The sequence below is a fragment of the Enterococcus sp. DIV0240d genome (genome assembly GCF_051711245.1).
Lineage (GTDB): Bacteria > Bacillota > Bacilli > Lactobacillales > Enterococcaceae > Enterococcus_D > Enterococcus_D casseliflavus.
This window is the reverse complement of the sequence record NZ_JBIOMG010000001.1, coordinates 2,453,529-2,511,199: the sequence shown is the minus strand read 5'-3', so window position 1 is coordinate 2,511,199 and position 57,671 is coordinate 2,453,529. Positions and strand designations below refer to the sequence as shown.

Genomic DNA, 57,671 nt, shown 5'->3' with positions numbered 1-57,671 from the left:
TATATGAAAGAGTTTTATGGTGCTGACTATGATTCAAACCAAGTGATCGTGACAGATGGCGCGAAGTTTGCCCTTTATACGCTGTTTCAAGCGCTCCTTGATGAAGAGGATGAAGTACTCATTCCAGTGCCTTATTGGGTCAGCTATGCGGAACAAGTCCGTTTAGCGCAAGGGACACCTGTGTTTGTTGAAGCCAAGCAAGAAGCCGATTTTAAAGTTTCTGTGGCTCAATTAGAAGCTTCTCGTACAGAGAAAACGAAAGCCATTATTTTAAACTCGCCTGCCAACCCTACAGGGGCGATTTACTCAAAAGAAGCGTTAACGGCAATCGGCAACTGGGCAGTGGAAAATAATATTTGGATCATTGCCGATGATATCTATGGCCGTTTGGTTTATAACGGCAATACCTTTACATCGATCGCAAGCTTATCAGAAGAGATACGCAAACAAACCATCGTAATCAATGGCGTTTCTAAAACCTATTCTATGACTGGGTGGCGGATCGGATTTGCTGTCGGTGATGCAAAAATCATCAAAGCGATGATCGATATCGCTTCCCAAGCTACTAGCAACCCGCCGGCTGCTAGCCAATACGCAGCAGTTGAGGCACTGACTGGGAATCAAGAATCGATCGAAGTGATGCGTCAGGCCTTCGAAGAGCGCTTGAACAAACTATATCCGCTAATTGCCGCTATTCCTGGTTTTCAGGTGACGAAACCCCAAGGCGCGTTTTACTTGTTCCCAAATGTCAAAGAAGCCATGACGATGTGCGGCTATCAAACCATTGATGCCTTCGTGGAGGCCTTGCTGATGGAAGCCCACGTGGCAGTAGTGACTGGTGCTGGTTTTGGTACACCAGATTATTTACGCATCAGCTATGCAACTGATTGGGACACGTTAGCGGAAGCTACCAAACGAATCCATGATTTTGTTGAAAAGAAACGCCAAAAAGCTTAAAATGCTCTATGGTGCCTTTATAAATTAGATAGGAGAGAATCAAGTGGAATCTATTCAAATTTTAGATGCAAAAAAACATGTTGGCGAAACCGTTCAAATCGGAGCATGGGTTGCTAACAAACGTTCTAGCGGCAAGATCGCCTTTTTACAACTTCGTGACGGAACAGCGTATTTTCAAGGAATCGTTGTAAAAAGTGAAGTAGGGGAAGAAGTTTTCCAATTAGCGAAAAATCTAAATCAGGAAACTGCCGTACTGGTCACTGGGGAAATCAGAGAAGACAGCCGCTCAAAATTCGGCTATGAAATTGGTATCTCTGGTTTAGAGGTTGTTGGGGAAAGCCATGATTACCCAATCACACCAAAAGAACACGGAACAGATTTCTTGATGGACCATCGTCATTTATGGTTGCGTTCCTCAAAACAACACGCCATCATGCAAATCCGAAACGAAATCATTCGGGCAACGTATGAATTTTTCAACAAGAATGGCTTCATCAAAATCGATCCACCGATCCTAACTGGATCAGCACCAGAAGGAACGACCGATTTATTTGAAACCAACTATTTCGATCAAAAAGCATATTTGTCTCAGTCTGGTCAATTGTACATGGAAGCTGCCGCTATGGCGTTTGGCAAAGTCTTTTCTTTTGGACCAACTTTCCGTGCCGAAAAATCAAAGACACGTCGTCACTTGATTGAATTTTGGATGATTGAACCAGAAATGGCCTTTATGCACCAAGAAGAAAGCTTGGAAGTCCAAGAGCAGTACGTGGCATTCTTAGTGCAAAATGTGCTCGATAACTGTGACTATGCATTAGACGTCTTAGGCCGTGACCGTGAAGTCTTGAAAAAATACACCAAATTACCATTCCCACGAATCTCTTACGATGATGCAGTGGCATTATTACAAAAGAACGGCTTCGATGATATTCAATGGGGCGATGACTTTGGCTCACCACATGAGACCTTTATTGCCAATTCATTCGATCAGCCCGTCTTTATCTTAAACTATCCAAAAGCCATCAAACCTTTCTATATGAAGCCACATCCAACGAGAGAAGATGTCGTGATCTGTGCCGATATGATCGCACCAGAAGGCTATGGCGAGATCATAGGCGGTTCTGAACGTGCTATCGATCATGAATACCTGCTAGAACAAATCCGCGCCCACGGCTTGGACGAAAATGAATATTCATGGTATTTAGATCTACGCAAGTACGGCTCAGTTCCTCACACCGGCTTTGGCCTTGGATTAGAACGGACCGTTACCTGGTTATCAGGAATCGAGCACGTAAGAGAATCCATTCCGTTTCCACGGTTGTTGAATCGGATTTATCCTTAGGAAAATGCAGATGGTTGGTAACTATTCAATCATCTGTTATTTTTTTATTTTGAAGTTTCATTTATGTTTCATTATTGGTAACAATATAACGGTTTTATTACAATTATTTTCTTTTAGATGAATATCGGGTAAAATGAAAGGTAGCGTAAAAAAAGAAAGGGATACTGTGATGAAATCATGGCTTCTTGCGAAAATTAAGCAAAGTTATTTATTCACAATTAAGCGATTTGCTAAAAAAAATAAGAAGCAGCATCAGCAAATTGTTTATTTACTAAGTTTTCCTAGTACAAGCAATTATATAATTGAGAAGTTGTTTCAGAAGTATCAAAAACGACTGACAATTTGTTATACAAAGAACGCAACTGATTTAGCAAGAACTTATCAAGAAAAAGGATGTCCAATATACTGTATCGATTCACAACTGGTTTTATTTAGACATATTGTTCCTTTATTGAAAAGCGCAAGAGTTATATTGTGCGATAACTATTTTGCTATATTAGGTGGGATTGACTTTTTACCCAAAACAAAAATAGTTCAACTATGGCATGCCAATGGAGCAATTAAAAAATTCGGTTTAGAAGCTCACTATGCTAAAAAAGCAACCCAGGCCGATCAAAAACGTTATAAGGATGTTTATCGTCGATATACCCACTATGTGGTAAGTTCACCTAAAATGGCGTCAATTTTTGAGAGAAGCTATCAACGTGAATTGACTTTTTTACCCTTTGGATATCCACCAACGGATCAGTATTTTAAACGTGATGATGAAAAAATAAAAGAAATGAAAAAAATTTTTGGAGGAAAAAAATTGCTCCTCTACGCACCAACCTACAGGGAAGAACGAGGAGATTTTTTTATTGATTTTAACAGATTACTAACAGAGTTACCTGAGTGGAACATTCTTGTGCAACTTCATCCCCATGATTTAGAGCAGTTACAACATTTAAAAAAAATTGAAGGAATCATAACGAATTTTGAAGGCTACAAAATCCAAGATTTATTTCCGATAATCGACTGTTTAGTGACTGATTATTCTTCAATACCTTTTGAGTATAGTTTAAGCAACCCGAGTGGTATGATTTGCTATTTTTGTTATGATTATGATTTATATGATAAAACTGTTGGTATCCAAGATTGTTTCAAAAAACAAAAGAGCATAGCTAAAACACAAGATGAACTTGTCAGAATCATACAAAAGGGAACAAGTGATTTAAACCAATTCAACCAAGAATGGAACACATATGTTAAAGGGAATGCCATAGAACAACTAGTAGAGTGGGTGAACGCACAATATGAATACTGAAGTAATCATGGGATTACCTGTTGATCAGGTTACTTATCAAACTATTTTGGCAGAATTGCCTTTATATTTTGAGAATGGAAAGAAAATGACGGCGATTAGCATAAATCCACAAATAGCTGTTGACGCAAAAAAATATCCTGACATAGTAGAATTTATCAAACAAAGTACACATCGTATTCCCGATGGAATTGGAATAGTGCTAGTTTCCCAACTAACTGGTGGTAAAATTAAAGAACGCGTAGCTGGATTTGATTTAATGGTGAAATTTTTAGAATATGCTAATAATCATCAAAAAAGAGTTTTTTTTTATGGAGCGAAACCCGAAGTTTTATTTGATGCCATAGAAAATACTCGTGAATTATATCCTAACTTGACAATTACTGGTGGAATAGATGGTTACACTTCTTTATCAGAAGTGGAAGTAGTTGAAATGATTAATAGAGCAAAGCCAGACTTTCTCTTTGTAGCATTGGGATTTCCACGTCAAGAGCAATGGTTGGCTCGTAACACATCTCGCTTAAATGTTACTGTCCTACAAGATGTAGGAGGGAGTTTCGATGTTTTAAGCGGACGGGTAAAACGAGCGCCAAAAATGATTATAAACTTACATTTAGAGTGGCTTTATCGTTCGTTAAGTAATCCGAAACGGATTGGTCGGATTATTCAGTTGCCTATCTTTGTGGTGAAAAGTTTGTGGTGGAAGGTTAGAGGAGACGATTAAGTTATGACAAGAAAAATAGGAATAGTTGGTTATGATTTATTTGGTACAGGAGGAACAACTCGAAGTAATACAAATCTAATCAATGAATTTTTAGCAGATAATAAAGAAATTATCTATTTCAATTTATTACCTTTTTCTAGCCTGAAAGTGAAAAAAATAAAAAAATTATTTATTAATCCAGACAAAATTCAATTTTATCAGTTAAAAGATTTCTCAGAGAGTCAGGAAGCAGATACGTATATCATCACTCGAGAAAGCCTTTTTGTCTTTGCAAAAATAATTAAGGAAAAATTCCCTCAAGTAAAAGTGATTGGAGAAGTCCACACACCTCTGAGTTTAATTGATCCAGAAACCGATTTTGCACCTGATGCTATTGATACATATCGAGTAGCAACAGAAAAGATCAAACAAACACTAAAGGATAAATTTAAAGATAATAATATTGTTGTTTTTCCAGTAAGTATTCGTCATTTGGCAAACAAGATACAAAATAAAGATATCTCTTTGAAAAATATAAATTCGGAAGTCAATTTTTTAGTATATTCAAGATTTGATGAATCACAGAAAGATATAGCTTATAGTATTAAGTTAATGGATTATCTAGTTCACAGAGCAGGCAAAAATCATTATAAATTATATATAAATGGAACTGGAACCGGTGAAATTTTATATAAAAACTTAATTGAATTGTATCAATTAAGTGAGAATGTTTTCTTGAATCATAAAGTGCCTGAATATGGAATCTATTTGTCAACAGCTCGTTATGAAACTCTTGGTTATTCTATTATTGAAGCATTTATAGATGGCCGTCCAATCGTTTTATACAAAGGAGACGACAATTCACTAAAGGATATTTATTGTGGCTTCAAAAGTTTTTGTTGGTTAGAGAAGAACATAATAAAAGATGCACAAGAGATTATTCATTATGTAAACGAGAATTACTCTGAAAAGCTGCATTTGTTTAAACACGACATCCCTTTGGTTGAAGACCTGAGCCCCTTGGAAGATTATGGCAAGAAATATGAAGAAACAATTCTATCCGCGCCGCTAGTAAATAAGCAACGTTTCGAAGGTAAAACAGATAATCTATATCAAATGATTTATGATCAGAATAATCTAAGTAAAGATACATTTGCTCTTAAGATTTATCTTAGATTAAAAGAGATGAGGGTTATCGGACCTATTGTTTCTTCTGTGAAAACTAAAGAAATGTTAAAGAGATTGATGAGAAAAACAGAGGCAACTCCTACAAGTGATATACTGTTAAAGGGAAATCTGAGGGATGATTTTGTTTTTGTAGAATCTTTTCATGGCAAATCTTTCGCAGGTGATCCGAAATATCTTGCCATAGCGTTAAAGAAAAATTTTCCTGAGTACACGTTTTACGTTAGCTCAGTGAATGAATTAGTTGACATGGAAATATATTCTTACGGAATGATACCGGTGCGTCTAGGCGGAAAACAATATGTCACAAAGTTTAGAAAATCAAAGTTAGTGATATTGAACGGGAATTCGTTGGATAAAGCAGGCAAAGTAGAGGGCCAGATTTTTTTAGAAACTTGGCATGGTGTTCCTCTAAAAAAAATGGTTGCAGATTTAGTTGATTTTCGTCAAAGAGAAACTGAAGTATCCGCATTTATCCCAAGAATGAAAAAATGGAATTACTTGATTACTTCTTCTCCACGGAATTTAAAATTATTTGAAAGTGCTTTTCAATTAGAAAAAAACACGCAATTAAAAATTTTAAAAAGTGGCGCACCAAGAAATGCTTTTTTGATAAAAAATAAAGATAATACGGCATTAAAAAATAAGCTATTAGGGAAGTATTTTAATTATAATTTCGAGTTAGGGAAAAAATATATTTTGTATTGTCCAACTTGGAGAAAACAAAAAAGAGATGCTATCAGTCAACTTGATTTTATAAAAGTTTTAAATCAGTTGCCAAATGAATATGAACTAATTGTAAAATTGCATCCTTTAGAATCAGAGTTAATCAATTATTACAATAATTTAGATCCACGTATTCATTGTTTCTTTAATGAAATATCTGATATACAGGAATTATACTTAATAGCTGATATATTGATTACAGATTATTCATCTGCTATGTTTGATTTTGCTCACTTAGATAAAAAAATCATTATTTTACAAGAAGATGCTGTAGATTATGAGAATAGTATAGGTTGGTATTTTGATCTAGAAAAATTAACGGGCTTAATGGGACAATCATATACAGAAGAGGAACTTGCCTGTGAAATAAAGCATAATAACGAAAAATTATATAACCAGAAAATACTTCAGAATCTACTTTCGTGGGATGCGATTGATACCGAAAAAAATATAATAAAACAATTGATGATAAGGTGGAATAGTTAATGAAAGAGAAAATAGCAATATTATTACCATGTTACAATGAAGAAAAAACCATTGAGAAAGTTATCAAAGACTTTAAAAATGTTTTACCAGAGGCTGACATTTATGTTTATGATAATAATTCAAGCGATAATACTTTTGAAATAGCTAAAGCCGCAGGAGCAATTGTTCGTAAAGAATTTAAGCAAGGAAAAGGGAATGTAGTCCGATCCATGTTCCGAGACATTGATGCAGATTATTACATCATGGCAGATGGGGACGATACTTATCCAGCTGAAGAAGTTTTTAAACTATTAGCGCCACTTCAAGAAAAGCGCGCAGATATGACGATTGGTGACCGGTTATCAAATGGGACTTATGCAGAAGAAAATAAACGTGCTTTTCATGGGTTAGGCAATAGCTTGGTTAGAAGTTTAATTAATGGATTGTATAAAGCAAACTATCAAGATATTATGACAGGGTATCGAGGATTCAACAAGTTATTTGTTAAAAGCTTTCCTGTTTTAAGCCCAGGTTTTGAGATTGAAACAGAGTTAAGCATTCATTCTTTAGATAAACGTTTTAATTTAGTAGAAGTTCCTATTGAATATCGTGATCGACCAGAAGGTAGTGAATCCAAACTAAATACTTTCACTGATGGATTTAAGGTTCTGAAAACAATATTCAATCTATTTAAAGACTATAAACCATTAATTTTCTTTTCTTGGTGGGCGTTAATCTTCTTAATTTTTGGCTTAATTGCGGGAATTCCAGTTTTAAGTGAATTTTATAGAACAGGGTTAATCGATAAATTACCATCTGCAGTGCTAGCTGTCGGACTTGTTTTAATGGCTATGTTAGCATTTGTTTGTGGACTAATCTTAGATACAGTGGCTAGAAAGTCAAGGGCTCAATACGAAATGGATGTCTATCGTCTGTTATTTGAGTTAAAGAGGGAAGGGAAATAATTGCTAAACAGGACCTATTTTAAGTATTTCTTCTGGATGACTGCATCGGTATTATTCAGCATGATGCTTTTCCAAGATGTAAAAGTAATAATCGGAATGTCTGTAATTAATTTTATTCTATTGTTTTTTTTAAGTGATAGTGTAAAAAAAAGACCCTATAGTCGGTTGACCTATTTTTTTATATCTTTTCTTTTTGCAACAATCACTGGAATTAGTTTGATACCTTCAGAAATATTGACAACATTTAATCTAATATTTAGTATGCAAGGAATCTATTTATTGGGTACATTTGCTTATTTTCTTTGCTTTTTTTCCGTTTTGCAAGATTACTTATTAATTTCTCCCCAAGAAAATTCAAAAAGAAAAGTCACATCCTTTTGGGTATATACTTTAGCTTTTTTTGTTATGTCAAGTATTTATTTATATGCATATTATCCAGGAATATTTTTCCCGGATTCTATCAATCAATGGGATCAAATCCAGACAAGTAATGTACCATGGAATGATTGGCATCCAGTGGGGCACACATTTGTTATAATGGCTACTTCGTTAGGAAAATACCCAATAGGATTTATAGCATTTCAAATTGTTATTTATAGTTTGATTATGGCATATTTTTGTGATTTTATTAGAGAGTTTGTAGGAAGTAAATTTGCGACGATATCTTGTATCTTTTTTATAGCTATACCGATCTTTCCATTAGCTAGTATATATATAGTTAAAGACTCTCTATTTACTTATACACTTTTATTAATTACCTTATACTTGGTAAGAATCATTATAAGCCAAGGAAAATGGCTAAATAAAATCTCAAATCTAGCTCTACTATATTTTACTTTATTAGGATTTGTTTTTTTTAGACATAATGGATGGCCGGCATTGCTTGTATCTACATTAGTATTTGCAGTATTTTTATTTAGAAAAAAATTTATTAAATTATTCGTCGTAATCGGATTAGTTGTTTTTAGCTATCAAGTTATCACGGGTCCTATTTATAATCACTTCAACGTTATTAGAAGTGATTCAACTGAATCTTTAGGAATTTTTGTTCAAATTTCCGCTGCTATTATTAAGAATGACGGGACTATATCTAAAGAGGAAATGACATATTTGGAAACATTGATGCCAAAAGAGGATTGGAAGAACCTATACCAACCGAATAATGTCGATAATATAAAATTTAAAGAACGATTTAAAAAGCAAGTAATAAAGGATGATCCTAAAAAATTTTTAGAAACAGTTCTTGGTCTCATAATTAGAAATCCTGGCTTAACATTAGAAGCATATATGAAGCAAACCGAAATTTTATGGCACGCAAACTTTTCTTTAGAACTGGATAATTTACGACCAATCTTTAGAAACCAGTTAAGCGGTCAACAAGGTCCTTTTTTCTTCATGACTAGAGAACAGAGAGAGGAAATTGATCCGGATTACGAAGGGTTAAATTTAGATGAAATAACTAAAGGGAATAACCGTGTGAGAAACCAATTGCTCGAGTTACAAAATTGGATTCTAAAAAGTAGACTTTATGTTTTATTAATGCCAGCTCTTTACTTTATTTTGTTTCTTTTTTCAATGGTTATGCTTATTGTCAAAAATAAAACAAAACTAATAATTGCTTTTATGCCGTATGTATTAGTAATGGGTACAATTTTTATTGCAATTCCTGCGCAAGATATTAGATATGCATTGCCTAATTTATTTGTCGGGATTTTAGGGCTAGCTACTGTAAAGGGACGATTCTCAGAAAGGGTGTCCGAAAATGCAGAAAACTAGCCAACGTATAGGAAGTTTTGATGTGTTGAAAATATTGGCAATTCTGGCTATCATAGTTCACCACTACGCGTTGTGGTCAGGATGGGATTTTTCCTCGGGTTTTCAGTTGAACAAATTAGCAGCTCAGACTTTATTGATTGGAGGAAAACTTGGAGTAAATATTTTTGTAATGATTACTGGATATTTTTTAATTTCTTCCATTCCTAAAATTAGAAGCTTATTTCAAATTTGGGTAGAAACAACGTTGATTTCGCTAATTATCTATTTCTTTTTAGTTTTTAATCCAGATATTAGTTTTCATTTTGAATGGAAAGAGTTTGTTTTCAGACTATTTCCAGTTGTTTTTGGGAAGTATTGGTTTGTTACCTCTTATACATTAATGTATTTTTGTATTCCCGCTATAAACAAATTAATGGTAAGTACGGATATAAAAAAAATAAAACAAGCTTTGATATTTTCTTTTATTATTATAAGTCCATATACGTTTATTTATTATAATAAAGGATTAAATTTCTCTCATCCAGTGTGGTTTCTTTTTTTATATGCCATCGGTGCTTATATAAAATTGAACGAGGAAAATATTAAAAAAATTAAAATGGTTCCTTTATTTACAATGAATATTTTGATGTTGGCTATAGGGATTGGAATTAATATTAGTTTACAGATTATTTTTGCAAACAAGGATAGTTTTTTTGGAAATGTTTTTACTGCTTTGGGATGGAATGAGACAATTTTTTATACACGTGATTCTAGTCCGTATTTATTGATATTCGCAGTGCTTATCTTTGTATTTTTCCTAAAATTACAAATTAGACCACGAAAGATATATTCATTTGTCGCAAGAGCTTCTTTTGGAGTTTATTTGATTCAGAGTAGCCAATGGTTTAGCACTGAATATTTATGGCCTATACTTGTGAACGGCAGTCAATTTGATTCGGGTAAAAATATTGTGTTGTATGGATTTTTCATTTCTATACTTATATTCCTTACGGGAATTGTCATCTATATCGTTTTAATACCTGTAATAAATGTGGTGATGCATTTATTTTCTACACCACTTCATCATCTTCAAGAAAAAGTATTTGGTACAAAGGAGAAAAAAAATGGATTTTAAAGGCATACTTAAAAACTTCAGTAGGAATATGCTAAATGAAGAATTCTCGAGAAGAACTCAGTTCACTAAAAATTACAATAGAAACAAGGTGAAAAGCAATATTGTTTTTTATGAGTCTTTTCATGGAAAAGCGATGAATGATAATCCATTTGCGATATTTAAATATTTAGTAAATAGTAATGAGTATAATCATTTAATTCATGTTTGGTCTTTGAACGATGTAACAGATAATGAATACGTAAAGTATTACAGTAAGTTTAAAAATGTCAAATTTGTAACACCTTATACGAAGGATTACTATTACTATTTAACGGTAGCAAAATATATCTACAGTAATGTTACTTTGCCACCTTATTACATCAAAAACGAAGGCCAAGTATATGTAAATACTTGGCATGGAACTCCCTTAAAAACATTAGGAAAAGAAATGGCTGGTAATGTTGCTCAGAACTACAATGTTCAAAGGAATTTTTTGCAAAGTGATTTTTTACTATCCCCAAATACGTTTACTACAGATAAAATGGTATACTCCTATGATATCGATGGCATTTACAAGGGTAAAGTGTTAGAAAATGGGTATCCCAGAATAGATAGTATTTTCAGTAAAAGTGAAGTTGTGAAAAACTTTCTAGAAAAAAATAAGATTGATCTAAATAAAGAGTTAGTTTTATATGCGCCGACTTGGAGAGGAATTACTGGTCGAGTACAAGATACAACGACGGATATGGTTGAACGATTGAACGCGATCTCTCAGGGGATTTCTGGAAGTAATAAACAGTTTATTGTTAAAGTACATCCTTTAGTTTATCAATTTATAAAAGAGATTCCCTTAGATGATATCTTTCTAGTACCAGATTGGATTGATGCCAATGAATTACTTCACTTTGTAGATATTTTAATTACTGATTACAGTAGTATTTTCTTTGATTACTTGGTTACAGATAAACCAATTTTGTTTTATATGTATGATAAAGAAGAATATGAGCACTCAAGAGGTCTATATTTCGATTTAAATGAAATGCCTGGAGAAATTTGTACTACAACGAAAAAATTAGTGGATTCTATTTTGTCGGCAGATAATGAAAAATTTCATGCTAATCCGAATGTAACTATTTTTAAGGAAAAATATATTTCTCACGAGGACGGTCACGTAACAGAGAAGTATATAAACTTTATAATGAACGGGAATAAGGCTGTTAATGTTCGCTCTTTTGATAATCACAAACCGAATGTTGTTGTATATGGCGGAGGGCTATTAAATAATGGGATTACCTCTTCTTTAATTAATCTAAGTAAAAATTTTGATTATGATAAGTACAATTTAATCATTGTTGATAAAAACAAGGTTAACCAAGAATTTGAGGCAAATATTGATAGATTATCGGAGAAAGCACATGTTGTCTATAGAAATAATGGGTTAAGCCTTACTTATTCAGAGTGGATTAAGTATAATAGATTATTTAACCGTTCTTCTGTAGAAGATATCAAAACACATCAGATATTTGTAGCTAGAGAATGGAAACGGCTTTTGGGGAATACTCAAGTTGATAGAGCTATTGATTTTGGCGGATACGCTCCGTTCTGGTCATATATGATGGCATTTTCTAAAGCGAAAAGAAAAATTATTTATCAGCATAATGACATGCAGGCAGAGTTTGATAAAGTTGTAGAAGGTCGATACGTTCATAAGAAAAATTTAACCACTATTTTCGAATTCTATAAATACTTTGATTATATTGCATCCGTTGGTAAACTTACAATGGAACAGAACAAAAAAAATCTTTCGAAATTTGTTTCAAATGACAAATTTGTTTATGTTCCAAATTTATTGGATAAGGAATACCTTTTCGATCATCGAAATAATCCCCAACTATCAATCAAAGAGGTTCTAGGGGAAGAAAAGTTAATTATTGAAGAAGCTAGTGAGTTTGGAAGAAATATGTTAGTAGGAGTGACTGCTCCTACTAAGAATGCCAAAAACTTTGTGACAATTGGTCGGTTATCTCCTGAAAAAGATCAAGAAAAACTATTGTTTGCTTTTAAAGAAATTATGATGCAATCAAATGATCAGCACCAGCTTTATATTATTGGTTCTGGAAAAGAAGAGAAAAAACTTAAGACCACAGCATATGTATTGGGCTTAGAAAAAAATGTTATTTTTGTAGGGCAAACCGTACATGCAATGGAGATACTAGATAAGTGTGATTTATTCGTCTTTCCTTCAAATCACGAAGGACAACCAATGACTTTGCTAGAATGTCTAGCACTTCAAATTCCAGTTGTTGCAACGGATATTCCAGGAAATATTTCTGTTTTGGAAGATCAAAATGGAATGATAGTGGACAATAGTGTTGAGGGGCTAGTGGGCGGTATGAATCGCTATTTGGCTGGAGAAAAAATTCCTTCATCATTAAATGTGGATCAATACAATCAAGACGCATTAAATCGCTTCTATGCATTGATTGAATAGAATAATACTCATAAATCACTGATTGGTATAACTAACTATGTAACAGCATATACTAAGTAGTATGGTATGTATAACTACTGAATTTAACCTGAGACAGAATAGAGTTTTTCTGTCTTAGGTTTTTTTGTAGAGTTGTTTGAAAGAGTGTTCATTAAATTACCAATTTGAAAGGAATTTAGAAATAAAATCCCAGACAGTCATAGATTGCAGATGAATTTATATAAAATAAATTATTTAGAATCTATAGCCTTGATTTGTTTTATGGTACAATTTAAAAAGTAAGCATCTAATAGGATTATCAAATTTAGTTTTAATTATTCAAGGAGGTATTATGAAAAAAGTACTTATAAAATTACTAAAAGTATGTATGTTCGTAGCTATACTAATGCTCCCTACTAATGCTCATGCGGATGATATATTTGACTCAAATATTCTTAATGATGAAATCACTGCATTATTAAGGAGTCAGAGAAACTCGCAGATTATTAGTAAAAACTACCCATTTCTTAAAATTCAAAAAGACTATTCTGGTAATTTTGATAAGATGAACTATCAAGATGGATATGCTTTGCCTACTGGTGTTGTCATACATGAAACTGCAAATTCAAACTCTACAATCCAAAATGAGATTGCATATATGAAAAGAAATTGGCAAAATGCTTTTGTGCATGCTTTTGTTGATCATAATAATATTATTGAGATCCATCCTACAGACTATTACAGTTGGGGGGCCGGTCGACAAGCTAATCCCAAATTTATTCAAATAGAATTGGTGCGAGTTTCTAGTTCAAATTTTGATCGATCTGTATATAACGACGCTTTTTATACAGCATATATGTTAAAAAAATATAATTTGTTTCCAGATAATGCTCATAGTGATGGGAAAGGAACTATTTGGAGTCACGATGCAGTTACTAGGTTTTTAGGAGGAACGGATCATACTGATCCTGTGGGATACTTTAGTGCAAATAATTATTCAATGTATGATTTCTATGAATTAGTTGTTTATATATATAACAAGATTGGTGGGTCTGTTGCTACGAAGATAGAAAATATAAATAACGATGCTTTAGTGACTGGTACCGGGTACATTTTTTCTGAACCTCAAGGTAATATTGATTCTAAAATAACTGGGAATATTAGCAGTTATGCTAATAAAAAACTAAATGCAATTCGAGAAGTTACTATGCCAGGCAACAGTAAATATTATTTAGTTAAAGAGGGATCTAATTATTTAGGCTGGGTAGCTGAAAAGAATATAAAATTATATGGCAAAGTATTATCGAGTAAAACATTAGATAACGATGCTACAATAAAAGATCTTAAATATTCGGGCATCTATAATGTTCCTTGGAATACGCCTGGTTATACAAAAATTGGCGATCTATCAAATTATAATGGTCAAAAATTAACAGTGATTGAAGAAGCATCGACTGCGACAGATAAGTACTATAAATTTAAAGACTCAAATGGGACGATTGTTGGCTGGGTTGATTATAGAACCCTTACTTTATATGACAAAATTCTTTCTAGTAAGACTTTGGACCAATATAGCAAAGTACAAGTAACCAAGTATGATGGTATTTATGCAGGCCCATGGAATACGTATGGAGCAACACGAATCGGTAATACGAGCGCCTACGTGAATAAAGATGTGAAGCTAATTAACTATGCGAAGACGTCAAGTGGTGAATATTATCAATTCCAAACAGTAGATGGTAGTATGACTGCATGGGCTGATATTCGAAACTTCAAGATGTACGATACGATCATCGAACAAAAAGCAATGAATCAATATAGTAAAGTACAAGCAACCAAGTATGATGGTATTTATGCAGGCCCATGGAATACGTATGGAGCAACACGAATCGGTAATACGAGCGCCTACGTGAATAAAGATGTGAAGCTAATTAACTATGCGAAGACGGCAAGTGGTGAATATTATCAATTCCAAACAGTAGATGGTAGTATGACTGCATGGGCTGATATTCGAAACTTCAAGATGTACGATACGATCATCGAACAAAAAGCAATGAATCAATATAGTAAAGTACAAGCAACCAAGTATGATGGTATTTATGCAGGCCCATGGAATACGTATGGAGCAACACGAATCGGTAATACGAGCGCCTACGTGAATAAAGATGTGAAGCTAATTAACTATGCGAAGACGGCAAGTGGTGAATACTATCAATTCCAAACAGTAGATGGTAGTATGACTGCATGGGCTGATATTCGAAACTTCAAGATGTATGATACGATCATCGAACAAAAAGCAATGAATCAATATAGTAAAGTACAAGCAACCAAGTATGATGGTATTTATGCAGGCCCATGGAATACGTATGGAGCAACACGAATCGGTAATACGAGCGCCTACGTGAATAAAGATGTGAAGCTAATTAACTATGCGAAGACGTCAAGTGGTGAATATTATCAATTCCAAACAGTAGATGGTAGTATGACTGCATGGGCTGATATTCGAAACTTCAAGATGTACGATACGATCATCGAACAAAAAGCAATGAATCAATATAGTAAAGTACAAGCAACCAAGTATGATGGTATTTATGCAGGCCCATGGAATACGTATGGAGCAACACGAATCGGTAATACGAGCGCCTATGTGAATAAAGATGTGAAGATAATTAACTATGCGAAGACGTCAAGTGGTGAATACTATCAATTCCAAACAGTAGATGGTAGTATGACTGCATGGGCTGATATTCGAAACTTCATTGGATTAAAAGCTGTTCCATCTGTAAGTGAACAGCCACAGACTGAGGAAACAACTACTACATCTAAAGACAGTGTAAAAGAAACAAAAGATTCATCAGAAGCAATACCAGAAACTAGTCCAAGTATCTCTGAAGAATCTAGTATGATGGATTCGAGTAGTATAGTCTTTTCTTCGGAGGATAAAGAATAAGTTTTACTAGCTTTAGAACGAACAATCGTAATTGTTTTCTTTCTTGAATCAAAATAGATCATAAGATGGAGACAACGCTTTTGGTTCATATAACATTTAAAAAATGTGTTTAATTACAAAGTTTCATGGTGATTTGAGTGAAATAATAAATTTTAAAAGGTATTAATGATCAAACACAAATGGGAATAAGTTGTTTATCGAAAAGAGATTCAGTGATATCGTAAAGTTTATTAAATCGAACGGTAAAATTGATTCCACTCCTCCTAACTTTCGTGTATAATGGTACAAGCCAGTATTACGAAAGTTAGGAGGAGTTGTTTTGAGTAAACAACATCCAGAGGATAAGTCCTTTAAAGACGAAGTATTAGGAGCTTTAAAGCAACCTCAATCAGATCAAACCCAAGAAAGCGATGGTTTGAACGAGCGTCCTATTCAACAACCTCAAGAAGAGGTGGGTTCGCGAACTGCAAGTGGAAAGACCAAAAATAAACAAGCAAAGCAAGCTGCTACAAGTCGTAGGGCAGCAGCAGAAGAAGTGCCCATAGCTGAAGGTGGGGAAACGCAATTGCGCAAGCAGCAACGCAAAAAAGAAGATCGGATTGTCAATCGGATCGTTTTGATCGTAGTCCTTGCTCTGCTCGTCATCGGTGGTGTTTTAGGATTTTCAATGTATCGTTATGTGACATCAGGATTGCAGCCGTTGAATCCAGAAGATACAGAAACGGTGGCGGTTGAGATTCCTAGTGGATCGTCCAACAAAGCAATTGGAGAAATTTTGGAAGAAGACAATATCATTAAAAGTGGTATGATTTTTAACTATTATACGAAATTCAATAATTTAACTGGATTTCAAGCAGGAAATTATCATTTTTCTCCTAGTATGACATTGGATCAAATCTCAAAGATGCTGCAAAATGGCGAAGGCTCGGTCACCTCTGATGCAAAAGTGACGATTCCAGAAGGATTTGATGTTGATCAAATCGGTGATGCTCTAGCGGAAGCGACGAATATCTCGAAAGACGATTTCCTAGCTTTGATGGAAAGTGACGAGTTCTTTGAAAAAATGAAAGAAACCTATCCTGAGCTTTTAGCAAGTGCCGGCGATGCGCAAGGTGTGCGTTACCGACTAGAAGGATACTTGTTCCCAGCAACTTACGACTACTATACAGGGAATACCCTAGAAGAAGTCGTTACCCAAATGGTGGATAAATCAAATTCAGTCTTGTCAAAATATTTCGATCAAATCGCTCAAAAAGAAATGACGGTTCAAGAAGTCCTTACTTTGGCATCACTTGTTGAAAAAGAGGGCAGTAAGCTAGAAGATCGTAAAAATATCGCACAGGTATTCTTCAATCGTTTAGCGATTGATATGCCGCTGCAATCGGATATTTCGATTCTATATGCGTTAGGTGAGCACAAAGAGCTAGTTACTTATGAGGACACCCAAGTTGACTCTCCTTATAATCTCTATGTGCATACTGGCTACGGACCTGGACCATTCAACAATCCAAGTGAAGCAGCGATCCAAGCGGTCTTAGATCCAACACCGAACAACTACTATTATTTCGTTGCTGACATTCAAACCCAAGAAGTTTACTTTGCGGAAACCTATGAACAGCATATGCAATTAGTGGAACAATATGTAAACAATACCTCAAATTAAATTTTCATAGGTTTATAGTTTACATTTAAAAAAAAGCATGGTAATCTTTTGTGGACTCATCGCAAAAGATTACCTTTTGCGATTTATTAGAAGTTACTAAAAGGAGAAAAGAACTATGGTAGAAAAAGTTTACCCAATGACACTTGAAGGAAAAGAAAAGCTAGAACAAGAATTAGAAGAATTGAAAACGGTAAAACGCGGCGAAATCATTGAACGTATCAAGGTAGCCCGCAGTTTTGGCGATTTATCCGAAAACTCAGAGTATGAGTCTGCTAAAGATGAACAAGCGTTTGTCGAAGGCCGAATCACTACTTTAGAAAATATGATTCGTTTTGCAGAGATCATTGATAATGAGGGTGTTGACTCTGATGAAGTTTCCATCGGAAAAACAGTGATTTTTGTTGAGTTGCCTGATGGTGACGAAGAAGAGTACATGATCGTCGGTAGTGCTGAAGCAGATCCGTTTTCTGGTAAAATTTCCAATGATTCACCAATCGCTCGTGCCTTGATTGGGAAAAAAGTCAACGATGAAGTGACGATCTCAACGCCAGGCGGAGATATGCAAGTAAGAATCACAGAAGTAAAGAAAAGCTAATTGCTTGATCACTCGATCAATCTAGTTGACCCTGTTGTTCATTCTCCTTTAGGGAATTTGATCAAACAGGGTCTTTTTTCGGACCAGCGACGGATGGACAAACCATTTTTTTCAGGTATGATAGAGTAGAATTACTAGGAGGAGGAGCTTGAATGAAAAGTCCTTGGCGTTTTTTCTTTATTGTTGAAGCGCTCTTACTGCTTTTTGCGGTATGGCAAATTTTATCTAATCCGCCATTATTATTTTTATTAATACTTGGTGTGACGTGCTTGGTCCTTGTGAACCGAAGTGAGCGCAAGAGCAATTTTAAAAATTTCTTGATGGTCTCAAGTTCCATTGCTATTTTGATCAGTTTGTTAAATAGTCCAGCACTGTGGCTGATGCTGATTTTTGCGATTTTATTTATTGGTTTAAAAGGAGTCGAGATTACCGGAATCGACTTAACTAAAAATTCATTCTGGCGCAAAAAACAAATGATTATCGTTGAAACTGAAGAACCCAAAGCTGATCATCCACTGAAACAAAAGCAGCAATGGTTAGGCAATGAACGGATCGGCAGTCAAGTCTATGAATGGGACGATATCAATTTAGATATCTTGACTGGGGACACTTTCATCGATCTAGGCAACACTTTATTGCCTAAGAAAGAAAACGTCGTGATCGTACGAAAAGGCTTTGGCAGAACTCGTATTTTAGTGCCTGCTGGTATAGCAATCAAATTAGAGCACAGTACTTTTATTGGCTCCGTTATCTTTGAAGGCGAAGAAACGAGCTTGAAAAATGAAAAAGTGACGATCTACAGCCCGGATTATGGCGAAAATAGTCGGCGTTTGAAAATCTTGACGAATACCCTTGTTGGTGATGTTGAGGTGATTCGGGTATGATCGGGAAATTTTCAAGAGGCATGATCGCTTTTTATGCAGGATTAGCAAGTTTTTTCACCATGATTTTGATGCTGTTTTCCTATTTGTATGCCAGTGGGAAAAATAATTGGCTGATAGAAGTCTTTCAAATCAAGCTCTTCTTTATCCCAATCGTCTTTCACTTACTTGTAATATCTGCATTGATTGCTTTAGCTATCTTTTTACTGATTTCTTTTTTTCGCAACCGTCAATACGGTCCGGTGGAAGAAAAGTTAAGACTGTTAGCCAGCGGCTATATCGATAGCCCTTTATTGGAAACAAAAATCCCCCATGCGTCTGAAAACCACTTGATTGCGAATGTGGATCGTGACATTGCCAGTATCCAATCGAAGATGAAACAGATGTCGATGGAATTACAGCAATTGAATGCGAAACCGCAGTTTGTTGATGGTCAGACGAAAGAAGAGATTTTAGAAGCAGAAAGGCAGCGTCTGGCTCGTGAATTGCACGACTCTGTTTCTCAACAGCTGTTTGCCGCCATGATGATGATGTCTGCACTAAATGAGCAAGCGATTCGAACAGATGCGCCAGAAAGCCAAAAGAAACAGTTAGCTATGGTCACAGACATTATCAATGCTTCGCAATCTGAAATGCGGGCGCTCTTGCTTCATCTACGACCTGTTACTTTGGAAGGGAAGAGTCTAAAGCAAGGAATCGAGCAATTGTTAAAAGAATTAGAGACCAAAATCAAAATTCTATTGACTTGGGATATTGAAGACTTTACGATGCCTAGTTCGATTGAAGATCAACTCTTTCGTGTGATCCAAGAACTCTTATCTAATACACTGCGTCACGCCAAGGCCAATGAGTTGGAAGTTTACTTGCATCGCATTGATAATAACGTGTTGTTGCGGGTGATCGATGACGGTGTTGGCTTTGATCCACAAGATCAAAAGGCCGGCAGCTATGGTTTGATGAATATCCGAGAACGGGTAAGTGCCGTTGGCGGAACGTTGAAAATTATTAGTTTTAAAAATCAAGGAACCAGTATTGAAATTAAAGTTCCACTGTTGAAGGAGGCATAAGGTATGATTAAAGTGTTGTTAGTTGATGACCATGAAATGGTTCGTCTTGGGGTTTCTTCTTATCTATCGATTCAAGACGATATAGAAGTAATTGGGGAAGCGGAAAATGGTCGAGTCGGGTATGAAAAGGCATTGGAATTACGTCCAGATGTGATTTTGATGGATTTGGTGATGGATGAAATGGATGGGATCGAATCTACGAAATTGATTTTAAATGATTGGCCCGAAGCAAAAATCATTATTGTCACTAGTTTTATTGATGACGAAAAAGTCTATCCTGCTATTGAAGCGGGTGCGGCAGGTTACCTGTTAAAGACGTCTACTGCTCATGAGATTGCGGAAGCCATTCGTGCAACCCAGCGAGGAGAGCGGGTCTTAGAACCCGAAGTCACCACGAAAATGATGGATCGTTTGACGAATCGGACACCGATCCTACATGAAGATTTGACCAATCGGGAACAAGAAGTGTTACTGTTGATCGCCGAAGGAAAGAGCAACCAAGAGATTGCGGATTCACTCTTCATTACGCTGAAAACAGTGAAGACACATGTGTCAAATATCTTATCAAAATTAGAAGTAGAAGATCGTACACAAGCTACGATATATGCTTTTAAACATGGTTTGATAAAATAAAGTCTTAATAATCATACCTCCTCATGGCAAGCAGAGGAGGTTTTTGTTATACTAAATTATGATCTGGTAAAAAAGGAGCGTTTGTGGTGAAGCAAAATTATGCAATAATCGGTCTGGGCCGTTTTGGTGGCAGTATTTGTCGCACGTTGATTGAATCTGGACAAGAAGTACTGGCGATCGATAGCAACGAAGATCGTGTCAATGAGTATATGAATATCGCCACCCATGCGGTGGTCGGCAACGCACAAGATGAGATGACGTTACGCTCATTGGGTATCCGTAACTTTGACCATGTCATTGTTGCGATTGGTGAGGATATTCAAGCTAGTATTTTGGTGACCTTGATGGTCAAAGAAATGGGTGTTCCTAATATCTTAGCGAAAGCCCAAAACGAATACCATGCCCGTGTACTGGAAAAACTCGGCGCAGACCGTGTCGTTCATCCCGAACGTGACATGGGGATTCGCATCGCCCATAATCTTGTTTCCAAAAATATTTTAGATTATATTGAACTATCTGACGAATTTTCTCTAGCAGAGATTCGCGTGTCCAATCCACGCTTTTTCAATAAATCCCTGATTGAGCTGAATTTTCGACAAAAATATGGTCTGACAGTCGTTGCGATTCGTCGGGGACCAGGACAAGTGATCGTTTCGCCTGATGCAGAGGCGATCGTGCGTGAAAATGACAATTTACTCGTGATCGGCAATACAGATGATGTAGATATACTTGATGAACATATGAATGATTAGGAGTGAAGAAAATGAACTTAACAATAAGTCCTGAAGCAATGCAATGGTTTAAAAAAGAATTGGTGGTAGACCAGGGAAGCGGGATTCGTTTTTTCGGAAAAATTTATGGCAAAACACAAGTGCATGACGGATTTTCCGTGGGAATGTCAGTCGATAAACCAGAACGTCCGATCGTCGAACAAACCATTGATGGCTTGCTTTTTTTTATTGATGAAGCAGACGAATGGTTTTTCAAAGGCTATGATCTAACTGTGGACTATGATGAAACGTTAGATGAACCGAAATATGATTTTAGCGAAGATAAAAAATAATGTGGATTCGGTCCCAGCTGACCGATTTCCCACGATTGGCTCTAGGAGATGAAACCGATGTTATCAATTGTTGTACCTTGTTTTAATGAAGAGGCAAGCTTGCCGATTTTTTTTGAAGAAACAGAAAAAGTGAAGAAACACTTAAATATGCCTTTTGAATATATTTTTGTTAATGACGGGTCTTCAGATCAAACTCTGTCTGTTTTAAGAGACTTGTATCACGCCCACCCTGAAAGTGTTCGCTATCTATCTTTTTCGAGAAACTTTGGCAAAGAAGCTGCTCTTTATGCGGGGCTACAAGCTGCTAGAGGCGATTTTGTCACTGTAATGGATGCAGATTTACAAGATCCGCCGTCATTACTACCTGAAATGTTTTCTTTGCTAAGAAGTAAACCAGAGCTTGACTGTGTGGGTACGAGACGTGCCGATAGAAAAGGTGAGCCAAAGATTCGCAGTTTTTTTTCGAACTCGTTCTATAACATCATCAACAAAATTGCCGATACTGAAATGGTAAACGGTGCGCGAGATTTTCGCTTGATGCGCCGCAATATGGTTGATGCAGTTTTACAGCTGTCAGAGTACAATCGCTTTTCAAAAGGGATCTTCAGCTGGGTTGGGTTTGATACAGAATACATCGCCTATGAGAATCGAGAAAGAGTAGCGGGTGAGACGTCCTGGTCATTCTGGAAGCTATTCCAATATTCGATCGATGGCATCGTCAATTTTTCAGATACACCTTTGAATATCGCCTCGTTTATTGGTGCGCTTTCCTGTTTTGGTTCTCTGATTGCTTTGATCTTTATTGTGATAAGAACCTTTATTTTTGGAGATCCGACATCAGGGTGGCCTTCAATGGTCAGTATCTTCTTATTTGTTGGTGGATTGCAATTGCTTTGTTTAGGGATCATCGGCAAGTATATCGGAAAAATTTTCTTAGAGACTAAAAATAGACCCTTGTACTTCTTGAAAGAAACCGAAAAAGACCAAGAAAAATAATGATAAAATAAAAGTGTACAATTTGAAGGGGTTGCCTTCAACTGTACACTTTTTTTGCGGAAAGAATTTGTTAGTATCCCTTATCCAAGTTTATCTCATTTTTAACAAGTTCTTGTTTTGTTAAAAATTGTTGGAAATTCGCTAAGAAAATATCCATAAATGCCTTTTGAAAATGGGGCGTGTGTCCTGAGATGTGAGGAGTAATCAACAGGTTTTCGGTATGCCATAGTGGATCATTTTCTGGTAGAGGTTCCTCTTCAAAAACATCTAGTGCGGCAAATGCCAGCTGCTTTTTCTCTAATGCCTTTGTTAATGCGGCAGTATCCACGCTAGGACCGCGACCGACATTATAAAATGAAGCGGAAGGCTTCATTTGTGCAAAAAAGGCTTCGTCATACAAATGTGTGGTTTCTTCTGTCAGTGGAAGAATATTGATGATGCAATCGGCGGTTTTTGCGCAAGCGTGTAAGTCAGATAACGCAAACGTTTTTTCAAAATTCGCCACCTCATGGCCGCTTGTATTAATGCCGATCGGATGTACACCAAAAAAGGTTAATGCTTGGGCTAATCTTTGGCCGATTTGTCCCGTACCAACGATCAAAATCTCTTGATCAGATAGCTTTGCATAAGGAATCGTATCCGGTGCCCATTGCTGTTTTCTTTGTTGTTGGATTGCTTGGAAAATCCCGCGGTTTTCCATAAAGAGCAAAGCCAATAAATGGTCTGTAATCGATTCAGCGTGGATGCCACTGCCATTTGATAAGAGAATGTCGTATTTTGCAAACTCTTTTAATGGCAAGGTGTCCACACCAGCCGAAATCGCTTGGACCCATTTCAAATTTGTTTTTTCGGTTAACAGGTGTTCGTTCCATGCTGGCTTCCAACCGATAGTGATTTCCACTTGTGACCAATCAATTGCTTGGTCCTTTGAGTACACGAGAAATTGATAGTCTTTTTCCATTTGTTCCACATAAGTGTCGCGAAAGTTGCGAGTGGCTAAGATTATTTTTTTCATTGCCAAGCCTCCTTGTATCTTAAGTGTAGCAAAGAATGAGAAAAAAGCCATGTTCAATGAATTGAACATGGGATAGATCATTTTTTTAATTGTATTTTTGGGGAATCTTTGACACCTTGTGTAAATAAGAATAGGGAACCAAACAAAATAAAGGTGGTAGCATCAAAGGAAGGCAGCGCTAGTTGTACAATAACACTAATGAGTGTAGGCAATGCAGCACAGACAATGAGAATCTTTAAATTTTCGAAAAAGGTATAAGAGAATAGCTTCAATTTCGTATAGATCGTTGCAATAAAGGTTCCCATGATTAAGGTGATCAGTAAGCTGACAAACGTGGGATATAAGGCGACAAAAAAGACAATGATTTTTATCAGCCATGGGATCGCTTGGTTGGATAAGGTTTCTCGAATCGCCTGACCGTTAAGATTACGCAGTGCTGGTTCACTATAATCAAACTCTAATTGGTTTGAATCGAACATAGACGTTGAGAAACCAGAAGAAGGGATACGAATGACCAGCTGATCTTTTAACAAACCTACTGCGATCACCGAGCCGGTGACATCAGATGCAATATCTGCTGGTGTACGATTGCCATCAGGATCAAAAGTAAAGATGATCGAATCGGTTTGATAGATGAACCCTTGCGTATTGGGAGCGACAGAAATCTGTCCATTTTCGATCGTGAAATCAGGAATCGTTTCTCCGATTTTTTGTCCATCTGCTTGCACATCACGAAAGACGTCTAAGACATTGATGGTAACTGGCAAAGCCATCATCACGGCTGCACCTAATAGAAAAACAATCACTTTGGAAAACTCTGCTTTTTTGACGAATTTTAGCTCTGGTATTCGAAAAAAAGCAATTTTAAATAGTTGGACGATAGTCATTTGCTGATAAACTCCTTTGTGGTATAACTAGAGTAATTGTAACGAAGGGTTCTTAGGATTACAAGGAATTCACAAAAAAAGAGCCAAATATCTATTGAATAAGTAAATAAAGTAATGAAAGTAGGCATATGTATGCAAAAGTTTATTGAATACAAACAAATCTTACAACAAAAAAAACTGTGGGAGCCACTCACGTATTTATTTTTTGGTGGTTTGACCACCGTAGTCAATATTGTCGTCTATCTCATTTTTCGTGAAGGGTTTGGTTTTTATTATCAAACAGCGAATGTGATTGTTTGATTGTCTTCTTTAATCTCATGAAAAAAAATGTTACTTGAATTGTAAGTAAGATTGCCATATGAATGAATAAAACTAATATTGTAACAATATTTCACGAAAATGGAACTTTCTTGGTTGGGCTAAGCATGTCAAATTTATACATGACATTAATTAGCTTTGTTATTATGAAGTTATTTAATCTTGCTCAATATATTAACTAACAATAATTTATAGGATTTGAATAAGAGAGTGTAAAATATTTTGTGTAAATAGAAAAAAGGAAGTCCCTTCTGTAGAATAGAGTTACCACAACACATTCACAGAAGAGAGGACTTCCCTATGAACGATTTTACTACAGAAATTCTAAAGACTCTAGCGAACAAAGGCGATTTGAATGAATTATTCCGTGTTCATTTGGAGAAAGCAGTCAATACGCTTCTCAAAACGGAGTTAACGGCTTTCCTAGATTACGAAAAGTATGATCGCATTGGTTTTAACACGGGTAATTCTCGTAACGGCTCCTATGACCGTACGGTCAAGACCGAGTATGGGGAACTTCATCTCCAGATTCCGCGCGACCGCAATGGTGAGTTCAAGCAACAGACTGTTCCTGCTTATAGACGGACGAATGACACGTTAGAGGAGACCGTCATTCACCTCTTCCGAAAAGGTATTACCATGTCGGAAATCGCAGACTTGATTGAGAAAATGTATGGGCATCACTACACGCCCCAAACCATGTCCAATATAACAAAATCATTTACAGAAGAGGTAACGGCGTTTAAAGGGCGGGAGCTTCATGACCGTTATGCTGCTATTTATATGGACGCAACGTATATTCCGTTAAAGCGGAAAACCGTCGCCAAGGAAGCTATTCATATCGCAGTTGGCATTCGCCCGGACGGATCAAAGGAAGTATTGAGCTATGCGATTGCACCGACTGAATCCATCACGATTTGGGAGGAAATTTTATTGGACCTTCAAGAGCGCGGTTTGAAAAATGTCCTCCTGTTCATCACGGATGGCTTAAAGGGGATGGTAGGAGCGATTAGTCGGTTCTATCCCAAAGCTCGTTTTCAACATTGTTGTGTACACGTTTCCCGTAATATCAGTCACAAAGTGCGTGTCGATGATCGTAAGGAAGTCTGTGATGATTTTAAAATGGTGTATCAAGCCTCATCTAAAGAGGTGGCGTTGGAAGCACGTGGTGCTTTTGCGGAAAAATGGAAAACCAGCTATCCAAAAGTGGTTGAATCGATTCTTTCGAACGATCACTTGCTCACTTTCTATGATTTCCCCTTGGCCATACGCAAGAGTATTTATTCTACGAACTTGATTGAATCCTTTAATAAGCAAATCAAGAAATACAGCCACCGCAAGGAACAGTTCCAAAACGAAGAGTCGATGGAACGTTTCTTAGTCTCGTCTTTTGATACTTACAACCAAAAATTCCTAGGTCGCAGTCATAAAGGCTTTCAACAGGCCGAAGGCGAACTTGAACAAATGCTAAGCCAACTGATTGAGAATTAGAAACAATCTGCAGTAGGGAAGAATCATTTACACAAAATTATTGACGCTCCCTTGAATAAAGCAAAGAAGAAAAATTCTAATTTACATAAGATTAAGTCTGAAAAAAAGAAAAATAAAAAGATAATTTTATGAAAAAATTCGTATATTAATTATTTATAGGATATAATATAGTGTAAGAAAGCTTTGATGAATTAGGAGTGTTCTTTTTGAAATTTTATTTAAGGTTTAAAGAGGCTTTAGAAGAAAGAAAACTATGGAATCTTTTTATTTATCTTTTTTTTGGTGGTCTTGCCACAATTGTAAATATCGTAACTTATTTTATTTGTGTAGAATGGCTCTCTCTGCATTACTTGATAGCAAATGGAATTTCGTGGATAGCTTCTGTTTTGTTTGCTTTTGTAACGAACAAAGTTTGGGTGTTCCATTCAAAAACAGAAAGTATGTTAGAACTTTTAGTTGAATTTGCTAAGTTTATTTTTTATCGTGTACTCTCCCTTGGAATGGATATGGGTGTGATGTATGTTATGATCGATTTAATGAATACAACGAATTTAACAGCAAAGATAGTTACTCAAATCATTGTTGTTCTCGCTAATTATCTCTTTAGTAAATTCCTGATATTTAATCAAGCAGAAATCAAAAATTTTGAAGTAAATGATGAAAGTTAGTAGGCATATTTTTTGAACAAAGTCGAATAGTTTGATAATGTTACTTATGTAAACATTATCATTGAGGAGGATTTTTTATGACTTACACATTACCAGATTTACCTTACGCATACGATGCATTGGAACCATGTATTGATGAAGAAACGATGCATTTGCATCATGATAAACACCACAACACTTATGTAACAAACTTAAATGCAGCGATTGAAAAACATCCTGAATTAGGTGAAAAAACAGTTGAAGAATTATTAGCAGACTTTTCTTCTGTACCTGAAGATATTCAAACAGCGGTTCGCAACAATGGCGGCGGCCATGCTAACCACACGTTCTTCTGGGAAATCTTAGGCCCAAATGCTGGTGGCGAACCTACTGGGGCGATCAAAGAGGCAATTGAAGAAACATTCGGCAGCTTTGAAGACTTTAAAGAAGAATTTAAAACTGCTGCAACTGGACGTTTTGGTTCAGGTTGGGCATGGTTAGTTGTTAAAGACGGTAAACTAGCAATCACTTCAACCGCGAATCAAGATTCACCATTGATGGATGGTCAAACACCTGTATTAGGTTTAGATGTTTGGGAACATGCGTATTACTTAAAATACAAAAATGTTCGTCCAGATTACATCAATGCTTTCTGGAGTGTTGTTAACTGGGACAAAGTAAACGAATATTTCGCAAAAGCTTAAACCAACTATTAGGAAGAAGCCTGACTAAGGGCTTCTTTTTTGTTGATGGAAAGAAATTTCGATATTGCTAACGCTTACATATTCCGCTATAATGAAATCGACGGAATCGTCGGATTATAATTATTGGAGGCTTTACACACTATGGAACATGGGAAAGTAAAATGGTTCAACAACGAAAAAGGGTTTGGTTTTATTACAGTTGACGGGGGCGATGATGTATTTGTTCACTTCTCTGCCATTCAAGGAGATGGGTTCAAATCGCTTGAAGAAGGACAAGAAGTTGAATTTACGATCGTTGAAGGTGCCCGCGGACCGCAGGCAGCGGAAGTAACAAAAGTCTAAATCAGAATAAAAAAGCTGAGTAACTGAAGTGCCTCAAAAAGATATTTTTTCTTGTTTGATTCTTTGAGACCACAATAGATGTTCAGCTTTTTTAATTTGCTATTTCTTTCCATATTTGGTATCTTCAATACATCAGTAAGACTAGGAAGTGAAGAGGGATAAGAATGAAACGAGTAATCACTTATGGAACATTTGATTTATTGCATTATGGACATATCAATCTTTTGCGTCGTGCAAAAGAACAAGGCGATTATTTAATCGTGGCACTGTCAACGGATGAATTTAATTGGAATGAAAAACAAAAAAAATGCTACTTTTCTTATGAGAAAAGAAAACAACTATTAGAAGCGATTCGATATGTTGATTTAGTTATTCCCGAGGAAGGCTGGGCTCAAAAAGTTTCTGATGTTAAAGAGTATCATGTCGATACCTTTGTTATGGGAGACGATTGGGCAGGAAAGTTTGACTTTATTCAAGAAGAAACCGATGCTGAAGTGATTTATCTAGCACGGACGCCAGAAATATCAACCACGCAAATCAAAAAAGATTTGAAACTCAACAATTAAAAGGACTGTTATTAAAAAGCATCTTTTACAGATGTTTTTTTTATTGAAACCAACTCCAAGAACTTAAGAATTTATTACTAGTTTTTCATTGATTATTTGTTCAGAACTCAAAATATGGTATGATGTTTTGTGAGTTGACTTGATCAATTAGAAATTCTATGAGAATGGATGAAGAAAGTGGAAAAAGAAATCAAAGTCCGTGCAACTTTAGTGACGAAAGAATACGACTTATATAAAAAGAAAGCTGATAAAGTAAAAGCGCTATTCAAGTTCTATCATCGCAATGTTCCCCGATTTTGGGCATTAAAAGGAGTCAGCTTCGATGTGAAAGCTGGTGAATCAGTGGGGATCATTGGGATCAATGGCTCTGGCAAATCAACTTTATCGAACGTGATCAGTGGCATTATTCCACCGACATCCGGTACGATGGAAGTAAATGGCGATACCTCGATCATCGCAATTGGTGCGGGGTTAAAATATCAGCTGACGGGATTAGAAAATATTCGGCTTAAAGCATTGATGTCTGGAATGACCAATAAAGAAATTGATAAAAAAATGCCTGAGATCGTCGCCTTTGCTGATTTAGGTGACTTTATCAACCAACCTGTTAAAAGCTATTCCAGTGGGATGAAATCACGGTTAGGCTTTGCTATTGCGGTTCATAATGATCCAGATATTTTAGTTATTGATGAGGCATTATCTGTCGGAGACGAAACGTTTTATCAAAAATGTGTGGATAAGATCATGGAATTTAAAGAAGCAGGAAAAACGATCTTTTTTGTTAGTCATGCTTTAGGACAGGTAGAAAAACTTTGCGACCGAACGATTTGGATGCACTATGGTGATTTACGGATGTTTGGTCCTACTGAAGAAGTAATGGCTGAATACCGCAAATTTATCGACTGGTTCAAAAAACAACCAAAGAAAGAGCAAAAAGCCTATCAAGATAAATACAAAGAAGATCAAAAAGCATTTAACTTGGAAAAATTAGCTGAAAAAAGCCGAGAAGATCATTTTTTACAACTACAAAATCTTTCCGACCAAATGATCAAGAAAAACTTGAAACGTACGCCACTAGGAGAAAAAATGAGCTGGCCGACAAAAGGAGTCTTAGGTTTGGTCGTAGTCGCAACGATATTCTGCTCGCTGGTTTCTTTTAGCGGGCATTCGATTACTTACGCAATTAAAAATCCTGTTGAAACGATCAGTCAAGTTTTCAAATAAAGAAGATGTTTCTTTGTTTAGTTCAAATAGAAAAGGAAGAAGTTTGTGAAAGAGATTGCTGCAGTTATAAAAGAACAGTTTAAAAATGCGGGGATTATTTTTCGGATGTCCCGTTATGAAGATAAAGCGACCTATCAGAGTCACTATCTAGGTTTAGCTTGGCAGATTTTAAATCCCGCTATTCAAGTAGGAATCTATTACTTGGTTTTTGGTCTAGGTGTTAATCAAAACGGAAATATTGACGGCGTGCCATTTATTATCTGGATGTTGGTTGGGATTACGGCATGGTTTTATATTAGTGCATCAATCTTAGGAGCCTCGAATAGTATTCATCGACAAGTAGGAATGGTAGCGAAAATGAAGTTTCCAGTCAGTATTCTACCATCGATTAATATTATAAGTAATTTATCATCGTACATTCCTATGGTGGCAATCGTGGTATGTTCGTTATTCATAGCTGGTGTGACACCAAGTATCTATTGGTTACAATTTATTTATTACTTTCTTGCGATGATTGTTTTCTTATTTGCATTTGGTCTATTGAACGCCACAATAACAGTACTAATTCGAGATTATCATATTTTCTTACAATCAGTACTTCGTTTATTATTCTATGTTTCAGGACCTATTTGGAATATCAATAATCGTAATCTACCAGATTGGCTAATTAAAGTATTACACTTAAATCCAATTTACTATTTAATCGAAGGATTTCGGGATGCTTTCCTTTCTCGAGCATGGGTTTGGGAAAAAACGACCTACACACTTATATTCTGGTGTCTAACTTTGATGCTTCTTATTTTAGGAAGCCATTTGCATATGAAGTTCCGTGCTCGTTTTGTTGATTACATTTAAAAATGATGTTTTGACGTGTGCTCTCTAACTTAGAGAGCGCACTTTATTTGTTTGTAATTTTTTCTTTATTTCAAATAAGTGACGGAAGCGTTACGGATGAAAGTTATTCTTGATAGCGGTTGCTGAACGTTGTATTTTGTGGGAAAATTTACTCGATAAGTGATTTTTTATTGGCGAGGTGCAGGATGCGGAGTTATCAAAAAGTAATAGTCAGTATTTTAGTCGTGTTAGTAGTTGGAATCATTGGCTTAACGATTTATGGCATGCAGATCTATCAAGAGACGAATGCTACATTCAACCAAATCTCAAAGTCTGTTGATCGTAAAACAGACAAACGAGAAACAGCGATCAGCATTGAAGAGCGCGATCCATTTTCCATTCTGTTAATGGGGATTGATACAGGGGCGCTGGGACGAACCGAGCAAGGCCGTTCAGATAGCATGATGGTGGTAACAGTCAATCCTGAGAAAAAGCAGTCAACGATCGTTAGTCTTGACCGTGATATCTATACGCAAATCGTTGGCTTTAATACGATCGATAAGTTGAATCATGCCTATGCTTTCGGTGGTGAAGCGATGGCAATGGATTCAGTTGAAAATCTTTTAGACATTCCTATAGACCATTATGTGACGATCAATATGCAAGGGATGCGGGATTTGATTGATGCAGTAGGTGGTATCGAAGTGACAAATACCATCGATTTTACGTTAGAAGGTGTCCATGTCCCTAAAGGACAAATCACTTTAGATGGGAAAACAGGCTTGGCCTACGCAAGAATGCGTAAACAAGATCCAGAGGGAGATATAGGGCGACAAAGAAGGCAAAGAGAAGTGGTGACGAAAATCCTTCAAAAAGTCATGAGTTTGGAGGGAATAGGAAATTACCGCAACATCCTTAAAGCAGTTGAAAAAAATTCGAAGACGGATCTTACCTGGAATGACATGATGGATATCGGTACGAATTACATGCCAGCTTTTGCGACCATTGAGCAAGAGCAGCTGCAAGGGGAAGGACAACTGATTGGTGGAGTGTATTATCAGTTATTGGGGACGAATCAGTTGTTGCATACGCAAAATTTGTTAAAGGAGCAGTTGCAACTTCCGACGAACGAGGGGTTGACCCAAGGCGATGAATATACTAACGGATCGCCTAATTATCAGTTATACGACGACAGTCTGACCTTCTCAGAAGAAAACTCAACAACTGGGGAGTAGCTAGTTTCTTTAGAAGCCTAAAAAGCAGGGTGACCGAAAGTCCTCCTGTTTTTAGTTTTCCACAATAACATCAATCAATTTCTTGTTTCACGAAATCAACAAATGAAAAAACATAAGAAAGCTTAAAAAAACAATTTTTTCATGAAAGAGTGAAAATGAAACAATCTATCTGTGAAACATTCAGGCAGATATCGTTGAGTTTTTATAGTTTTTCTAAGGATTAATGGATATTTTTTGTTTTTTCTGTTTCAGATCGAATTTTTTGGTAAAATAGGACAGTAGTCATTATAGATTGGAAGGATAGATGAGATGAAGAATTTGAAAGATAAAGTTGTCCAAGGGATACGTAAGGGGCCAGAAGAACCAAAGGCCAAATCGTATCGCAAATCTCATGTTCCATTTCGATTGAACTTTTTGTTTTTTATTATTTTTGCTTTGTTTGTATCATTGATTGTCCAATTAGGCTATCTACAGATCGTCAATGGCGAAAATATTGAGCAGCAATTGAAAGCTTCATCTGTAGTGGAAGTAAAAGGAAGTGCCCCTCGGGGGATGATTTACGATGCTTCTGGGAAAGCTTTAGTGGAAAATCAAGCCAATGCAGCAATCACTTTTACCCGGGGAAACAAAATGACCGCTCAAGATCTTTTAGAAACGGCCAAAAAATTGAGCGAGTTGATCGAAATGCCAGTCGACAAAAACTTGTCTGATCGAGATCTTAAGGACTTTTGGTTGGCAGATGAAGACAATCTTGAAAAAGCAACTGAACGATTGAGTGATGAAGAGCGTTCTTTAGGTACTTCTGAACAATATACGGCAACCGTTGAGAAAGTGACCGAGGAAGAAATCAATTTCTCCGATGCCGAATTAGAAGCAGCCACGATTTTCAAGCGGATGAACAGCGCACAATCCTTGAGTACGGTCTTTATAAAGACGTCGGATGTGTCTGACCAAGAATTGGCAGTTGTTGCTGAAAACATGGTCGATTTACCAGGAATCTCCACCGGGACCGATTGGACACGAAAGATCGTTGAAGGAAGTTCTCTGGCTAGTTTGATCGGAACGGTGACTAGTGAAGAACAAGGAATACCTGAAGAAGTTCTAGACGAATTCTTAGAAAAAGGTTACGCACGTAATGATCGCGTTGGCCGTAGTTATTTGGAACAACAATATGAAGAAGTTTTACAAGGAACAAAATCCATCTCTGAAATATCGCTTGACAACAACAACAATATTGAAAGTCAAAAAGAAACCTTTGCAGGTGCAAAGGGGGATAATCTGGTTTTAACACTCGATGCTGAATTTCAAGCGAAAGTTGACAAGATTTTGCAAGACAATTTTCAAAAACTGATTGATTCTGGTGCTGCAGAGTATTCCCCAGGGGTATACGCAGTGGCGTTAAATCCGAAAACCGGCGGTGTCCTTTCCATGTCCGGGTATCATCATGACACGGGATCAAATGAAATGCAGGAAAATGCCATTGGTACCTTTATTAATTCCTTTGTACCAGGGTCCGTCGTCAAAGCAGGAACCTTGGCTGCCGGTTGGGAAAACGGCGTCTTAAACGGCAACGAAGTGCTGCTGGATCAACCAATCAGAATCGGCTCCGATGTAAAAGCTTCTATTTTCAACCCAACTGGGGCAAATAATCGCAATCTTTCTGCAGAGCAGTCGTTAGAAGTTTCTTCTAACTCCTATATGATGCAAGTCGCTTTACGTTTGATGGGCATCAATTATCAGTCAGGCATCTCGATTCCAACAGTGGATCGTCAAGGGGATGTCTACGAAAAACTCCGTTCCTCTTTTGCCTCTTTTGGTATGGGAACTGAAACAGGGATCGATTTACCAGGAGAAGCAACTGGTATCAGCACATCCATTGAGAACATGGACCCTGTCAGTGATGGCGGAAAGATCCTCGACTTGGCATTCGGCCAGTTTGATACTTATACGACACTGCAACTGGCACAATATGCAGCAACTGTTGCTAATGGTGGCAAAAGATTGCAGCCTCACATCGTTGACGGAATCTACGACAATGATGAAACAGGCGGACTAGGTTCGCTGATTGAGGACATCGAACCAACGGTATTGAACGAGGTTGGTTTATCAGATGCGCAAATGCAAATTATCCAAAATGGCTTTTACGATGCGGTTCATGGAACGGATGCTTGGGCAACTGCCAAAGGCTTGGCTTCTGCGAAAATGGAAGTCTCTGCCAAAACAGGTACTGCCGAAACACCCATCGTGGATAGTAATGGCAATACCATCAGCTTAGTTAACTTAAACATCGTTGCCTACGGGCCAAGCAGTGATGCGGATATTGCGATTGCGATCGTGATGCCTCAATTAAAAGGAGACACCGATACGCATCCCAATATTCAAATCGCGAAAGAGATCATGGATGCTTATTACGACTTGTATATGAAATAAACAAAAAATCGCAGTGAAAGCTGCGGTTTTTTTAGTTTATAAGAATGCGGACAGAAAACCATCTTTTAGTGAGAAAGACTTGCTATTTTTGAATGATTGGCTTAGAATACTAGCGGTCAAGAGATAATTTTGATTTATACGATAAATAAAAAGATAAACTGATAATAAAAGGGGCCCAAAGCACAATCATGAACAAGGAATGTTTAAGCAAACAAGAACTGATGAAACAGTTGGGACAATTTACACCAGCTGAAAAAAAAGAGATTCGTGAATACTTGCAGCGGAAAAATCCATTGCTCTTCCGTAAATTTGAGCGAATGAAACACGATCTTTACCGCTTGGAATCACGGCGTGTCCAATGTGAAATTGAAAATAACGAAAAGGAGTTAGATCTTTTAAACGATAAGATCCTTTTGAAAAAAGAAGATTTTCTTGAGCTGTTATTAGCTATTCGAAAGAAAAGAGGGTAATGGATGGAATTTATTGAACTCGTCATTATCATTGCAATTCTCGTCACGTTATCAAATGTGGCGAGCAAAATATTACCCTCGGTACCGATCTTTTTTATTCAAATCATCTTAGGGATTTTACTAGGTTTAACAGAAATGGGACAGGAAATCGCTTTTGAACCGGAAATGTTTTTAGTAATGATCATTGGACCATTGCTGTTTCGTGAAGGAGAACGAGCAGATGTACCTGAAATCCTCAAAAACAGCAAGATCGTGTTGTTTTTGGCTTTTGGCGGCGTTCTAATGACACTGTTTGCTGTCGGCGGAACGCTCCATTGGTTGATGCCCACGATTCCTCTGGCTGCTTGTTTCGCTTTTGGTGCTGCGTTAGGACCAACTGATGCAGTGGCAGTCTCCTCATTAGCAAAACGTTTGAAAATTTCCAAAAACATTATGCACATTCTGGAAGGCGAGGGCTTACTGAACGATGCTTCAGGGGTTACCGCATTGCAGTTTGCTATCGTAGCTTTGACCACCGGGAGCTTTTCAGCAGCCAACGCAGGGTTCCAGCTCCTATTCTCTAGTATCGGCGGCGGGCTTGTCGGTTACTTGATCGTGTGGCTGAAACGTCGAATTTTGCGCTTTATTGAAAAAATCTCGGCACAAGATGTCACAGTATACTTATTGTTCGAACTGCTCTTGCCATTTGCTGCCTATTTGCTGGCCGAAATGATCGGGGTCTCAGGCATCATCGCAGCCGTTGTGGCAGGTGTAGCCCAAGCCCAAAGAAAACGACGGATCTCGTTGTTTGATGCAGAGCTGGCGAATATTTCAGAAAGTACTTGGTCGACCATTGTCTTTACATTGAATGCATTGGTGTTTCTTTTTCTAGGAATCGAGTTGTCACAAGTATTTTCACCAATCTGGGAGAGCAATAATTATGCAAACTGGCATCTAGTGATTACGATTTTGGTGGTCACGGCGGTGATCTTCCTCGTTCGTTTTCTCTTTTTGTTGTTTTACTATTGGTTTTTACAGTCAAAAAAACAAGTATCTATGAATCAAGTCGCCTTGTTGACTTTTGGTGGAGTCAAGGGAACAGTCAGTTTGGCAGCCATCTTTATTTTGCCAGTGATGGTGCATGATGCACCCTTTCATGAAAGAGGCTTGCTTCTGTTTTTGACCGCTTGTGTGATCTTGCTGACATTGATCATAAGTGTGATGGTCTTGCCATACTTGGCAGATGGGGAAGCTGCCGAAAGCGTCGACTTCAATCACTTGCTGATCTTAGAAGACGTCATCGAACAATTGGAAGCAGAAGAAAAGCAGGAACTCTCGGATAAAGGCCGTTTAGCGATCGATGCTGTCATCAATTCTTATGAAAATCGGCGCTGGGAATTGTATCGCAATAGTCTGACTGATTCAGAAAAACAAGAAATCCAAGAGATTCAAGGATTGATCCTATCGATCGAACAAGACGGCTTGGATGAAGCTTATCGAAATGGGAAAGTCAGCTTAAATGGCTACCGTTTTTATTCACGGTTTATTTCTCAGCAGCAGCATTCCCTAGCAAAACAAATTCTCTCATTCTTTAGTTTTTGGCTCTTCTTTATTCAGCGATTTATCCGTATTTTGATTCATCCTCGCTTGTTTTTACAGCGACAGCAGCAGCTAAAAGCTGCCTTGAAGCAACGAGACATTTCTGAAGTACAAAAAATCTACTTAAAGAACAGTGAATATATTTTTCACAGTTTGAGCAATTTAGAAGATGTCTATGATTCCTCGCTGATCAATTTCTTTATTCGTCAACGAGAAATGAGCATCAAACGGTTTGAACACAGCAATTTCATTGAAACGATCATGATCGAGCAAGACCCGATTTTTGTTAAGAAAGTCCTTTGGGGCTATTACCTTGAGCGCAAGACGATCGATGAATATGAAGTGGCTGAAAAAATCTCAACGATTTCGGCAAATGAATACCGACGCAATGTCAATCTGTTAGAATCGTATGCGATGTCTCGAGCAGAAGAACAGCCGAAGCAGCGAATGTTTCGCCGATAATACGTCTCAAGAGGCGCACAACTTGAGGCACGTTTTATGGAGTGTCTTCGTCAGGTTATTTTCCTAAACAATGATCAACATCGATGATCAGAGGGAGTAGACTGACGAAGGCATTCTTTTTTTACAAAAATTGATTTTTTTCTCTCATCGTTTCCGCTGATGAAATGTGGTACAATGAGCGAAGAAAAAACTCAGGAGGGATTCTGTGAAAGAATTAAAAGTAAGTGAATTAACCAAAACATATGGTGAAAAAACACTGTTTGATCAGCTTTCTTTTCTGATACATGAAAAAGATCGAATCGGTTTGATCGGTGTCAATGGCACGGGTAAATCGAGTTTGTTACGGATCTTGGCCGGTTTGGATCGCGGTGATGGCGATCGCCAAACGGTATTTGCCGCCCAAGATTATCGCATCGGTTTCTTGACTCAAGACAATCAGTTACAAGAAGAATTATCTGTTGTAGATGCTGTTTTTCAAGGCACCAGTCCGCTGATTCGCGTTGTTCGTGACTATGAAAAAGCGCTGATTGCCTTAGAGAATAATGGCTTGGATCAACAAACGCAACGGAATTATCAGTTGGCAGAAGAAGCGATGAATAAAGCCGATGCTTGGAATACAGATACAACTGCCAAGATCATTTTACAAAAACTTGGGATCAATGAGTTAGAAAAAAAGGTCAGTGAGTTATCTGGAGGTCAAAAGAAACGAGTGGCTATGGCTCAAGTATTGATCGATGAACCAGACTTGTTGTTATTGGATGAACCGACTAACCACTTGGATTATGATGCGATCCAATGGTTGGAAGGCTATCTAAAAAATTATCGGGGTGCGTTACTGATGGTGACCCACGATCGCTACTTTTTGGATCGAGTCGTTAATCGGATTTTTGAATTGTCTTTTGGCAAGCTACATGAATATCAGGGCAATTACGAGACGTATCTTCATGCTCGAGCAGAAAGAGAACGTGTGGAGGAGACGCAAGAAGACAAGCGCAAGCAGTTGTACAAACATGAGTTGGCTTGGATTCGCACTGGAGCGAAGGCCCGTACAACGAAACAACAGGCACGGATCGATCGTTTCGATGATTTAAAAGAAAACCTACATCAAGTAAAACGAAACGGCGAAGTGGCCATTGATGTTGCTACGACACGCTTAGGCAAACAAGTCTTAGAGCTAAAAGATGCGAGTTATCAGATTGAAAACAAAACGATTTTGTCTCACTTTGATTTGTTGATTCAATCAAGAGAACGCTTAGGGATCACAGGAGAAAACGGTGCGGGCAAATCGACGTTGCTCAATATTTTAGCTGGTCGCCTGCCTTTAGAAGAAGGGGAGCGTACGATGGGCGTGACTGTGAAAATGGCTTATTATACGCAAACGATTGAAGCGATGAACCCTGATCAGCGAATGATTGCTTATTTGCAAGAAGCAGCCGAGGAAGTGCAAAAAGTGGATGGCTCCCAAGTCAGTGTCGCCGAAATGCTGGAACAGTTTTTATTTCCGCGATCCATGCATGGCACCAAGATCGGCAAGCTATCTGGCGGGGAAAAACGACGACTATTTTTACTCAAGCTATTGATTGGACAGCCAAATGTTCTCTTGTTAGATGAACCGACCAACGATTTGGATATTGATACCTTGACGATTTTGGAAAGTTATTTGGAAACATTTCCAGGTGCAGTCATCACTGTTTCCCATGACCGCTACTTTTTAGATAAAGTTGCCCAAAAATTGCTGATCTTCGAAGGAAATGGCAGGATTACGTCCTACTTTGGTTCCATCAATGAATATCTAGCAGCCAATACCAATAAAGCTAGTTCGAGTGTACTAGAGCCAAAAGAAACAAAAACCGATTCACTTTCTGCTGAAAGTGAGGCGTCTGCTGCAGCGCCTGTCAAAAAGAAACTGAGTTATATGGAACAAAAAGAGTGGGCGACGATTGAAGATGATATCGCAGCATTAGAAGAAAAAGCAGCCGCCTTGACCGAAGAAATGAATCATCAAGGCGCGGACTTTACGAAGCTGCAAAAATTACAGCAAGAAATCAGCGAGGTTGAAACGCAACTGGCAGAAAAAATGGATCGTTGGGAATATTTGAGCGAATTTGTGTAGAGTAAAGGAGAGAACGATGGAACAAGCATATTTAGATCTAGGAAGAAAAATATTAGCAGAAGGCAATGATAAAAGTGATCGTACAGGAACGGGAACACGCAGTGTCTTTGGTCATCAAATGCGTTTTGATCTGTCCCAAGGCTTTCCTTTGCTGACAACAAAAAGAGTTCCTTTTGGCTTGATCAAGAGCGAATTATTGTGGTTTCTAAAGGGAGATACCAATATCCGCTACCTGCTGGAACATAATAACCACATTTGGGATGAATGGGCGTTTGAACGCTACATTAAAAGTGATGCTTACACAGGTCCTGATATGACAGACTTTGGTCGCCGTTCATTAGTGGATGAAGCTTTCAATGAACAGTATCAACATGAGTTGAAACTATTTTGTGAAAAAATCTTAGCCGATGATGCTTTCGCTGAAACTTTCGGCGATTTGGGCCATGTATATGGGTATCAATGGCGGCATTGGGAAAAAAGTACCGGCGGGTTTATCGATCAAATCAAAGAAGTGATCGACATGATCAAAACGACGCCGGATTCTCGCCGTCTGATCGTCTCCGCATGGAATCCTGAAGATGTACCGACGATGGCGTTGCCACCTTGTCACACAATGTTTCAATTTTATGTTCATAAGGGTCGCTTAAGCTGTCAGCTGTATCAACGCAGTGCCGATGTCTTTTTAGGCGTTCCCTTCAATATTGCTAGTTATGCGCTATTAACGCACCTGATTGCTCATGAAACTGGACTAGAAGTCGGAGATTTTGTCCATACATTAGGCGATGCTCATCTGTACAGCAATCATATGGAACAGATGAAGGAACAGTTGTCTCGTTCGGTACGTCCTGCGCCAACCTTACAGCTAAATCCTGAAAAACAGTCGATCTTTGATTTTGAAATGGAAGATATTACCTTGGCAGGGTATGATCCGCATCCAACGATCAAAGCACCGATCGCAGTTTAAGTGGTTGTTTGGGTTTCATTTCATAAAGAAAGGCATGAGGCGTAATGGTAAATACCCACAAGCGAGGCTTTGCGGCGACCTTTCATCAGAGACATGCTGGATCGATTACTGCAGCGCTCATTGAGCAAGTCATCGATTTCTTGCATCAGCACTATGATGCAGTTTGGCTATCCGTATCCGAAGAAACAGTGCCAGAGCTAAAGGAAGCCATTCGATCAAATCAGCAGTGTACTGCCATTTTTATACCAGCAAAAGGAGCAGCGGATGCCCGCAGAAGGCTTGTTTTTGCTGCCCAGCACCACCTGCCAGCTTTGGATTCGCTGCATATTTGTGATTTTGATCGCGTGGTGACGTGGATTAAGACCTATCCAGAAGAACTAGTGGCTATAAGCAAAAAGCCTTTACCTGCGAATACGTATTGTATCCTAGGACGAACTGCAAGGGCATTTGCGAGTCATCCGCAAACGTGGCAAAGAACGGAGCGCTTGATCAACGAGATCGCTGCTGACTTCTTTCAAATAGAAGAAGTTGATATCGCAGCTGGCAGTGCTCTCTTTCCAATCTCCCTGATACCGACCTTGCTGAAAAACAACAACGCGCATTTAAATGATGGGGAATGGCCGCGAAATGTCCAAAGAAGCGGCGGCACAATTGTTTACCAAGCCTGTGATGGCTTGCGCTTTGAGGAGCGCAACAAAGATCCATTTGAGCATGAATCAGCTTTTCAGCTGATGCAGCGGCTGCAGGTTGCTGCTATTATTTCGGAATCATTTTATACAGAAGGGATGTAATTTTTATGTTGATCGCACTTTGGGCACAAGATCAAAAGGGGTTGATCGGAGCGGATGGTACACTGCCGTGGCATTTGCCGAATGATTTGAAATTTTTTAAAGAGCAAACCATCAATAATACGATTATAATGGGGCGCAAAACCTTTGAAGGCATGGGAAAAAAATTACTGCCACAGCGTACGACGATCGTTTTGACGAGTGATCGGGATTATCAAGCCAATGGCGCCTTAGTGATGCATGACCGTGAGGAAATTTTGGCGTATGTGAAGCAGCAAGAGCATCCCGTTTTTTTAACTGGTGGAGCAGGTGTTTTTGAAGCGATGATTGACGATTGCGATCAATTGTACCGTACAGTGATCGCTGCGGAATTTAACGGAGATGTGTATTTCCCAGAGATTGATTGGACGCAATGGAAACTTGATCATGTGATCGATGGGATCGTCGATGAAAAGAACCATTATCCCCATCAATTTGAATTTTATCGTAGAAAATAAAAGAACAGGAAGCTTTCTGCAGCGAAAGTTTCCTGTTCTTTTTTTTGTAAGCAGTGCTTCATTTTTAGGTATACAACAAGACGGAAAAGTACATCAATCCAGCACCTAACATAACGAATAAGTGCCAAACCACATGCATGAACCGAACGGATTTTAAACTATAGAATAGCGCACCTACAGTATAAGAAACACCACCGCTTGCTAGTAAAAATGTTCCCCAGTAGCCTAAATGTTCGATCAGAGGTTTAAAGGCAATAACACATAACCAGCCCATGATGATGTAGATCAGGGTGGAGATTTTTGAGACGGTCTCTTTTTTATGAAGAGTCAGTGACTTATAAACGATGCCGCTAATTGCTAGTAGCCAAATCAAGACAAAGAGTGACCAGCCAAGCCAGCCTTGGATACTAAGCAAGCAAAAAGGTGTATAACTTCCAGCAATCAGCAAGAAAATGGAGGCATGATCAAAGACTTGGAAGACCTTTTTTGCTTTGGTAAAAATCAAACTGTGAAATAAGGTAGAAAAGAGGAAGAGCAAAATCATCATCGATCCATAAATGGCATAGGAAACGATGTGGATAGGTGACCCTAGATTTGCCCCCTTGATTAAGAGAATGACCAGTCCTGCGATACTCAGTCCTAATCCGATCCCGTGGGTTACTGCATTTAATACTTCATTGACGATCAAATATCTGCGACTAAACTTCATGTGCTGCATTCGGCACCGTCCTTTCGAATCGAAATTAGATGAAAAAAAATTTTCTCTCTGTTATACTTAGTATAAATGGTCTGTGGTTATTTTACCACGAAAAAAGACTTGATTTAAAGAGAGAGTGAATATATGATGGCAAATCTTAAAATTGTGACAGATTCTTCCAGTACGATGGAACCAAGTGTCCGTGATGCTTTGGCTATCCATGTCGTGCCTTTATCTGTAATGATCGATGGTGTCGTTTATCCAGATGATGAAACGCTGCCAGGAGAAAAATTTATGCAAATGATGGCGCAAGCCAAAGAATTACCTAAAACTAGTCAGCCGCCGATCGGTCATTTTGTAGAACTGTATGACGAATTAGGCAAAGATGGCAGTGAAATACTATCGATCCATATGACCAAAGGTCTTAGTGGAACTGTGGAAGCGGCTCGTCAAGCCAGTCATTTATCAAAAGCCAAAGTCACCGTGATCGATAGCGACACGACAGACCAAGCGTTGGCTTTTCAAGTGATTCGGGCAGCAGAATTGGCTAAAGCCGGTAAGACACTAGAAGAAGTTTTACCAGAAGTGGATCTGGTGCGTGAGCATACGAAATTATTTATCGGCGTTTCAACGTTAGAAAACTTAGTAAAAGGTGGTCGCATCAGTCGCGCCAAAGGTCTTTTATCGAGCTTACTGAACATGAAAGTGATCATGGATTTTGATCATTCAGAACTGATTCCAGTCGTCAAAGGACGCGGCGTCAAGACGTTCAATAAATGGTTTGAGGAATTAAAAGCAGAATTGAAGAATATGCCAAAAGTGACGAAAATTGGTATTTCTCATGCAGAAGGGTTAGAAATCACGGAACGTTTCCAAAAAGAACTAGCAGAATTGTTTCCTGACTTGGAGATCCCATTGCTTCACACAACACCGATCATCGCCACTCATACAGGTAGAGGTGCGTTTGCGATCACTTACAGTACGGAATAAAAAAGGTGCTTCCTTTCAGCGATTCGTTTGACGACGAATCGCTTTTTGGTGTATGAAAAGCTGAAAGGAAGAAAAAGCAGAATGAAGCTGCGATTCTTTGTCTATTCAGAGAGTAGGGAGCTGTTTTCTTTCTTAAGTTTGAAGGATTGCGACTAGGAATTTTATGAGAATTTTGTTAAAATAGCAAAGATTACAAAGGAGTTTGAATACCTGTGAAATGGAAGAAATTAGTAACTTATTTGATCGTTGTGGGACTGATAGCCGTTGGAACGGGTGTACTGTTTCATTTAGCTGTTCCCAAAGCGCAACCACTGCTGACCCCTGTGGATAAGCTAGCAGCCAATGATTCGAAAAAATCCGCCATTGAATACCTCGCACTTGGGGATTCATTGACAGAGGGTGTTGGGGATGAAACAGCTCGGGGCGGCTTTGTGCCTATTTTGGCAGGAGATCTAGAGGACCGCTATGATCTGAGCAATTTAGTAACCAAAAATTATGGGGTCGCTGGTGAACGAAGCGACCAGATTTTAAAACGAGTCAAAAATGATGAAGACTTGCGCCAAGACCTTAGTCAAGCGGACCTGATTACTTTGACCGTCGGCGGAAATGACGTCTTAAAAGTGATCCAAAGCAATTTCTTCGGTCTGAGTATCGAGACGTTTACGGAACCGATGGCAGAATATAATGAACGCTTAAAAGATTTATTCGCTCAAATCCGTGAACTAAATAGCGATGCCCCAATCTATGTTTTGGGTATTTACAATCCATTTTATCTGAACTTTCCAGAGATCACCGACATGCAGACGATCATTGATAACTGGAATAAACAGACGGAAACGTTCGTCAATCAGCAAGAAAATGCCTTTTTTATTCCTATCAACGATTTGCTCTATAAAGGGTTAAGTGATGAGGTCGGTATTGCGGATACAGAAGAAGACGCAACTGAGGAAACAACACAAACAACCGACACTGGAAGTTTACCTGAGTCATCGGCGCCAAATGCTGATGAGACACAAAGCAGCACGTCGGCGACTACCGACTCATCGCAAGCTGTCGGGAATAATATCACCAACAATGTTTTGTATGAAGGCGACCGCTTCCATCCCAATAATCTTGGGTATCAACTGATGGCGAATGCCGTTCGCGATGAAGTGATCAAAACACAAAACTATTGGTTGCTAGAGGAGGAAGCAAAATGAAACCAAGCGAATCAACGAAGCAGCCGGAAAAAACAGCTGCAAGCACTAAAAAATCGATCAACTACTGGAAAATTGCTTTTCTAGTTCTGGTCGGCATCCTTTTGGGGACAACGGTTTTCTTTGCTTCAAGAATTTTTCAGCAGCGAGAAACTGGCTTAAATGAAAGTGCTGAACTTGTTCAACGGGAGGGCAGTCCTGTTCTGACCGTTAACAGCAACAAAAGCCAAGTCAATCAATTGATTGATTTTTATCTATCTGATTTTCAAAAGGATCAAGAGGTAAAATATAATTTTGAGCTGAGAAACGAAGCACTCTTAACAGGCGAGTTTCAAGTATTAGGGTTTCCTATCACGTTTTATCTCTATTTTGATCCTTATGTGACAGAAGAAGGCAATGTCCAATTAAAAGCCAAAAGTTTATCGATTGGCACCTTGGATTTGCCCACCAGTGAAGTAATGAAAATGATCAAACGTAGTTTTAAATTTCCCGAATGGATCGATGTCAATGCCGATGAACAAATTATACTGATACGATTGGATCAATTCCGCATGCAAAACGGATTGTTCATCAAGGCAAACAAAATCAATCTTGTAGATGATGAAATTCAAATGAGCTTATATTTACCAGCTGAAACGGAGGATGAATAATGGAACGAGCAATTTTTGCAGGTGGGTGTTTCTGGTGTATGATCCAGCCCTTTGATGAACTCGAAGGGGTGCATTCGATTTTTTCTGGCTATACCGCAGGACATACCGAAAATCCAACATATGAAGAAGTCAAAAGCCATCAAACAGGGCATACTGAAGCAGTAGAAATCATTTTTGACCCAGAAAAAATCAGTTTTGAAGAGCTCTTGACGATTTATTGGCAGCAAACAGATCCAACGGATGCTTTTGGCCAATTTGAAGATCGCGGCGACAATTATCGTCCGGTTATCTTCTATTTTAACGAAGAGCAGCGAAAAAAAGCCGAAGCCAGCAAAGCAGCACTTCAGGCTTCCGGTCGCTTTACCGATCCGATCGTGACTACGATCGAACCAGCGCAACCCTTTTATTTAGCGGAAGAAGAACATCAAGAGTACTACAAAAAGAATCCTGAAAATTTTGCTCGCAATCATGCCCGTCGAGCAGCCTTTTTAGAAGATCATTGGGAGCAAGAACATGCGTAAAAGTTTTTATAGCTATTTAATGGCAGTCAAAGGTCCGAGTCATACAGATGAGGCTCAGAACTTTGCCACTCATGCGAGTCATGATATTCAGTTTCCAAAGCACAGTGATGATTATGATGAAGTCTCTTCTTATCTGGAACTAAACGTTGATTATTTGCCATCCATGGATATTTTTGATCGTATCTGGGCAGAGTATCTCGAAAATAACAAATAAAAACGTCCTTCGTTTTGCCTGCACAAATGCTCAGAACGAAGTTGTTTTTTCTCAGAGAGGTGTTGTGAATGAAAAATGTAACGACAAGCCGATATATCGTTTCTCTTGTCTGTGTCGCGATTTTGTCGGGAGGCGGTGTCTATTTATGGCAAACAGCCCAGCAAAATCAGCAGACGACACAGCCGGCGACAGAAACGACGACAGAAGCCAGCGGGATGGAGAAAATCCAGTCGTTGTATGACCAGATCCTTGCGAATTATTACCAAGAAGTCGATGAGGATGCATTGATTGAGGGTGCTCTTCAAGGGATGACCGATGCGCTTGACGATCCTTACACGACGTATCTAAACCAATCAGATGCGGATAACTTGGATCAGTCCCTCTCAGGAAGTTTTGAAGGGATCGGTGCTACTTTGTCGATCGTGGAAGACTATCCCGAGGTCGCACAAGCGCCAATCAAAAACACCCCTGCAGAAAAAAGTGGTCTGCGCATGAATGATCGAATCGTCAAAGTCGATGGGGAAGATACGCAAGGACAGGAATTGTCTGAAGTCGTGAGTAAGATTCGAGGGGAAAAAGGCACGCAGGTGACCTTAACGATTCAGCGTGGAGCAGATACCTTTGATGTGGAAATCACTCGGGACGTGATCCCAATCGAAACGGTCCATGGTGAACTGGTTGAAAATGATGATACGATCGGTCGAATTGATATTACCTCCTTTGCCGAAAACACAGCAGCTGAGTTGAAAGAAACGATCACCGAGTTGCGGGAAGACGGTGCGAAATCGTTTGTTCTTGATCTAAGACAAAATCCTGGTGGATTGCTGGATCAAGTCCAGATCATGGCAAGTATGTTTTTAGAAAATGGTCAAACGATCGTGAAGTTTGCCAACAATCAAGGGGTTGTCAGTGTAACCAAAGCGAGCGAAGCATTGGATGAAGGATTCAAAGTCACAGAGCCAGTCGTTGTTTTAGTCGACGGCGGCAGTGCCTCCGCAGCTGAGATTTTTGCTGCAGCCTTGCAAGAATCAGCGAATATCCCAGTCGTTGGTACGGAAACCTTTGGTAAGGGGACCGTTCAAAATGTGAAAGATCTGGGGGATAATAGTGAATTAAAAATGACGGTCATGAAATGGCTGACACCAAATGAAAATTGGGTCAACGATCAAGGTGTGATGCCGGACTATGAAGAGGATTATCCAGAATATGCGTATTTCCCGCCATTACCTCGTGATAATGCCTTAAAAGCTGGACAATCGTCAACGGCTGTCAACAATCTGAATCAATTTCTTAAAGCGTTAGGGTATGCCACGAGCAGCGATACCTTCAATGACGAGACGACTGCAGCTGTGAAAGCCTTCCAAGAAGCTCATGACCTAAAGGCAACTGGTGAAGTCGATGCCGATACTGCCCAATCAATTGAAAAAGAAGTAGCAGAAAAACTCAAAGCAGAGGACCCAGCGTACTTAAAAGCACTGTCCTTGCTTTCAGAAAAATAAGTAAGGAAAAAATCGGAGAGGAGGTAGATTTGTGAATGCCAAGAAACAGTGGATCGATCGTTTTTGGCTAGTTGTGAAATATGCCTTGATCGCCTTTGCAACAGCCTTCTTGATTCGGGCATTTTTACTGATTCCGGTTCCTGTTGAAGGGAACTCCATGGAAGGAACGTTGCAACAAGGAGATATGGTAGTCATCGAAAAGATTTCACCGATCCAGCGTTTTGATGTCGTTGTTTTCCAGCTGCCAGATGGTTCGACCTATATCAAGCGGGTGATTGGCTTGCCGGGTGAGTCGGTGAAATATGTCAATGATCAGCTTTACATTGATGATGAACCGGTAGATGAAGATTTTCTAGTGAAAAACCGCAGCAACGATCATGAGTCTGCCTCTTATACCAATGATTTTGATTTGGAATCTTTATTGGGCGTTGAGAAATTAGGCAAAGACAGTTATTTTGTCATTGGTGATAATCGACGTGCCTCTAAAGATAGCCGCTCCTTTGGTCCTATATCAGGCGATTCGATTTTAGGCAATGCCCGCTTTGTTTATTATCCATTGACTCATATTCGGCTGATTTAGACTGAGAAAAATAGAATGTTCTTAATAAACATCCCCCCTTGGAATCATCTGTTGATTCCAAGGGGGGATTTTGTATAGCAATGATCCTTTTTCAAAAGGATGTGGTTTGTATCGAGAAAAGGGTGGACTTAGGCGCTATTGGCAGTTATTCTTTTTATTTTTTCATTAAAAGCAGCCAAAAGTTTCTGACACAAATTCGTTTCAAAATCACGGTAACGGCAAAAATCAATGATCGCAGTGTTTTCCTCGGTTGTAAAAGGAGGTAAAAGCTGTGGGGAACTCAGAATATAAAAGTCAAAAGGTTCCTCTGTTGGCAGCGTGATCCGTTCAATTTCAACATAGGGCAATCGTTCACATATATTAAACACTTCCATTGAGACCAAGTAATTGGATACATAGACAAAAGCAACTTTAAGCTTATATTTCTGTTCCTTTTCGATGTAAATGGGGTAAAGCAAACACGCTTGATAAAAAGCAAGATCCGTATAACAGGCTTTTAACCACTCGTAGCCTTTGCGGTTTGCTATTTTACGCCAAAAGCTCTGAATCGTATTTGTCAAAATCGTATGTAATGGGTACTTATCTTTGATTATAGTAGCTTCAAAAAAATTTAAAAGAGGAACTTTTTGCTTGAATATGCAGAACTTCAGCAATGTAAGATATGTATTCATATAAAGAAACGATTGATGGTCGAAATCAAAATCACAGAGAAATTTTTGGCAGTGTGCTTCAAATTCAGCCATCAGTTCCTTTAACTCCGATTTTTCATGCTTGTAACAGTCTTGAATGATAGGAAGGCGCACGTCTGCCGCTGAAGTTAGCATCGGCCAGTAATAAAAAAGGAAAAACAAAGCATTGATCTCAAGAATATCTATAGCTGAATCAATGATTTCAAAAAACGCTGAAAAGAAATCAAGATTTTCACCACTGGGAATAAAGGACTGGTTCGTTAACTGATAAAGATTTGTCGCGTGGCCATTCTTGATACGAAATAGACAGATTTTGCAATGAAGCAAGGCTTCTTTTTTGCCAATCTCATACTTGCTTTTGTACTTCGTTCCTTCGTAAGTCACAAAAAGTTCTTCGATCTCTTGATCAAATGCCTTCGCCAAACTATCTCCTAAAGAAATGTGCCAGATAAAATTAAACAATAAGATGCGAATCACCATCTCCGAACCTGTAAGTGCCATAGCGGACTGATTTAACGTCACGTTGAATTCTTTCAAATGGTCTTGCAGCTTCTTTGTTTGCCGAAAGCAAGTCGAACGACTGATATAGTTTCTTTGGCAAAATGCCAGTAAACTTTCATCTTGATTGGTCAAGATGCTTAACAATAATTTGTAAGAAATACTTTCTTGCGCTAAAAATTGCTGATATTGGTTGTATTCAATCAAATTTTTAGGAAGATTCAGGGTGTTTTTATGTAATGAAAGATTCACTGGGGAGAGGTTTTGCAAGTCGATTTGGATCGAGGAAAGTAAACTTTTCAATCGTGTTGCACTTAAGTGGGTCAGATTTTTCACGAACTCTAGGTTGTATTCACCCGGAGCAATTGATAATAGTTTTCCGTAGAGTCCGATTTTGTCTAACGCTCGGGTATCTAAGAGTATTTTTTCAATCAAATGATCACCTTCTTATTTTATTAATAACTTATTTATATAACGGTGTAAAGACACGTCTCAAAACTTTTGCTTTTTTTTAGAAAAATTGAGACAAATTTTTCATAGAATTGTCTCATAAAGAACAAAAATAGAAATCGCAGGTGAAAAACGATAGTTTTTTTACATTATTAAATAACATATCGATAATGAATTAACTTTAAAATAACCAACTTTTTTTTCTTATGAATAACTACAGGTGTGCCAATTAGTTCTATTTTTCAGAAAATAAAAAAAAGAGGTGTCTTTTGCTTCTTTCTTGTATGATCAGCTTGTAATTTTTGATTCTTTGAAAGGAGGTCTTTTTATGTTTTTGACAAAGAGACACCACTGGTTCTCTTTCATTTTCTGTATGTTAGGGGGGATATTATTTTTCATTTATTCGAGTTTGCAAACAAATGGGACAGCAAGTGCACAAGAAGAAAACACGATCACTATTGCTGAAACGAAGCAAATCAAGCTGACTGGTCACCAAGAGGGCACTCAATTTTCTTTATGCTATCAACTACCGCAAAAAAACAAACAGCAGCGTCTCTGGGTACAACTATACGCGATCGATGAAACGAAGGAACAGTTGGTAACAAAAACAAGCAATGAAGAGATGACTCAAGTTAAGGATGATTCCGCACAGTCTTGGCTTACAACCCAAGATTTATTGCAAACACCAACGGAACAAGAACTAATCTTTCAGCTGCCTGAAGAAACGAAAAAGCTAAAATTGATGATTCAGATCGAAGAATATGACAAGGAACGTGAAGAATCGTACAACCTACTGTCTTTGAATGAATCAATTTTTGAAATCCCACTTGCCACAAATTCTGCTTCTTCAGAAACGGCAGAAGCCAATTCTGGCACTGGATCCTCTTCAGAAGCCGTGAGTGAGTCGACCTCGGAACAAGAGCCGAATGAAGGCTCAAAAGAAGTTTCGAACGAAGAAACGAAGGAAGAGACAAATGAGACAGGAACGGCGACAAGTGCTTCTGAAGAGGAAACGCTCACTGAACCATTTAAACAAGAACGTCTTTATCAAAAAACGAGCGTTTCACAGACTTTTGCTTCGATTGAACCAGATTATACGACAGACCAAAGCGGGACGTATCCTGCGGCGAACTGGAAAACCGATGAAAAGAGCAACGTCTTAAATCATCAGGGGAACAAGGATGCAGGCGAAACGTGGGACGGCATAACTACATGGAATGGCGATCCAGCAAATTTGACCCATTCATATATTGAATATGGTGGTGTAGGAGACGAAGCAGATTTCGCGCTACGAAAATTTGCCAAAGAGACGAATACCTCGGGACTATTTGATGTTTACCTAAATGTACGAGGGAATGTTCAACGTCAAATTGATCCCATCGATGTCGTGTTGGTAGTGGATTGGTCAGGCAGTATGAATGAGATGGGACGGATCGCAGAAGTGAAAAAAGGCGTGGATCGCTTTTTGAATCAAATTGAAGGAAGCGGCATTCAGGATAGTGTCTACATGGGCTATGTCGGTTATTCCAGTGATGGCAGCAATTATCAAAACAAAACCTGCCAATTAGGAAAATTTTCTGAAGTCAAAGAGACGATCCGATCGATGACGCCAGAAACAGCAGCTGGGGGAACCTTTACACAAAGGGGGCTACGTCAAGCAGGGGATATGCTATCGACGCAAAATGGACATAAGAAAGTCATCGTTTTGCTAACAGATGGTGTACCGACTTACAGTTATCATGTGTCTAAAGTGCATACCCAGGCAGACGGCAGTTATTATGGAACCGCCTTTTCTCTTACTCAAGACCAACCGATGAATACATCGTTTCTCTACAATGGCTATTTTGCGTTTGATCAACAGAACAATTATAAATGGATCAACAATACCTTTATCGCCACGATTGGTGAAGCGATGGCGTTAAAAGAACGTGGTATCGAGATTCATGGGTTGGGGATTCAACTGCAAGGAGATCAAACGGCTGGGTATACAAAGGCCGATGTCGAGAAAAAAATGAGACAGATGGTTTCTGCTGATGAAGACGGCCATCTTTATTATGAGTCAGCGAATGAAGCAGCGGATATTGCCGACTATCTCGAGAAAAAAGCCCTTCACATTTCGGCAACAGTCACCGATGGCGAGATTACTGACCCCATTTCGCAGCCATTTGTCTACGAAGAAAATAGCTTGTCCGTCAAAAGTGTCGGGTCGGCTGCTCTATCGGTGCAGACTGACATTTCGATGTCTGACAATACAATCCATGCTTCTGGTCTTTATTTAGGCGAAGGACAAGAACTGCAAATTCATTATCAAGTGCGGATTCAAACAGAAGCAGCGGATTTTAAACCAGATACTTGGTATCAAATGAATGGCGAAACGGTATTTTATCCGAATCATCAGTCCGATCAAAAGGCATTGTTTGGTGTGCCATCCGCCAAAGCACCTGGGAAGGAAGTGACGATCAAAAAACACTGGGAAGAATACGATGGCGATACCTCCAGTCGTCCCGAAACGATCTATTTTGAAATAAGCAGGAGTCCTGTCAGCAATGAGAATAGCTGGCAAACAGGGTATCTCAAACTTACTGAGACCGATGCCCAAGATCAGACAACTTGGGAACGAAGCAAGGTTTACGCGCTTTCTGAAAAGGATGGGACGGAGTACGAAGAAACCCGTTTACTGCCGCTGTATAACAATCAAGGAGAAACTTTTGATTATCAAGTCACAAATGAGCGAGCAGTGGCAGGTTATGAAGCGACAAAAGTGGACGCTTATACATGGAAAAACACAAAGGCGTTTGTGCCCTTGGCATTAAACCTGATCAAAAAATCCGCTGTAGGAGAGGTGAAGCTGACAGGTGCCGTTTTTGAATTAACGGGGGCAGGAGAGACAGTGACCCTTGTGGATCAAGGGGATGGAATGTATGGGCTGCCAGCAGATACTGTGTTGCAAAAAGATCAGACCTATCGTTTGGAGGAAGTCACTGCACCGGCGGGACATCATTTGTCTAAGCAGACAGAGTGGCTAATTCATATCGATGCGCAAGGGAATACGACGATCGATGGGCAACCCGTCACAGTGGACGATCATACGATTACGCTGGAGATCACCAATCCGTTTACAGAAATTCCAGTTGCTATTCGAAAATATACGGTACAAAAAGAGCAGCAAGTACTGTTAGCTGGGGCTGTCTTTTCTCTGCAACAAAAAACAGCAGCGGGGGATTATCAAGAAATTGTCTCAGAAACATCGAATGATGTGGGGACGGCTGAATTTACGATCCTTGAGCCGGGCGCTTATCGCATCTCAGAAACAGCTGGTCCGCTTGGATACGATACGATTGCTGGTGATTATGAGTTTGTCGTTGGTTCAGACGGAAAGATCCAGTATCAAGGGGAAAACGTCGCTGCAGATGCCAACTGTTGGACTCTTACCCATGGCAATCAGTTAAAACCTTTTGATTTGGTGGTCAATAAACAGGATGAACTGGGACAAGCGCTTGAGGGAGCCAAATTCCGCTTAAGCGGAAACGGTCAGACGATAGAATTACCAGAATCCCAAGAATCGCTAGCGGTATTTCATTTCCATAATCTAACACTAGGCAGCTATACCTTAGAAGAAATTGTTACGCCTACAGGCTATGCTGGTTTAACAGCACCTGTGAAAATTAGGATTGAAGAGGATGGCAGTGTCTTGATTGACGAAAAATTGCAGCCGAATCTTCTTGTTTCTGGAGAAAAGAACAATCAAATAGAATTGATCGTCACCAATCAAGTAAAAGTGTCTCTTCCTGAAACAGGAGGGAATTGGCATGGGTGGCTGGCGATTCTTTCAGCAGGTCTACTAGTCCTTTTAACAGCTAGCTATCTGTACGTTACGCGCAAAGATAAGCCTTCATTAAAGTAATTTTTCCATTAGCGAATGAAAAACGAAAAAAAATTTAGAAGAGAGGAAAGAACAATGAAAAAGATTTTTAATCATACGAAAATGGTTTGGCTCCTATTTTTACTTTTGCCATTTGTCTTTTTTGGAACAAAAAATCAGCAAGTATCCGCAGAGAGCAATTTGGCACAGGTGCATCTGCATAAAAAGAAAATGGTCAATCTGCCAGGTTCATTGATTCAAAATAGTGGGACTGAGATGGAAGAGTTTGATCAATACCAAGGATTAGCCGATGTCACTTTTTCTGTCTATGATGTGACCGCAGCATTTTATGAAAAACGATCTGCAGGGGCATCCGTTGAAGAAGCTAAGCGTCAAGTCCAAACCTTGACGCCTGGTTCCCCTGTAGCTAGCGGGAAAACAGATGCAGCCGGTGATTTGGTTTTTGAATTGCCGAAAAAACAAGCCGATCGAGATGCAGTTTACACCATTTTAGAAGACCCTAAAGACGGTGTTACCACTGCTGAGAACATGGTGATCGCCTTTCCTGTTTACGAAATGATTCAACAAGCAGACGGGTCGTATGCTTACGGGGAAGAAGAATTAGACACGATTCATCTTTATCCTAAAAATACTGTCACAAATGAAGGTACGCTCCTTGTGAATAAACGAGGAACGGGGGAAAATGAACCACTGAATGATGCGGAATTTGTTATCTCAAAGCAAGAAGGAAACGCACAGACCAAGAAATATATTTTAAGTGCAGCCGATGGACTTTATACGTGGACGACTGACAAACAAGCAGCGTACCGCTTTTTAACAGGTAAACAATATGCTGCTGGAGAAACGACCATCGATGTTGAAGAAAACCAAAAAGGACAGTTAAAAGTTGAGCAGTTAGAAGCAGGCACCTATCAATTAGAAGAAACGAAAGCCCCAAGTCAAGCCGCCTTGATCGAGCAAGAAACCATCAAGGATTTTTCGATCGCAGCAGGCAATGACGTCACGGTTGAGTTAACAGTCAAGAATGACACGACAAATGTTACCAAAACAACACCACAATTAGACGGCAAAGACGTGGGAATCGGCGAAAGAATTCAATATCACCTAACGGTCAATATCCCATTAGGTATCCAAGACAAAGTAGGAGCAGAAAACAAATACAAACATTTCCAATTGATCGATGCGCACGATCCAGCGTTGACTTTTGAAAATACAGCAGACGGAGAAACTGGCTATGCGTTGTATGATGGAGAAAAGAAAATCGATTCAACAAACTACCAAGTAACGGAAAAAGAGCATGGCTTTACGGTAACCATCAATCCAGAATTTGTGCCGCAATTAACGCCGGGAAATCAATTGCGCTTTGTGTATTATATGTATTTAAATGAACAGGCTATGCCTATCAATGGCTTTAAGAATGAAGCAAATGTAGAAACAGATTTCATGACGGATCAAACGCCGCCAAGCGTGGAAGTTTTGACAGGGGGCAAACGCTTCTTAAAAGTCGATGGGGCTGTGACCGCTACCGAAGCGCTGGCAGATGCAGTTTTTGTTGTACGGGATCAAGACCGTGATGATGCCAACTACCTGAAAATCGAAGAAGGAACCAAACAGGTATCTTGGGTGCAAACAGCGGATGAAGCGACGAAATTTACCACAGGTACAGATGGATTGGTTGATATCATCGGGTTGAAATTTGGCACGTACTATTTGGAAGAAGTAAAAGCACCGAAAAATTACGTGCTGCTAACAAATCGCATCGCTTTTGAAGTCCATGAAACGTCTTATGGAACGAAAGAGCAATTGGGAGAGCCCGAAAAAGTTCCTAACCGCCGCAAAGGAACCTTACCAGCAACTGGTGGTGTCGGCACGTATTTAATGGGCGCAATCGGAGTGGTGATCGTTGGTTTAGCAGGGGGTTATTTTGTAAAACGGAAAGGGTAAGTAAATGAGATGAAAAAGCACGATGAGTATCAGACGAAGAAATGGCGTAAAAGTACCAACTAGAAAAGTAACTTTATTGGATTTTTTGATGGGTGTTCTGCTGCTGCTAGGGGTTTTGATCATCAGTTATCCTTTTGTAAGTAATCAGCTCAACACGATTTTGGATCAACAGTTGATCAGTTACTACCAAAGCCAAGCCAAAAAAATGAGTGAAATAGAAAAACAACAAAAAAGGAACCAGTTGGAACGAGCAAATCAAGAGCTGGCACAGCAGCCCAGCAATCCTGGAATCAAAGAAACGCAAGATTTATCAGAAACAAGGGACTCAGAATCAGTTGATACACCTGATTACTATGAACGACATACGATCGGCGTTTTAAATATCCCCGTAATTGGTGTCGCTCTCCCGATTTTTGATCAAACCACCGATACGTTGTTAAAAAGAGGCGCAACATTATTGGAGGGCGCTTCGTATCCAATAGGTGGTGAAGATACCCATGCGGTTCTTTGTGGGCACCGTGGGTTAACGAGTGCAACGCTCTTTACTGATCTGCCTAAGCTGCAGATCGGTGATGAGTTTTATATCGAAACGTTTGATGATACATTGGCGTATCAAGTAGATCAGATAAAAACGGTCGACCCTGATGATACTCAGGCATTAAAAATTGTGAAAGGCAGCGATTACGTCACGCTGTTGACCTGTACCCCCTATATGGTCAATAGCCATCGTTTATTGGTACGGGGCAAAAGAATTCCTTATGTTGAAGAAAAAGAAACAGCCGCCGCCAAAAAAGCACAGCAGCAAAAAGTAGGATTGATGCTAGGCGTGATCACTGTTCTTATCCTCCTCTTGGTGATTAGTAACAGGATTCAGCGGAAAAAACGTCTTCATTCGAATGCTTCCATTGATGAAAAGTAAGGATCGTTCGTTTTTCTCAATAAGTAGAAGAAAATGACTTTTTAACCTAAGTCAGAATGAAACATGTCGTGTGAAATATGGTACAATAACTAAGATAAAAGATAGCAAAAAAGCAGTCAGACTATTGTGAGTGTGTTAGGAAAACCAAAATAAAGCGGTAAGGATGCTTCATTCAACCACTTCCCCAAAATTAAAAGTCAAGGAGCGTTGAAACAAACGCGCTCGAAGCTTTTCCTATGCATCAGGTTGGAAAAAGAACCTTGATCCGCAAACAGTTCAGCTAGTTTGCTGCACTGATGGGATTCTCTGACTCAAAAAAAGCAAGTAGCCTTCGTTCTTGTCACCTATAGACTACACGAATATAAAAACGACTGTCTTTTTTATCAATTCGAAGAAGTACCAAGGAGGAAAACGTTCAAATGACCATTCAATGGTTTCCAGGCCATATGGCGAAAGCCAGACGTGAAGTAAGTGAAAAATTAAAGTTCGTGGATATCGTTTTTGAACTCGTGGACGCACGCTTGCCGATTTCATCCCGCAATCCCATGTTAGATCAATTATTACAACAAAAACCACGATTGATCTTGATCAATAAAGCGGATCTCGCAGATCCCGTTCAAACCAAAAAATGGGAGCATTATTTCCAAGCACAAGGCTATCTAGCACTGGCAATCAACGCCCAAGACAATCAAGGGGTTAAAGCCATTGTTCCTACAGCAAAACAAGTCTTGAAGGAAAAAATTGCTCGCGACAAAGCGAGAGGCTTGAAGCCTCGTGCGATTCGAGCAATGGTGATCGGCATCCCGAATGTCGGAAAATCGACCTTGATGAACCGCTTAGTAGGGAAGAAAATCGCTCAGACGGGCAATAAACCCGGCGTGACGAAAGGGCAGCAATGGCTGCGTTTTGGGACTGATCTAGAGCTTCTAGATACGCCCGGGATCTTATGGCCAAAATTTGAAGATCCTGAGATCGGCAAGAAGCTGGCATTGACCGGAGCGATCAAAGACCAGCTGATCCATTTGGATGATATCGCATTGTATGGACTTGATTTTTTTGCCCGCTATTATCCTGAAAGAATCGCGAATCGTTACCAACTAAAAGCGGAAGAAGAGGCGTTGTTAGCGCCCAATCTGTTGATGAAAATCACGGAAAAACGTGGCTATAAAGACAATTACGATCGAGGAAGCGAACTCGTTGTTTTCGACATTCGGCAAGGGAAATTGGGCCGATATACACTAGATCGAGTGGAGGAAATGGAAAGCCAAGATGAAACAACCGATTAAGACAATCAAAGAGCGATTATTTGATCCAGCTTTCAATGACCAAGCGTATTTGCAGGCGCTGCAAGCAGATGAACGAGCGGGGGTCCAAAAGCTGCTGCAACAATACGAGAAACAGCGAGTGAAACACCAGCTATTGCAGGAAAAATACGAAGAAATGATGCGTTTTGAAAACGAAGCATTTCAGCAAGGCGCCCGTTTTATTGCTGGTTTAGATGAAGTGGGGCGCGGACCATTAGCAGGACCCGTTGTGTCAGCTGCGG

At 38.7% G+C, this 57,671-nt stretch carries 49 protein-coding genes and 1 pseudogene (2 of these 50 cut by a window edge); 46 read left to right on the top strand and 4 right to left on the bottom strand.

The genetic code is table 11. The features are described 5' to 3' along the window. The 18 genes from IGJ25_RS11800 to IGJ25_RS11715 all read left to right on the top strand — a co-directional run. Nucleotides 1-957, top strand: partial view of a pyridoxal phosphate-dependent aminotransferase gene (locus IGJ25_RS11800; protein ID WP_225001418.1) — the 3' portion only. Its footprint begins 237 nt before the window's first position; only the last 957 of its 1,194 coding nucleotides appear in the window; its start codon lies beyond the left edge, outside the window; it ends in the stop codon at nucleotides 955-957. A gap of 43 nt (nucleotides 958-1,000) precedes the next feature. After that, complete coding sequence (gene asnS / locus IGJ25_RS11795) at nucleotides 1,001-2,299, top strand: asparagine--tRNA ligase (protein ID WP_005229504.1); 1,299 nt, start codon at nucleotides 1,001-1,003, stop codon at nucleotides 2,297-2,299. 169 nt (nucleotides 2,300-2,468) lie between these two features. Then, nucleotides 2,469-3,602, top strand: coding sequence for a CDP-glycerol glycerophosphotransferase family protein (locus IGJ25_RS11790; RefSeq protein ID WP_225001417.1), 1,134 nt, complete (start codon nucleotides 2,469-2,471; stop codon nucleotides 3,600-3,602). After that, complete coding sequence (locus IGJ25_RS11785) at nucleotides 3,592-4,323, top strand: WecB/TagA/CpsF family glycosyltransferase (RefSeq protein WP_225001416.1); 732 nt, start codon at nucleotides 3,592-3,594, stop codon at nucleotides 4,321-4,323. Before IGJ25_RS11790 ends, IGJ25_RS11785 begins: the two co-directional genes overlap by 11 nt. Before the next feature lie 3 nt (nucleotides 4,324-4,326). Further along, nucleotides 4,327-6,699, top strand: coding sequence for a CDP-glycerol glycerophosphotransferase family protein (locus tag IGJ25_RS11780; RefSeq protein ID WP_225001415.1), 2,373 nt, complete (start codon nucleotides 4,327-4,329; stop codon nucleotides 6,697-6,699). Further along, the gene (locus IGJ25_RS11775) at nucleotides 6,699-7,643 is read left to right on the top strand and encodes a glycosyltransferase family 2 protein (protein WP_086338063.1); all 945 of its coding nucleotides are present in this window, start codon (nucleotides 6,699-6,701) and stop codon (nucleotides 7,641-7,643) included. The genes IGJ25_RS11780 and IGJ25_RS11775 overlap by 1 nt, the downstream gene beginning before the upstream one ends. A 36-nt stretch (nucleotides 7,644-7,679) precedes the next feature. Then, nucleotides 7,680-9,419 carry a DUF6020 family protein gene (locus tag IGJ25_RS11770; RefSeq protein ID WP_270287072.1) on the top strand — a complete coding sequence of 580 codons (1,740 nt, stop codon included), beginning with the start codon at nucleotides 7,680-7,682 and terminating at the stop codon, nucleotides 9,417-9,419. Then, the gene (locus tag IGJ25_RS11765; protein ID WP_438779323.1) at nucleotides 9,406-10,533 is read left to right on the top strand and encodes an acyltransferase family protein; all 1,128 of its coding nucleotides are present in this window, start codon (nucleotides 9,406-9,408) and stop codon (nucleotides 10,531-10,533) included. The genes IGJ25_RS11770 and IGJ25_RS11765 overlap by 14 nt, the downstream gene beginning before the upstream one ends. Further along, nucleotides 10,523-13,003, top strand: coding sequence for a glycosyltransferase (locus tag IGJ25_RS11760; RefSeq protein WP_225001412.1), 2,481 nt, complete (start codon nucleotides 10,523-10,525; stop codon nucleotides 13,001-13,003). The genes IGJ25_RS11765 and IGJ25_RS11760 overlap by 11 nt, the downstream gene beginning before the upstream one ends. A 331-nt stretch (nucleotides 13,004-13,334) precedes the next feature. Continuing rightward, nucleotides 13,335-15,932, top strand: coding sequence for a GW domain-containing glycosaminoglycan-binding protein (locus IGJ25_RS11755; RefSeq protein WP_438724980.1), 2,598 nt, complete (start codon nucleotides 13,335-13,337; stop codon nucleotides 15,930-15,932). 319 nt (nucleotides 15,933-16,251) lie between these two features. Then, on the top strand, nucleotides 16,252-17,595 hold the full coding sequence (gene mltG, locus IGJ25_RS11750) for an endolytic transglycosylase MltG (RefSeq protein ID WP_015510027.1): 1,344 nt from the start codon (nucleotides 16,252-16,254) through the stop codon (nucleotides 17,593-17,595). Between the two features lie 115 nt (nucleotides 17,596-17,710). Next, nucleotides 17,711-18,190 carry a transcription elongation factor GreA gene (gene greA / locus IGJ25_RS11745; RefSeq protein WP_005229556.1) on the top strand — a complete coding sequence of 160 codons (480 nt, stop codon included), beginning with the start codon at nucleotides 17,711-17,713 and terminating at the stop codon, nucleotides 18,188-18,190. A 152-nt stretch (nucleotides 18,191-18,342) separates the two neighbouring features. Beyond that, entirely contained in the window at nucleotides 18,343-19,074 is a 732-nt protein-coding gene (liaF, locus tag IGJ25_RS11740; RefSeq protein WP_010749367.1) for a cell wall-active antibiotics response protein LiaF, read from the top strand. After that, a complete protein-coding gene (locus IGJ25_RS11735) occupies nucleotides 19,071-20,138 on the top strand; it encodes a sensor histidine kinase (protein WP_081117280.1) in 1,068 nt (355 codons plus the stop codon). The genes liaF and IGJ25_RS11735 overlap by 4 nt, the downstream gene beginning before the upstream one ends. Before the next feature lie 3 nt (nucleotides 20,139-20,141). Continuing rightward, on the top strand, nucleotides 20,142-20,771 hold the full coding sequence (locus tag IGJ25_RS11730; RefSeq protein WP_005236913.1) for a response regulator transcription factor: 630 nt from the start codon (nucleotides 20,142-20,144) through the stop codon (nucleotides 20,769-20,771). 86 nt (nucleotides 20,772-20,857) lie between these two features. Continuing rightward, nucleotides 20,858-21,523 (top strand): potassium channel family protein, encoded by a 666-nt coding sequence (locus IGJ25_RS11725; RefSeq protein WP_005229566.1) that lies wholly within the window; start codon nucleotides 20,858-20,860, stop codon nucleotides 21,521-21,523. An 11-nt stretch (nucleotides 21,524-21,534) separates the two neighbouring features. Beyond that, nucleotides 21,535-21,834, top strand: coding sequence for a HesB/YadR/YfhF family protein (locus IGJ25_RS11720; protein WP_005229567.1), 300 nt, complete (start codon nucleotides 21,535-21,537; stop codon nucleotides 21,832-21,834). A 57-nt stretch (nucleotides 21,835-21,891) separates the two neighbouring features. Further along, nucleotides 21,892-22,830 carry a glycosyltransferase family 2 protein gene (locus IGJ25_RS11715; protein ID WP_225001472.1) on the top strand — a complete coding sequence of 313 codons (939 nt, stop codon included), beginning with the start codon at nucleotides 21,892-21,894 and terminating at the stop codon, nucleotides 22,828-22,830. Nucleotides 22,831-22,900: 70 nt separating this feature from the next. On the opposite strand, the gene IGJ25_RS11710 is transcribed toward IGJ25_RS11715, so the two are convergent. Then, nucleotides 22,901-23,896 carry a phosphoglycerate dehydrogenase gene (locus IGJ25_RS11710; protein WP_128488713.1) on the bottom strand — a complete coding sequence of 332 codons (996 nt, stop codon included), beginning with the start codon at nucleotides 23,894-23,896 and terminating at the stop codon, nucleotides 22,901-22,903. A 26-nt stretch (nucleotides 23,897-23,922) separates the two neighbouring features. Further along, a complete protein-coding gene (locus IGJ25_RS11705) occupies nucleotides 23,923-24,732 on the bottom strand; it encodes a DUF1189 family protein (protein WP_015510023.1) in 810 nt (269 codons plus the stop codon). A gap of 114 nt (nucleotides 24,733-24,846) precedes the next feature. Here IGJ25_RS11705 and IGJ25_RS11700 point away from each other — a divergent pair. From IGJ25_RS11700 to IGJ25_RS11625, 16 genes and pseudogenes are all read left to right on the top strand, one after another. Then, a pseudogene (locus IGJ25_RS11700) lies at nucleotides 24,847-25,026 on the top strand (GtrA family protein); the annotation flags it as partial. 324 nt (nucleotides 25,027-25,350) lie between these two features. Further along, nucleotides 25,351-26,541 (top strand): IS256-like element ISLgar5 family transposase, encoded by a 1,191-nt coding sequence (locus IGJ25_RS11695; RefSeq protein ID WP_002324630.1) that lies wholly within the window; start codon nucleotides 25,351-25,353, stop codon nucleotides 26,539-26,541. 206 nt (nucleotides 26,542-26,747) lie between these two features. Next, complete coding sequence (locus IGJ25_RS11690; RefSeq protein WP_225001064.1) at nucleotides 26,748-27,209, top strand: GtrA family protein; 462 nt, start codon at nucleotides 26,748-26,750, stop codon at nucleotides 27,207-27,209. Between the two features lie 77 nt (nucleotides 27,210-27,286). Then, complete coding sequence (locus IGJ25_RS11685; protein ID WP_225001063.1) at nucleotides 27,287-27,892, top strand: superoxide dismutase; 606 nt, start codon at nucleotides 27,287-27,289, stop codon at nucleotides 27,890-27,892. A 141-nt stretch (nucleotides 27,893-28,033) separates the two neighbouring features. Further along, nucleotides 28,034-28,234, top strand: a complete 201-nt coding sequence (locus IGJ25_RS11680) for a cold-shock protein (RefSeq protein ID WP_005229578.1) — start codon at nucleotides 28,034-28,036, stop codon at nucleotides 28,232-28,234. Between the two features lie 164 nt (nucleotides 28,235-28,398). Beyond that, nucleotides 28,399-28,800, top strand: a complete 402-nt coding sequence (tagD, locus tag IGJ25_RS11675; protein WP_008379620.1) for a glycerol-3-phosphate cytidylyltransferase — start codon at nucleotides 28,399-28,401, stop codon at nucleotides 28,798-28,800. Nucleotides 28,801-28,968: 168 nt separating this feature from the next. Then, nucleotides 28,969-30,024: an ABC transporter ATP-binding protein gene (locus tag IGJ25_RS11670; protein WP_225001062.1), complete on the top strand. Its 1,056-nt coding sequence runs from the start codon at nucleotides 28,969-28,971 to the stop codon at nucleotides 30,022-30,024. A gap of 45 nt (nucleotides 30,025-30,069) precedes the next feature. Next, nucleotides 30,070-30,879, top strand: a complete 810-nt coding sequence (locus tag IGJ25_RS11665; protein ID WP_225001061.1) for an ABC transporter permease — start codon at nucleotides 30,070-30,072, stop codon at nucleotides 30,877-30,879. 185 nt (nucleotides 30,880-31,064) lie between these two features. Continuing rightward, nucleotides 31,065-32,093, top strand: a complete 1,029-nt coding sequence (locus tag IGJ25_RS11660) for an LCP family glycopolymer transferase (protein WP_115232542.1) — start codon at nucleotides 31,065-31,067, stop codon at nucleotides 32,091-32,093. 309 nt (nucleotides 32,094-32,402) lie between these two features. Further along, nucleotides 32,403-34,523 (top strand): peptidoglycan D,D-transpeptidase FtsI family protein, encoded by a 2,121-nt coding sequence (locus IGJ25_RS11655; RefSeq protein WP_128488699.1) that lies wholly within the window; start codon nucleotides 32,403-32,405, stop codon nucleotides 34,521-34,523. 188 nt (nucleotides 34,524-34,711) lie between these two features. After that, entirely contained in the window at nucleotides 34,712-34,993 is a 282-nt protein-coding gene (locus tag IGJ25_RS11650) for a hypothetical protein (RefSeq protein WP_010749375.1), read from the top strand. A 3-nt stretch (nucleotides 34,994-34,996) separates the two neighbouring features. After that, the gene (locus IGJ25_RS11645; protein WP_225001060.1) at nucleotides 34,997-37,033 is read left to right on the top strand and encodes a cation:proton antiporter; all 2,037 of its coding nucleotides are present in this window, start codon (nucleotides 34,997-34,999) and stop codon (nucleotides 37,031-37,033) included. Between the two features lie 205 nt (nucleotides 37,034-37,238). Further along, nucleotides 37,239-39,146: an ABC-F family ATP-binding cassette domain-containing protein gene (locus IGJ25_RS11640; protein WP_010749377.1), complete on the top strand. Its 1,908-nt coding sequence runs from the start codon at nucleotides 37,239-37,241 to the stop codon at nucleotides 39,144-39,146. A gap of 16 nt (nucleotides 39,147-39,162) precedes the next feature. Next, entirely contained in the window at nucleotides 39,163-40,110 is a 948-nt protein-coding gene (locus IGJ25_RS11635) for a thymidylate synthase (RefSeq protein WP_081116395.1), read from the top strand. A 44-nt stretch (nucleotides 40,111-40,154) separates the two neighbouring features. Further along, nucleotides 40,155-40,901 carry a hypothetical protein gene (locus tag IGJ25_RS11630; RefSeq protein WP_225001059.1) on the top strand — a complete coding sequence of 249 codons (747 nt, stop codon included), beginning with the start codon at nucleotides 40,155-40,157 and terminating at the stop codon, nucleotides 40,899-40,901. Between the two features lie 5 nt (nucleotides 40,902-40,906). Beyond that, complete coding sequence (locus IGJ25_RS11625) at nucleotides 40,907-41,395, top strand: dihydrofolate reductase (protein ID WP_081116397.1); 489 nt, start codon at nucleotides 40,907-40,909, stop codon at nucleotides 41,393-41,395. 64 nt (nucleotides 41,396-41,459) lie between these two features. Here IGJ25_RS11625 and trhA read toward each other — a convergent pair whose 3' ends face one another. Further along, on the bottom strand, nucleotides 41,460-42,113 hold the full coding sequence (gene trhA / locus IGJ25_RS11620; RefSeq protein ID WP_005229593.1) for a PAQR family membrane homeostasis protein TrhA: 654 nt from the start codon (nucleotides 42,111-42,113) through the stop codon (nucleotides 41,460-41,462). 126 nt (nucleotides 42,114-42,239) lie between these two features. Here trhA and IGJ25_RS11615 point away from each other — a divergent pair, with 126 nt between their 5' ends. From IGJ25_RS11615 to lepB, 7 genes are all read left to right on the top strand, one after another. Beyond that, a complete protein-coding gene (locus IGJ25_RS11615; RefSeq protein ID WP_026008095.1) occupies nucleotides 42,240-43,082 on the top strand; it encodes a DegV family protein in 843 nt (280 codons plus the stop codon). Between the two features lie 212 nt (nucleotides 43,083-43,294). Next, nucleotides 43,295-44,281, top strand: a complete 987-nt coding sequence (locus IGJ25_RS11610; RefSeq protein WP_010749380.1) for an SGNH/GDSL hydrolase family protein — start codon at nucleotides 43,295-43,297, stop codon at nucleotides 44,279-44,281. Continuing rightward, nucleotides 44,278-44,928: a YpmS family protein gene (locus tag IGJ25_RS11605; RefSeq protein WP_010749381.1), complete on the top strand. Its 651-nt coding sequence runs from the start codon at nucleotides 44,278-44,280 to the stop codon at nucleotides 44,926-44,928. Before IGJ25_RS11610 ends, IGJ25_RS11605 begins: the two co-directional genes overlap by 4 nt. Continuing rightward, nucleotides 44,928-45,449 carry a peptide-methionine (S)-S-oxide reductase MsrA gene (gene msrA, locus IGJ25_RS11600; RefSeq protein WP_005229599.1) on the top strand — a complete coding sequence of 174 codons (522 nt, stop codon included), beginning with the start codon at nucleotides 44,928-44,930 and terminating at the stop codon, nucleotides 45,447-45,449. Before IGJ25_RS11605 ends, msrA begins: the two co-directional genes overlap by 1 nt. Further along, nucleotides 45,442-45,663, top strand: coding sequence for a YozE family protein (locus IGJ25_RS11595; protein ID WP_225001058.1), 222 nt, complete (start codon nucleotides 45,442-45,444; stop codon nucleotides 45,661-45,663). Before msrA ends, IGJ25_RS11595 begins: the two co-directional genes overlap by 8 nt. A 68-nt stretch (nucleotides 45,664-45,731) precedes the next feature. After that, nucleotides 45,732-47,162: a S41 family peptidase gene (locus IGJ25_RS11590; RefSeq protein WP_438779322.1), complete on the top strand. Its 1,431-nt coding sequence runs from the start codon at nucleotides 45,732-45,734 to the stop codon at nucleotides 47,160-47,162. A 31-nt stretch (nucleotides 47,163-47,193) separates the two neighbouring features. Then, nucleotides 47,194-47,742 carry a signal peptidase I gene (lepB, locus tag IGJ25_RS11585; protein ID WP_225001056.1) on the top strand — a complete coding sequence of 183 codons (549 nt, stop codon included), beginning with the start codon at nucleotides 47,194-47,196 and terminating at the stop codon, nucleotides 47,740-47,742. 128 nt (nucleotides 47,743-47,870) lie between these two features. Here the strand turns inward: lepB and IGJ25_RS11580 are convergent, their stop codons facing one another. Then, nucleotides 47,871-49,364, bottom strand: coding sequence for a helix-turn-helix domain-containing protein (locus IGJ25_RS11580; protein WP_081116400.1), 1,494 nt, complete (start codon nucleotides 49,362-49,364; stop codon nucleotides 47,871-47,873). Between the two features lie 343 nt (nucleotides 49,365-49,707). Between IGJ25_RS11580 and IGJ25_RS11575 the strand changes: the two genes are divergently transcribed. From IGJ25_RS11575 to IGJ25_RS11555, 5 genes are all read left to right on the top strand, one after another. Then, nucleotides 49,708-53,283: a SpaA isopeptide-forming pilin-related protein gene (locus IGJ25_RS11575; protein ID WP_438779321.1), complete on the top strand. Its 3,576-nt coding sequence runs from the start codon at nucleotides 49,708-49,710 to the stop codon at nucleotides 53,281-53,283. A gap of 54 nt (nucleotides 53,284-53,337) precedes the next feature. After that, nucleotides 53,338-55,206 carry a SpaH/EbpB family LPXTG-anchored major pilin gene (locus IGJ25_RS11570; protein ID WP_311947533.1) on the top strand — a complete coding sequence of 623 codons (1,869 nt, stop codon included), beginning with the start codon at nucleotides 53,338-53,340 and terminating at the stop codon, nucleotides 55,204-55,206. 22 nt (nucleotides 55,207-55,228) lie between these two features. Then, nucleotides 55,229-56,125, top strand: a complete 897-nt coding sequence (locus IGJ25_RS11565; protein ID WP_225001053.1) for a class C sortase — start codon at nucleotides 55,229-55,231, stop codon at nucleotides 56,123-56,125. Between the two features lie 419 nt (nucleotides 56,126-56,544). Beyond that, nucleotides 56,545-57,411: a ribosome biogenesis GTPase YlqF gene (ylqF, locus tag IGJ25_RS11560; RefSeq protein ID WP_118215443.1), complete on the top strand. Its 867-nt coding sequence runs from the start codon at nucleotides 56,545-56,547 to the stop codon at nucleotides 57,409-57,411. Beyond that, nucleotides 57,395-57,671: the beginning of a ribonuclease HII gene (locus tag IGJ25_RS11555; protein ID WP_005229617.1), read on the top strand. It continues 488 nt past the right edge of the window; only the first 277 of its 765 coding nucleotides appear in the window; its start codon is at nucleotides 57,395-57,397; the stop codon falls past the right edge of the window. The genes ylqF and IGJ25_RS11555 overlap by 17 nt, the downstream gene beginning before the upstream one ends.

Bases quoted from the DNA above. Each gene is read 5' to 3' on its own strand.
- IGJ25_RS11790 (WP_225001417.1), top strand. From the start codon at position 2,469: ATGAAATCATGGCTTCTTGCGAAAATTAAGCAAAGTTATTTATTCACA.
- IGJ25_RS11785 (WP_225001416.1), top strand. From the start codon at position 3,592: ATGAATACTGAAGTAATCATGGGATTACCTGTTGATCAGGTTACTTAT.
- IGJ25_RS11780 (WP_225001415.1), top strand. From the start codon at position 4,327: ATGACAAGAAAAATAGGAATAGTTGGTTATGATTTATTTGGTACAGGA.
- IGJ25_RS11775 (WP_086338063.1), top strand. From the start codon at position 6,699: ATGAAAGAGAAAATAGCAATATTATTACCATGTTACAATGAAGAAAAA.
- IGJ25_RS11770 (WP_270287072.1), top strand. From the start codon at position 7,680: ATGACTGCATCGGTATTATTCAGCATGATGCTTTTCCAAGATGTAAAA.
- IGJ25_RS11765 (WP_438779323.1), top strand. From the start codon at position 9,406: ATGCAGAAAACTAGCCAACGTATAGGAAGTTTTGATGTGTTGAAAATA.
- IGJ25_RS11760 (WP_225001412.1), top strand. From the start codon at position 10,523: ATGGATTTTAAAGGCATACTTAAAAACTTCAGTAGGAATATGCTAAAT.
- IGJ25_RS11755 (WP_438724980.1), top strand. From the start codon at position 13,335: ATGAAAAAAGTACTTATAAAATTACTAAAAGTATGTATGTTCGTAGCT.
- greA (WP_005229556.1), top strand. From the start codon at position 17,711: ATGGTAGAAAAAGTTTACCCAATGACACTTGAAGGAAAAGAAAAGCTA.
- liaF (WP_010749367.1), top strand. From the start codon at position 18,343: ATGAAAAGTCCTTGGCGTTTTTTCTTTATTGTTGAAGCGCTCTTACTG.
- IGJ25_RS11735 (WP_081117280.1), top strand. From the start codon at position 19,071: ATGATCGGGAAATTTTCAAGAGGCATGATCGCTTTTTATGCAGGATTA.
- IGJ25_RS11730 (WP_005236913.1), top strand. From the start codon at position 20,142: ATGATTAAAGTGTTGTTAGTTGATGACCATGAAATGGTTCGTCTTGGG.
- IGJ25_RS11720 (WP_005229567.1), top strand. From the start codon at position 21,535: ATGAACTTAACAATAAGTCCTGAAGCAATGCAATGGTTTAAAAAAGAA.
- IGJ25_RS11715 (WP_225001472.1), top strand. From the start codon at position 21,892: ATGTTATCAATTGTTGTACCTTGTTTTAATGAAGAGGCAAGCTTGCCG.
- IGJ25_RS11710 (WP_128488713.1), bottom strand. From the start codon at position 23,896: ATGGCTTTTTTCTCATTCTTTGCTACACTTAAGATACAAGGAGGCTTG.
- IGJ25_RS11705 (WP_015510023.1), bottom strand. From the start codon at position 24,732: ATGACTATCGTCCAACTATTTAAAATTGCTTTTTTTCGAATACCAGAG.
- IGJ25_RS11695 (WP_002324630.1), top strand. From the start codon at position 25,351: ATGAACGATTTTACTACAGAAATTCTAAAGACTCTAGCGAACAAAGGC.
- IGJ25_RS11685 (WP_225001063.1), top strand. From the start codon at position 27,287: ATGACTTACACATTACCAGATTTACCTTACGCATACGATGCATTGGAA.
- IGJ25_RS11680 (WP_005229578.1), top strand. From the start codon at position 28,034: ATGGAACATGGGAAAGTAAAATGGTTCAACAACGAAAAAGGGTTTGGT.
- tagD (WP_008379620.1), top strand. From the start codon at position 28,399: ATGAAACGAGTAATCACTTATGGAACATTTGATTTATTGCATTATGGA.
- IGJ25_RS11670 (WP_225001062.1), top strand. From the start codon at position 28,969: ATGAAGAAAGTGGAAAAAGAAATCAAAGTCCGTGCAACTTTAGTGACG.
- IGJ25_RS11660 (WP_115232542.1), top strand. From the start codon at position 31,065: ATGCGGAGTTATCAAAAAGTAATAGTCAGTATTTTAGTCGTGTTAGTA.
- IGJ25_RS11655 (WP_128488699.1), top strand. From the start codon at position 32,403: ATGAAGAATTTGAAAGATAAAGTTGTCCAAGGGATACGTAAGGGGCCA.
- IGJ25_RS11650 (WP_010749375.1), top strand. From the start codon at position 34,712: ATGAACAAGGAATGTTTAAGCAAACAAGAACTGATGAAACAGTTGGGA.
- IGJ25_RS11645 (WP_225001060.1), top strand. From the start codon at position 34,997: ATGGAATTTATTGAACTCGTCATTATCATTGCAATTCTCGTCACGTTA.
- IGJ25_RS11635 (WP_081116395.1), top strand. From the start codon at position 39,163: ATGGAACAAGCATATTTAGATCTAGGAAGAAAAATATTAGCAGAAGGC.
- IGJ25_RS11630 (WP_225001059.1), top strand. From the start codon at position 40,155: ATGGTAAATACCCACAAGCGAGGCTTTGCGGCGACCTTTCATCAGAGA.
- IGJ25_RS11625 (WP_081116397.1), top strand. From the start codon at position 40,907: ATGTTGATCGCACTTTGGGCACAAGATCAAAAGGGGTTGATCGGAGCG.
- trhA (WP_005229593.1), bottom strand. From the start codon at position 42,113: ATGCAGCACATGAAGTTTAGTCGCAGATATTTGATCGTCAATGAAGTA.
- IGJ25_RS11615 (WP_026008095.1), top strand. From the start codon at position 42,240: ATGGCAAATCTTAAAATTGTGACAGATTCTTCCAGTACGATGGAACCA.
- IGJ25_RS11605 (WP_010749381.1), top strand. From the start codon at position 44,278: ATGAAACCAAGCGAATCAACGAAGCAGCCGGAAAAAACAGCTGCAAGC.
- msrA (WP_005229599.1), top strand. From the start codon at position 44,928: ATGGAACGAGCAATTTTTGCAGGTGGGTGTTTCTGGTGTATGATCCAG.
- IGJ25_RS11595 (WP_225001058.1), top strand. From the start codon at position 45,442: ATGCGTAAAAGTTTTTATAGCTATTTAATGGCAGTCAAAGGTCCGAGT.
- IGJ25_RS11590 (WP_438779322.1), top strand. From the start codon at position 45,732: ATGAAAAATGTAACGACAAGCCGATATATCGTTTCTCTTGTCTGTGTC.
- IGJ25_RS11575 (WP_438779321.1), top strand. From the start codon at position 49,708: ATGTTTTTGACAAAGAGACACCACTGGTTCTCTTTCATTTTCTGTATG.
- IGJ25_RS11570 (WP_311947533.1), top strand. From the start codon at position 53,338: ATGAAAAAGATTTTTAATCATACGAAAATGGTTTGGCTCCTATTTTTA.
- IGJ25_RS11565 (WP_225001053.1), top strand. From the start codon at position 55,229: ATGAGTATCAGACGAAGAAATGGCGTAAAAGTACCAACTAGAAAAGTA.
- ylqF (WP_118215443.1), top strand. From the start codon at position 56,545: ATGACCATTCAATGGTTTCCAGGCCATATGGCGAAAGCCAGACGTGAA.